Source organism: Sulfurimonas sp., from assembly GCF_023228785.1.
Classification (GTDB): Bacteria; Campylobacterota; Campylobacteria; order Campylobacterales; family Sulfurimonadaceae; genus Sulfurimonas.
This window is the reverse complement of the sequence record NZ_JALOAN010000003.1, coordinates 1-56,416: the sequence shown is the minus strand read 5'-3', so window position 1 is coordinate 56,416 and position 56,416 is coordinate 1. Positions and strand designations below refer to the sequence as shown.

The 56,416-nt window shown below is 34.9% G+C and carries 61 protein-coding genes and 1 pseudogene (1 of these 62 cut by a window edge); 41 read left to right on the top strand and 21 right to left on the bottom strand.

Annotation, left to right across the window (positions count from 1 at the left end; all coding sequences use genetic code 11):
* Together M0Q24_RS01365 and M0Q24_RS01360 are read right to left on the bottom strand one after the other, a co-directional pair.
* Positions 1 to 759, bottom strand: partial view of a Mu transposase C-terminal domain-containing protein gene (locus tag M0Q24_RS01365; protein WP_295046150.1) — the start only. It extends 1,125 nt beyond the left edge of the window; the window shows 759 of its 1,884 coding nt (coding positions 1-759); it begins with the start codon at positions 757 to 759; the stop codon falls past the left edge of the window.
* On the bottom strand, positions 752 to 1,441 hold the full coding sequence (locus M0Q24_RS01360; RefSeq protein WP_295046148.1) for a TnsA endonuclease N-terminal domain-containing protein: 690 nt from the start codon (positions 1,439 to 1,441) through the stop codon (positions 752 to 754). The genes M0Q24_RS01365 and M0Q24_RS01360 overlap by 8 nt, the downstream gene beginning before the upstream one ends.
* Before the next feature lie 184 nt (positions 1,442 to 1,625).
* On the opposite strand from M0Q24_RS01360, the pseudogene M0Q24_RS01355 reads away from it, so the two are divergent.
* Positions 1,626 to 1,940: pseudogene (locus M0Q24_RS01355) on the top strand (ATP-binding protein); the annotation flags it as partial.
* Positions 1,932 to 2,252, top strand: coding sequence for a hypothetical protein (locus M0Q24_RS01350; protein ID WP_295046268.1), 321 nt, complete (start codon positions 1,932 to 1,934; stop codon positions 2,250 to 2,252). The pseudogene M0Q24_RS01355 and the gene M0Q24_RS01350, both read left to right, overlap by 9 nt.
* 94 nt (positions 2,253 to 2,346) lie before the next feature.
* Here M0Q24_RS01350 and metH read toward each other — a convergent pair whose 3' ends face one another.
* Entirely contained in the window at positions 2,347 to 5,838 is a 3,492-nt protein-coding gene (gene metH / locus M0Q24_RS01345; RefSeq protein ID WP_295046142.1) for a methionine synthase, read from the bottom strand.
* Between the two features lie 209 nt (positions 5,839 to 6,047).
* Here metH and ccoG point away from each other — a divergent pair, with 209 nt between their 5' ends.
* The 21 genes from ccoG (at position 6,048) to M0Q24_RS01240 (ending at position 27,557) form a co-directional block, all read left to right on the top strand.
* Positions 6,048 to 7,478: a cytochrome c oxidase accessory protein CcoG gene (gene ccoG / locus M0Q24_RS01340; protein WP_295046139.1), complete on the top strand. Its 1,431-nt coding sequence runs from the start codon at positions 6,048 to 6,050 to the stop codon at positions 7,476 to 7,478.
* Between the two features lie 59 nt (positions 7,479 to 7,537).
* Positions 7,538 to 11,071, top strand: coding sequence for a DUF748 domain-containing protein (locus tag M0Q24_RS01335; RefSeq protein ID WP_295046136.1), 3,534 nt, complete (start codon positions 7,538 to 7,540; stop codon positions 11,069 to 11,071).
* A gap of 46 nt (positions 11,072 to 11,117) precedes the next feature.
* Positions 11,118 to 12,164, top strand: coding sequence for a YeiH family protein (locus tag M0Q24_RS01330; RefSeq protein WP_295046134.1), 1,047 nt, complete (start codon positions 11,118 to 11,120; stop codon positions 12,162 to 12,164).
* 299 nt (positions 12,165 to 12,463) lie between these two features.
* Positions 12,464 to 12,931, top strand: coding sequence for a hypothetical protein (locus M0Q24_RS01325; RefSeq protein ID WP_295046131.1), 468 nt, complete (start codon positions 12,464 to 12,466; stop codon positions 12,929 to 12,931).
* Entirely contained in the window at positions 12,924 to 13,970 is a 1,047-nt protein-coding gene (locus tag M0Q24_RS01320) for a tetratricopeptide repeat protein (protein ID WP_295046128.1), read from the top strand. The genes M0Q24_RS01325 and M0Q24_RS01320 overlap by 8 nt, the downstream gene beginning before the upstream one ends.
* On the top strand, positions 13,945 to 14,382 hold the full coding sequence (gene rnhA / locus M0Q24_RS01315; protein ID WP_295046124.1) for a ribonuclease HI: 438 nt from the start codon (positions 13,945 to 13,947) through the stop codon (positions 14,380 to 14,382). The genes M0Q24_RS01320 and rnhA overlap by 26 nt, the downstream gene beginning before the upstream one ends.
* Positions 14,382 to 15,065 (top strand): ribonuclease III, encoded by a 684-nt coding sequence (rnc, locus tag M0Q24_RS01310; RefSeq protein ID WP_295046120.1) that lies wholly within the window; start codon positions 14,382 to 14,384, stop codon positions 15,063 to 15,065. The genes rnhA and rnc overlap by 1 nt, the downstream gene beginning before the upstream one ends.
* 139 nt (positions 15,066 to 15,204) lie before the next feature.
* On the top strand, positions 15,205 to 16,275 hold the full coding sequence (gene aroC, locus M0Q24_RS01305) for a chorismate synthase (RefSeq protein WP_295046116.1): 1,071 nt from the start codon (positions 15,205 to 15,207) through the stop codon (positions 16,273 to 16,275).
* 124 nt (positions 16,276 to 16,399) lie between these two features.
* A complete protein-coding gene (locus M0Q24_RS01300) occupies positions 16,400 to 16,759 on the top strand; it encodes a c-type cytochrome (protein WP_295046113.1) in 360 nt (119 codons plus the stop codon).
* Positions 16,760 to 16,859: 100 nt separating this feature from the next.
* Positions 16,860 to 17,216, top strand: a complete 357-nt coding sequence (locus M0Q24_RS01295; RefSeq protein ID WP_295046109.1) for a tetratricopeptide repeat protein — start codon at positions 16,860 to 16,862, stop codon at positions 17,214 to 17,216.
* 3 nt (positions 17,217 to 17,219) lie between these two features.
* Positions 17,220 to 17,591 (top strand): hypothetical protein, encoded by a 372-nt coding sequence (locus tag M0Q24_RS01290; RefSeq protein WP_295046106.1) that lies wholly within the window; start codon positions 17,220 to 17,222, stop codon positions 17,589 to 17,591.
* Positions 17,592 to 17,754: 163 nt separating this feature from the next.
* Positions 17,755 to 19,245, top strand: coding sequence for an FAD/NAD(P)-binding oxidoreductase (locus tag M0Q24_RS01285; protein ID WP_295046103.1), 1,491 nt, complete (start codon positions 17,755 to 17,757; stop codon positions 19,243 to 19,245).
* A 122-nt stretch (positions 19,246 to 19,367) separates the two neighbouring features.
* The gene (locus M0Q24_RS01280; protein ID WP_295046100.1) at positions 19,368 to 19,811 is read left to right on the top strand and encodes a hypothetical protein; all 444 of its coding nucleotides are present in this window, start codon (positions 19,368 to 19,370) and stop codon (positions 19,809 to 19,811) included.
* Between the two features lie 307 nt (positions 19,812 to 20,118).
* Positions 20,119 to 21,420 carry a sulfite dehydrogenase gene (gene soxC / locus M0Q24_RS01275; protein ID WP_295046097.1) on the top strand — a complete coding sequence of 434 codons (1,302 nt, stop codon included), beginning with the start codon at positions 20,119 to 20,121 and terminating at the stop codon, positions 21,418 to 21,420.
* Positions 21,401 to 22,615: a c-type cytochrome gene (locus M0Q24_RS01270; protein ID WP_295046094.1), complete on the top strand. Its 1,215-nt coding sequence runs from the start codon at positions 21,401 to 21,403 to the stop codon at positions 22,613 to 22,615. Before soxC ends, M0Q24_RS01270 begins: the two co-directional genes overlap by 20 nt.
* 29 nt (positions 22,616 to 22,644) lie before the next feature.
* Positions 22,645 to 23,106, top strand: coding sequence for a thiosulfate oxidation carrier protein SoxY (locus M0Q24_RS01265; protein WP_295046091.1), 462 nt, complete (start codon positions 22,645 to 22,647; stop codon positions 23,104 to 23,106).
* A 60-nt stretch (positions 23,107 to 23,166) separates the two neighbouring features.
* On the top strand, positions 23,167 to 23,466 hold the full coding sequence (gene soxZ, locus M0Q24_RS01260) for a thiosulfate oxidation carrier complex protein SoxZ (protein ID WP_295046088.1): 300 nt from the start codon (positions 23,167 to 23,169) through the stop codon (positions 23,464 to 23,466).
* A gap of 9 nt (positions 23,467 to 23,475) precedes the next feature.
* A complete protein-coding gene (locus M0Q24_RS01255) occupies positions 23,476 to 24,588 on the top strand; it encodes an MBL fold metallo-hydrolase (RefSeq protein WP_295046085.1) in 1,113 nt (370 codons plus the stop codon).
* A gap of 178 nt (positions 24,589 to 24,766) precedes the next feature.
* Positions 24,767 to 25,204, top strand: coding sequence for an MOSC domain-containing protein (locus M0Q24_RS01250; protein WP_295046081.1), 438 nt, complete (start codon positions 24,767 to 24,769; stop codon positions 25,202 to 25,204).
* A gap of 40 nt (positions 25,205 to 25,244) precedes the next feature.
* Positions 25,245 to 26,183: a DUF302 domain-containing protein gene (locus tag M0Q24_RS01245; protein WP_295046078.1), complete on the top strand. Its 939-nt coding sequence runs from the start codon at positions 25,245 to 25,247 to the stop codon at positions 26,181 to 26,183.
* A gap of 30 nt (positions 26,184 to 26,213) precedes the next feature.
* Positions 26,214 to 27,557 carry an FAD-dependent oxidoreductase gene (locus tag M0Q24_RS01240; RefSeq protein ID WP_295046074.1) on the top strand — a complete coding sequence of 448 codons (1,344 nt, stop codon included), beginning with the start codon at positions 26,214 to 26,216 and terminating at the stop codon, positions 27,555 to 27,557.
* Between the two features lie 38 nt (positions 27,558 to 27,595).
* Here M0Q24_RS01240 and M0Q24_RS01235 read toward each other — a convergent pair whose 3' ends face one another.
* The 7 genes from M0Q24_RS01235 to M0Q24_RS01205 all read right to left on the bottom strand — a co-directional run bounded on the left by M0Q24_RS01235 (position 27,596) and on the right by M0Q24_RS01205 (position 33,017).
* Entirely contained in the window at positions 27,596 to 28,648 is a 1,053-nt protein-coding gene (locus M0Q24_RS01235; protein WP_295046072.1) for a DUF6781 family protein, read from the bottom strand.
* A 19-nt stretch (positions 28,649 to 28,667) separates the two neighbouring features.
* Entirely contained in the window at positions 28,668 to 28,937 is a 270-nt protein-coding gene (locus M0Q24_RS01230) for a DUF493 domain-containing protein (protein ID WP_295046069.1), read from the bottom strand.
* Positions 28,918 to 29,388: a cyclic pyranopterin monophosphate synthase MoaC gene (gene moaC, locus M0Q24_RS01225; RefSeq protein ID WP_295046066.1), complete on the bottom strand. Its 471-nt coding sequence runs from the start codon at positions 29,386 to 29,388 to the stop codon at positions 28,918 to 28,920. Before moaC ends, M0Q24_RS01230 begins: the two co-directional genes overlap by 20 nt.
* A gap of 52 nt (positions 29,389 to 29,440) precedes the next feature.
* Positions 29,441 to 30,028 (bottom strand): molybdenum cofactor guanylyltransferase MobA, encoded by a 588-nt coding sequence (gene mobA, locus M0Q24_RS01220; protein WP_295046063.1) that lies wholly within the window; start codon positions 30,026 to 30,028, stop codon positions 29,441 to 29,443.
* On the bottom strand, positions 30,029 to 31,120 hold the full coding sequence (locus M0Q24_RS01215) for an OmpA family protein (protein WP_295046060.1): 1,092 nt from the start codon (positions 31,118 to 31,120) through the stop codon (positions 30,029 to 30,031). It lies immediately after the preceding gene.
* 45 nt (positions 31,121 to 31,165) lie between these two features.
* A complete protein-coding gene (locus tag M0Q24_RS01210; RefSeq protein WP_295046058.1) occupies positions 31,166 to 32,431 on the bottom strand; it encodes a 3-isopropylmalate dehydratase large subunit in 1,266 nt (421 codons plus the stop codon).
* An 82-nt stretch (positions 32,432 to 32,513) separates the two neighbouring features.
* Positions 32,514 to 33,017 (bottom strand): hypothetical protein, encoded by a 504-nt coding sequence (locus M0Q24_RS01205; protein ID WP_295046055.1) that lies wholly within the window; start codon positions 33,015 to 33,017, stop codon positions 32,514 to 32,516.
* A 152-nt stretch (positions 33,018 to 33,169) separates the two neighbouring features.
* On the opposite strand from M0Q24_RS01205, the gene M0Q24_RS01200 reads away from it, so the two are divergent.
* The 3 genes from M0Q24_RS01200 to M0Q24_RS01190 all read left to right on the top strand — a co-directional run bounded on the left by M0Q24_RS01200 (position 33,170) and on the right by M0Q24_RS01190 (position 36,328).
* Complete coding sequence (locus M0Q24_RS01200; protein ID WP_295046052.1) at positions 33,170 to 34,384, top strand: NifS family cysteine desulfurase; 1,215 nt, start codon at positions 33,170 to 33,172, stop codon at positions 34,382 to 34,384.
* Between the two features lie 242 nt (positions 34,385 to 34,626).
* Complete coding sequence (locus tag M0Q24_RS01195) at positions 34,627 to 35,601, top strand: iron-sulfur cluster assembly scaffold protein (protein ID WP_295046050.1); 975 nt, start codon at positions 34,627 to 34,629, stop codon at positions 35,599 to 35,601.
* A gap of 133 nt (positions 35,602 to 35,734) precedes the next feature.
* Positions 35,735 to 36,328: a 2OG-Fe(II) oxygenase gene (locus M0Q24_RS01190; protein ID WP_295046047.1), complete on the top strand. Its 594-nt coding sequence runs from the start codon at positions 35,735 to 35,737 to the stop codon at positions 36,326 to 36,328.
* On the opposite strand, the gene M0Q24_RS01185 is transcribed toward M0Q24_RS01190, so the two are convergent.
* Positions 36,325 to 36,894 (bottom strand): cytochrome b/b6 domain-containing protein, encoded by a 570-nt coding sequence (locus M0Q24_RS01185; RefSeq protein ID WP_295046044.1) that lies wholly within the window; start codon positions 36,892 to 36,894, stop codon positions 36,325 to 36,327. The two genes, M0Q24_RS01190 and M0Q24_RS01185, sit on opposite strands and share 4 nt — an antisense overlap.
* A 34-nt stretch (positions 36,895 to 36,928) precedes the next feature.
* On the opposite strand from M0Q24_RS01185, the gene M0Q24_RS01180 reads away from it, so the two are divergent.
* A complete protein-coding gene (locus tag M0Q24_RS01180) occupies positions 36,929 to 37,708 on the top strand; it encodes an RNA methyltransferase (RefSeq protein ID WP_295046041.1) in 780 nt (259 codons plus the stop codon).
* Here the strand turns inward: M0Q24_RS01180 and M0Q24_RS01175 are convergent, their stop codons facing one another.
* On the bottom strand, positions 37,709 to 37,936 hold the full coding sequence (locus M0Q24_RS01175; protein WP_295046039.1) for a helix-turn-helix transcriptional regulator: 228 nt from the start codon (positions 37,934 to 37,936) through the stop codon (positions 37,709 to 37,711).
* The gene (locus M0Q24_RS01170; protein ID WP_295046037.1) at positions 37,905 to 39,119 is read right to left on the bottom strand and encodes a type II toxin-antitoxin system HipA family toxin; all 1,215 of its coding nucleotides are present in this window, start codon (positions 39,117 to 39,119) and stop codon (positions 37,905 to 37,907) included. The genes M0Q24_RS01175 and M0Q24_RS01170 overlap by 32 nt, the downstream gene beginning before the upstream one ends.
* A gap of 198 nt (positions 39,120 to 39,317) precedes the next feature.
* Between M0Q24_RS01170 and M0Q24_RS01165 the strand changes: the two genes are divergently transcribed.
* The 10 genes from M0Q24_RS01165 (at position 39,318) to M0Q24_RS01120 (ending at position 47,526) form a co-directional block, all read left to right on the top strand.
* Positions 39,318 to 40,493: a CynX/NimT family MFS transporter gene (locus M0Q24_RS01165; RefSeq protein ID WP_295046034.1), complete on the top strand. Its 1,176-nt coding sequence runs from the start codon at positions 39,318 to 39,320 to the stop codon at positions 40,491 to 40,493.
* Positions 40,494 to 40,501: 8 nt separating this feature from the next.
* Positions 40,502 to 41,011: an NAD(P)H-dependent oxidoreductase gene (locus M0Q24_RS01160; protein WP_295046032.1), complete on the top strand. Its 510-nt coding sequence runs from the start codon at positions 40,502 to 40,504 to the stop codon at positions 41,009 to 41,011.
* A 111-nt stretch (positions 41,012 to 41,122) separates the two neighbouring features.
* Complete coding sequence (locus tag M0Q24_RS01155) at positions 41,123 to 41,314, top strand: YwbE family protein (RefSeq protein WP_295046029.1); 192 nt, start codon at positions 41,123 to 41,125, stop codon at positions 41,312 to 41,314.
* Entirely contained in the window at positions 41,314 to 42,669 is a 1,356-nt protein-coding gene (gene dbpA / locus M0Q24_RS01150; RefSeq protein WP_295046026.1) for an ATP-dependent RNA helicase DbpA, read from the top strand. Before M0Q24_RS01155 ends, dbpA begins: the two co-directional genes overlap by 1 nt.
* A gap of 70 nt (positions 42,670 to 42,739) precedes the next feature.
* On the top strand, positions 42,740 to 42,991 hold the full coding sequence (locus M0Q24_RS01145; protein WP_295046023.1) for an iron oxidase oxidoreductase: 252 nt from the start codon (positions 42,740 to 42,742) through the stop codon (positions 42,989 to 42,991).
* Positions 42,992 to 43,082: 91 nt separating this feature from the next.
* Positions 43,083 to 44,702 (top strand): YcaO-like family protein, encoded by a 1,620-nt coding sequence (locus tag M0Q24_RS01140; protein WP_295046020.1) that lies wholly within the window; start codon positions 43,083 to 43,085, stop codon positions 44,700 to 44,702.
* Between the two features lie 2 nt (positions 44,703 to 44,704).
* Positions 44,705 to 45,217 (top strand): bifunctional adenosylcobinamide kinase/adenosylcobinamide-phosphate guanylyltransferase, encoded by a 513-nt coding sequence (locus tag M0Q24_RS01135; RefSeq protein WP_295046018.1) that lies wholly within the window; start codon positions 44,705 to 44,707, stop codon positions 45,215 to 45,217.
* Positions 45,214 to 45,936 carry an adenosylcobinamide-GDP ribazoletransferase gene (gene cobS / locus M0Q24_RS01130; protein ID WP_295046015.1) on the top strand — a complete coding sequence of 241 codons (723 nt, stop codon included), beginning with the start codon at positions 45,214 to 45,216 and terminating at the stop codon, positions 45,934 to 45,936. Before M0Q24_RS01135 ends, cobS begins: the two co-directional genes overlap by 4 nt.
* On the top strand, positions 45,933 to 46,484 hold the full coding sequence (cobC, locus tag M0Q24_RS01125) for an alpha-ribazole phosphatase family protein (RefSeq protein WP_295046012.1): 552 nt from the start codon (positions 45,933 to 45,935) through the stop codon (positions 46,482 to 46,484). The genes cobS and cobC overlap by 4 nt, the downstream gene beginning before the upstream one ends.
* 49 nt (positions 46,485 to 46,533) lie before the next feature.
* The gene (locus M0Q24_RS01120) at positions 46,534 to 47,526 is read left to right on the top strand and encodes a nicotinate-nucleotide--dimethylbenzimidazole phosphoribosyltransferase (RefSeq protein WP_295046009.1); all 993 of its coding nucleotides are present in this window, start codon (positions 46,534 to 46,536) and stop codon (positions 47,524 to 47,526) included.
* Positions 47,527 to 47,568: 42 nt separating this feature from the next.
* Here M0Q24_RS01120 and M0Q24_RS01115 read toward each other — a convergent pair whose 3' ends face one another.
* Complete coding sequence (locus M0Q24_RS01115; RefSeq protein WP_295046007.1) at positions 47,569 to 48,363, bottom strand: arylamine N-acetyltransferase; 795 nt, start codon at positions 48,361 to 48,363, stop codon at positions 47,569 to 47,571.
* A gap of 119 nt (positions 48,364 to 48,482) precedes the next feature.
* Between M0Q24_RS01115 and M0Q24_RS01110 the strand changes: the two genes are divergently transcribed.
* Together M0Q24_RS01110 and M0Q24_RS01105 are read left to right on the top strand one after the other, a co-directional pair.
* Positions 48,483 to 50,339 carry a flagellar assembly protein A gene (locus tag M0Q24_RS01110; RefSeq protein ID WP_295046004.1) on the top strand — a complete coding sequence of 619 codons (1,857 nt, stop codon included), beginning with the start codon at positions 48,483 to 48,485 and terminating at the stop codon, positions 50,337 to 50,339.
* Between the two features lie 13 nt (positions 50,340 to 50,352).
* The gene (locus M0Q24_RS01105) at positions 50,353 to 50,550 is read left to right on the top strand and encodes a hypothetical protein (protein ID WP_295046001.1); all 198 of its coding nucleotides are present in this window, start codon (positions 50,353 to 50,355) and stop codon (positions 50,548 to 50,550) included.
* Here M0Q24_RS01105 and M0Q24_RS01100 read toward each other — a convergent pair.
* From M0Q24_RS01100 to M0Q24_RS01080, 5 genes are read right to left on the bottom strand one after another with little or no spacing between them, the layout of a single operon-like run.
* Complete coding sequence (locus tag M0Q24_RS01100) at positions 50,547 to 51,236, bottom strand: hypothetical protein (protein ID WP_295045998.1); 690 nt, start codon at positions 51,234 to 51,236, stop codon at positions 50,547 to 50,549. The genes M0Q24_RS01105 and M0Q24_RS01100 overlap by 4 nt on opposite strands.
* Positions 51,233 to 51,526: a hypothetical protein gene (locus tag M0Q24_RS01095; RefSeq protein ID WP_295045996.1), complete on the bottom strand. Its 294-nt coding sequence runs from the start codon at positions 51,524 to 51,526 to the stop codon at positions 51,233 to 51,235. The genes M0Q24_RS01100 and M0Q24_RS01095 overlap by 4 nt, the downstream gene beginning before the upstream one ends.
* Positions 51,523 to 51,684, bottom strand: a complete 162-nt coding sequence (locus M0Q24_RS01090; protein ID WP_295045994.1) for a hypothetical protein — start codon at positions 51,682 to 51,684, stop codon at positions 51,523 to 51,525. Before M0Q24_RS01090 ends, M0Q24_RS01095 begins: the two co-directional genes overlap by 4 nt.
* Entirely contained in the window at positions 51,681 to 52,076 is a 396-nt protein-coding gene (locus M0Q24_RS01085) for a hypothetical protein (RefSeq protein ID WP_295045992.1), read from the bottom strand. Before M0Q24_RS01085 ends, M0Q24_RS01090 begins: the two co-directional genes overlap by 4 nt.
* Positions 52,076 to 53,083, bottom strand: a complete 1,008-nt coding sequence (locus tag M0Q24_RS01080; RefSeq protein WP_295045990.1) for an Lrp/AsnC family transcriptional regulator — start codon at positions 53,081 to 53,083, stop codon at positions 52,076 to 52,078. The genes M0Q24_RS01085 and M0Q24_RS01080 overlap by 1 nt, the downstream gene beginning before the upstream one ends.
* Positions 53,084 to 53,210: 127 nt before the next feature.
* On the opposite strand from M0Q24_RS01080, the gene M0Q24_RS01075 reads away from it, so the two are divergent.
* Both M0Q24_RS01075 and M0Q24_RS01070 read left to right on the top strand, forming a co-directional pair.
* Positions 53,211 to 53,780, top strand: a complete 570-nt coding sequence (locus M0Q24_RS01075) for a bifunctional precorrin-2 dehydrogenase/sirohydrochlorin ferrochelatase (RefSeq protein ID WP_295045988.1) — start codon at positions 53,211 to 53,213, stop codon at positions 53,778 to 53,780.
* Positions 53,777 to 54,154: a hypothetical protein gene (locus M0Q24_RS01070; RefSeq protein WP_295045986.1), complete on the top strand. Its 378-nt coding sequence runs from the start codon at positions 53,777 to 53,779 to the stop codon at positions 54,152 to 54,154. Before M0Q24_RS01075 ends, M0Q24_RS01070 begins: the two co-directional genes overlap by 4 nt.
* Positions 54,155 to 54,163: 9 nt before the next feature.
* Here M0Q24_RS01070 and M0Q24_RS01065 read toward each other — a convergent pair whose 3' ends face one another.
* Both M0Q24_RS01065 and M0Q24_RS01060 read right to left on the bottom strand, forming a co-directional pair.
* Positions 54,164 to 55,369, bottom strand: a complete 1,206-nt coding sequence (locus M0Q24_RS01065) for an MFS transporter (protein WP_295045984.1) — start codon at positions 55,367 to 55,369, stop codon at positions 54,164 to 54,166.
* Between the two features lies 1 nt (position 55,370).
* Entirely contained in the window at positions 55,371 to 56,264 is an 894-nt protein-coding gene (locus M0Q24_RS01060; RefSeq protein ID WP_295045983.1) for a glycosyl transferase, read from the bottom strand.
* Positions 56,265 to 56,416: the final 152 nt, after the last annotated feature.

Sequence of the window (56,416 nt, the reverse complement as noted above, 5' to 3'; positions counted from 1 at the left end):
AACTACAATTAAATCAACAGGTGTATGGTCTATCTCAATAAGTTGTAGTGGGTAGTCTGCATTAAATGAACCTGGTACTGGTTCAAATTTATTCCTAGCAATTGAACGATTACCTTGCCTTTTTAGTTTTTCATATTCTGCAATTTGATGAATCCTATTTCTAATCGTATTTTTACCAGGTGCCTTATAGTTTTGGTTTTTACATTCGATGTTTATTCTGTTAATAACGGCTTGAACTGATGGTTTTTGTTTCGTTAAATAGTAAGTATCAATAACTTTTTGTATTATCTTCTCTACACTATAGAGAAGTCTAGTCTCACCTTTTATTCTTCCTGATGGCTTAGAGGCTAGTCCTAATAGTGTACCTGTTGATTTGTAGTTTTTGAGCCAACGGTATAAGGTGGTATAGTGAACATCTATCTCCTTTGCATGTTTTTCTATATCTTCTCTAGACATGTTGTTTGATAACAAAGGCTTGATAGCTAAGTAGCGTTCTTCTATCTCTTTGTATTCATAATCAGATATATCTGACAAGTCTTTATATATTGCAATATTGTCAGAAGAATCTTTAGGAGCAACGGGTTTTACATCTTTAATGAGGAGTCTCTTAGCTCTTTTGTCTTTTATACTAATGCCTATTATTTCACTAAAGTCTAGCAGCTGTGAAACTTTATAAATTTCATTATGATACTCAACATATTCGTTTTGCTTAATCTCAATCCTGCTTCTGTCAAGTTTAACTGATTTAATATCATCCATTTAGTTTTTCCTCATCATAGTTGTCATTTAGCCATACCGTGGTTTGATAATTTAAAGGTTCTCCATATAAGCAAAGTAAGCTTTTGTTTGCCAGTAAGTGCCATATTTGCCCCAATGCTAGTCCTTTTTGTATTTTAGTAATAAATAAAGACTCTAATATATGATCTATAGTGGTGCTACCAAGCATATCTACATATGTTAAGATTCTCTGCTCTTCATCTAAATCGTATTCTAAATTTTTATATCTTTTTAAAAAAGTTATATTTTGGAAGTAAGCTCCCCTGATTTTTTCTTCATCATATATCTTAAAAATCATGTCATTTTGAGATGCATATTTTGTTGCTATTTTAAACTTAGGACGAAGATCTTTAAACTTCTTTTGTATAATTCTTCTAGGCTTTACTTCTATAAGTAAAGGTTTTCTGACTACATCTAACAATATTGTTTCTGTTTCATTAAAATATACTAGAAAATCTGGTGTGTATGTTGTATTTCTTCCATTGGCATTTATATATTCAATAGTAATAGGTTGCTCAATTACATCACAAACGCTATCATTAAATTCTAATAATGTAAGTAGGTCTCTTTCTAAAGTAGATTCAAAGGCAATACTTTTTTGTTTGCGAAATGCAAAATAACCTGAGACACTTCCATAGGTATAGCCAATTTTTCTTTTTTTCATAGAAATCTTCAATCTATCATCTCCTTTGTTGGTAAGACTGTAGTAAGGTTTATTGTATATTAACAAGGTTGTAGCAATGTTAATAGGTATTTGTAGCATGATTAGTTGGAATAAATTCTATCTAATTCCATAAACTTGTTCTGATTGTAGCATAGTTTAGTGGAAATGACAAGGTTCACACAAAGCAAAAATAGGAGAAGTTGGTTTGGCGCACAATGGGATCTTGTTTTTTGATGAACTTCCACATTTTTCTAAAGGAATTTTAGAGGCTCTAAGAGAGCCGATGCAAGATAATCGTATCAGAATTTCAAGAGTAAATTCTAAAGTAGAGTATCCAAGTGATTTTTTATTTATAGGTGCTATGAATCCTTGCGCTTGCGGAAACCTTTTAGATGAACACCTAGAATGTAGATGTAGTGACCTAGAGATCCAAAGATATAAAAACAGACTCTCTGAGCCATTTTTAGATAGGCTGGATCTTAGTGTTGTAATGCAAAATGTAAAGAGTGATGATAAGAGTAGTTTTACCTCAAAAGAGTTACATAGAAAGGTGGTTGAAGCTCATATCTTTAGAAACAAACGAGGTCAAGAGAGATCTAATGCAAAACTAAAAGATAGTGAGATAGAGATCTATTGTATTTTAAATAATGAAGCAAAAGAGACTTTAGATATGGCAATAGAGAGATTTCGTCTCTCTTTTAGAAGTATAAACAAGGTCTTAAAAGTATCTAGAACCATAGCAGATCTAGATAAAAGTAAAGATATAGCAAAAAACCATATCTTAGAAGCGCTTAGTTATAGACGGAGATAAAAAGTGTTAATTTGCACATTTTTCTTACACTTCTAGAGTGTAGAATGCAAACTTAAGAAGAAAGAGGTGAACTTGAGACACTCGCCTTTTCCTTTTAGACATTGTAGTATGTCGCACTTGGATGATATACTACTACGGCACTAGTTGATTGTTCTGGGTGGATCTGAAAAGTTTCACTCAGCTCAATCCCAAACTCCTCAGGCTTTAGTAAGTCAAAAAGAGGACGATTCAGCTCTAGATCTGGACAAGCCGCATATCCAAAAGAGTAACGACTTCCTTGATATCTATTCATGCGAACATCACTTAAACTACTTCCCTCACCATCACTTATATTTAGATCTAGTCTTATCTGCTTATGTGCAATCTCAGCTAAAGCCTCAGCTAACTCAACGCCAAGTCCGTGAAATTGATAGTAAAGTGTATACTCCCCACTATCATAGATCTCTCTCTCAGCCTCACTAAGTTTTGCGCCAGCACTTACACAAGTAAGAGCTATAACGTCGTGTCTGTCACTATGGAAAAAGTCGCTAAGTGCGCGATGTGGCTCTTTACTTTGTCTTGGGAATGTAAATTTTTTTATGGATCTTGACGCTACATCTTCTAACGGTTCACGGTTTACTTCATCAAGCGAATTATACCCCTCACTCTCATCAAAGATAAGAAGAGAATTATCATCGCTTCTACAAGGCCAGTAACCATAGAGGATGGTTGGATCAAATAGCTTTTCATCTATAAATTGTTTTTTTAGTCTCTCATAAGCTGGCCAAACTACTTCATCTAGTTGCTTTTGATACTCCTCTTTTTTCATCCCCTTAGAGCTATAACCCCAGCGAGATTTAAAGAGAATTTTATGATTTACCCACTCAAATGCCATCTCTATTTGTGACTCGGTGAGCTTTAACTCTCTTCTTCCCCAAAATGGAGGAGTTGGAACAACTACATCACGAGATGGCATCTTAAGTTCACTAAATGGTGGGATGATTATCTCTTTTATCTCTTTTACTACTTTTTTATCTTTGTCTTTACCGTGAAGATCTGTATCAAAGTTTCCAGCTTCTATACGGCTCATGGCAGTTACTCCATCAAAGGCATCTTTACAGTAAAAGATGGGTCCATCGTAGATAGGGCGACAAAAGTCATCTATAAAAGAGCGAGTAAGCGCTGCCCCTCCTAGAAGTATGGGGATCTTAATATCGTGTGATTTTAAAATTTCAAGATTCTCTTTCATAACTTGAGTTGATTTAACCAGTAGTCCGCTCATCCCTAAAGCGCTAATGTGTCCATCTTTCATAGTCTGCATAAAGGCATCTAGATCTACTTTGATCCCTAGGTTTACAACTTTGTAGCCATTGTTTGAGAGGATGATATCCACAAGATTTTTACCAACATCGTGTACATCGCCCTTTACTGTTCCAAGAGCTAGAGTTGTGTCAGCCTCTTTTTGGACCTTTGGAAGAAAGGGTTCTAGATGATCAACTGTTTTTTTCATAGTCTCAGCACTTTGAAGTACAAAGGGGAGTTGCATCTGACCTGAGCCAAAAAGCTCGCCAACAACTTTCATGGCATCTATAAGGATTTCATTTACAATTTTCTCAGGCGCGATAGTGTGGCGAGCCTCTTCAACGAGAGGAATCATCCTATCTTTATCTCCATCCATAAGAAGTTTTGCTATTTTCTCTTCACTGCTCATGGCAAGATAAGCCTCATCTACAGCATCATTATCAACTGCTTCTTTGGTACTAAAATGCTCTATGAAGTTAAAGAGAGCCTCTCCATTTGGTTTGCGGTTAAAAATCAAATCATCGCAGATCTCTTGATCTTCTTGGCTGATTTTGTTGATGGGAATGATATGCTTTACATTTATGATCACAGAAGTAAGACCTGCCTCGATACAGTGATGCAAGAACATAGAGTTTAGGTAGGGTCTTGCATCTTTATCTAGTCCAAAAGAGATGTTTGAGAGTCCTAAAGTTGCACTTACTTCGGGGTGTTTTTTACGAAGCCCGCGGATAGCTTCTATGGTGTTTATCCCAGCATCGAAGTACTCTTCATCTCCACTTGCTAGTGTAAATGTTAAAACATCAAAAATCAGGTCTTCTTTTTTGATGCCATGGCGGTTAGTTGCCAGATCTATGATCCTATCTGCAACCTCAAGTTTTTTCTCAATAGTCTTAGCCATACCAACTTCATCTATGGTTAGACAGACTAGGCTAGCTCCAAACTTTTTAGCAAGAGCACAAACTTCATTAAACTTTGGCTCGCCATCTTCAAGGTTAACAGAGTTTAGGATGGGTTTGCCGCCTATGTTTTTAAGAGCAGTCTCAAGTCCAGTAGTTTGTGTGGAGTCTGGCATAAGAGGGAGTGAGATCTTTTGGTTGTACATTCCTATAACTGCGTTCATGTCTTTTGTCTCATCGCGACCTGCAAAGCCTACATTTACATCTATAATATGGGCACCTGCACGAACTTGCTGTTGAGCGACACTTAGAGTTCCCTCATAATCCTCTGCTAGAAGAAGCTCTTTGAAAGCTTTTGAACCAGTTGCGTTTGAGCGCTCTCCCATCAAAAGTGGAGCGGGAACTTGCTTTAGAGTTGTTGTATTAAAAAGAGAAGCTATAGAGTTTTCATGAGATCCACTTGGTGCTTTTGGCTGTTTAGAACTAACTTTTTCAACTAAAGCGCTAATATGCTCAGGCGTAGTTCCACAGCATCCACCTAAAAAGCTAACGCCATCAAAGTCTAAAAATGATTCTTGTTTATTTGCAAACTCATCAGGTCCCATAGGATAAAATGTCACTCCTCCACGATTTTGTGGAAGTCCAGCATTTGCATGGATACTTATAGGTTTATGCCAAACTTCACTTAGAGTTCTTACGTGTTTTAAAACTTGTTCAGGTCCAGTCCCACAGTTAAAACCTAAAGATAAAATATCAAAAGGCTCTAGTATGGTTGCAATTGTATTTGCATCAGTACCGATGAGCATAGTTCCACTTAGCTCAATGGTTACAGAGATCATAATTGGGATCTCTACACCTCTTTCTTTAGATGCCTCTTGACAAGCATGAAGTGCAGCTTTTATCTGTAGTGGATCTTGTGCGGTCTCTAGCAAAAAAACATCAGCTCCCCCATCTATAAGTGCGAGTGCTACCTCTGTATAACCTTTGTACATCTCATTATAAGTTATGTGACCAAGAGATGGAAGTTTTGTTCCAGGTCCGATAGTTCCTAAACAAAAACGAGGATGAGTTGGAGTTGAAAATTTTTCACATAGAGCTTTTGCAAGTTTAGCTCCTGCACAAGTGAGCTCATAAGCGCGATGGGCAATGTTATAATCATCCAAAACCCAAGTAAAAGAGCCAAAGGTGTTTGTTGTGATAAAGTCAGCTCCAGCACTTAGATAGTCATCATATATCTTGTTTAAAATCTCAGGGCAAGTAACATTTAAAAGCTCATTACAGCCCTCGTTTTCTTCCCATGCTTCTTTTGGAATCTCCGCGTCATAGAGCTGAAGCTGCGTTCCCATAGCCCCATCAATGATAAGTGGTCGTTTTTTTATAGTTTCTAAAATATACTTTTTTGTGTTCATAATAAATCTTTTTAAAATTAAAATTAAAAGTAATTTTAGCCAATATAAGCATAAATAAGACTTTTGATAATAATATTTGAAAATATTATAGTAATTATAAGAATAAATTAAATAAAATCTAAACTTTCATTCGCTATAATGTTCGAACAATATGAAATATGTTAACAACAAAAGCTATTTTGTTGCAAGTGAATCAAAGGAAGTCTCTTATGAGCAAAGAAAATACTGGTATAACAATACCGACATCGTGGAGAATTAAACGCTACTATCTATACGCGATGGTAACTATAGTCGCGTTAGTGTTACCGTGGATTACAGTAGATGGAAATCACTTTTTTCTACTGAGTTTTGATAAGTTAAAACTGCATCTTGCATTCGTTCAGTTTGATATGCAAGAGTTATATTTGATGCCATTTTTACTAATGTTACTTTTTTTAGGAATATTTGGTATGACTGTACTGGGTGGTCGTGTTTTTTGTGGTTGGGTCTGTCCGCAGACAGTTTTTAGAGTTATTTATAGAGATCTAATAGAGACAAAACTACTAGGACTACGAAAACGCATCAAAAACAAACAGCAAGATCCAGATATGAGTAAGTTGGAGAACAAAGTAAAAAAAGTAGTAGCTATTTTACTATGGACAGCTCTTGCACTTATAGCAGGATCAAACTTTATGTGGTACTTCGTTCCGCCTGAAGATTTTTTTACTTATCTTGGAGATTTTACTAATCATTGGACGCTTTTTGGTTCGGTTATTGGTATTGCAGTTTTTCTTATATATGACATAGTATTTTTAAAAGAAGACTTCTGTATATATGTATGCCCATACTCAAGAATCCAGTCGGTTTTATATGATGAACATACAGTTATGGCACTTTATAATATGCATAGAGGTGGAAACATCTATGATGAAAACCACAACAAAATGTATACAAAACAAAAAGATATTCAAGTAAATGAGCCTCATGCTGAGTGTACTGCTTGTGAGAGTTGTGTAACTGTTTGTCCGACACACATTGATATTCGTAAAGGTCTTCAACTAGAGTGTATAAACTGTTTAGAGTGTGTTGATGCTTGTACAACTGTTATGGGTAAACTCGGAAAGCCTTCACTCATAACATGGTCTAGTGACTATGAGATAGTAGAACAAAAGGGTAAAACACAATTCTTTCGTACAAAAATACTCGCATATATGGGTCTTTTAGTTGCAATTATGATAATTTTAGCGATGATGGGAAGTACAAAAGAGCATATGCTTTTAAACATAAACAAAGAGACTCGTCTTTACTCTGTGAAACACTTTGATGATGGAGAGTTTAGAGTTGAAAATGCTTATGAATTCTTACTTCAAAACACTGAAAATGAAGAGATGAAATTTTTCTTTGAGATCATTCCTCCAAAGGGTATGGAAGGTAAGATTACTATAGAAAAACCTAAAGGTGAATTTACAGCTGTTCCCAATATGAAAAAGAAAGAGATAGTAGTTCTTAGAACTACAGAGATGCTAGTTGATAATGATAGAAAAGACACAGTTATCCCTATCACGATTAGAGCTTATGCTGTTGGGCATGAAGATAGAGTTGTTGTATTTAGAAAGTCAACTTTTGTTTTTCCTCGTGCTGATATTATTAAAGAAAAATAATTAGCTTTTAAAGACGAATAAGATAAACTCCAAAAAGGTAATTTTTTGGAGTTTATAGTATGTTTAAAAAAACTAAAAATATCTTACTATTTTTGTTTGTCACTTACGCTCTAGTTGGCTTTTTTGCCATTCCACTTGTACTTAAATCACAACTTAAAACTACAGTTGAACAAGAGTTAAATGCAAAACTAAGCATAAAAAGCATCTATTTTAATCCATTTTCATTTAGGCTTATTGTTGATGAGATTGCGCTTAAAGATTTAGAACAAAAACATCTACTCTCTTTTGAGTCATTAGATATAAACCTAGAGCCATCTTCTCTCTACAAATCTGCAATACACATTAAAAGTCTACTACTTCAAAGACCAAAAATATCTCTTGTATATAACAAAGACAAGACTATAAATTTCGCATCTTTATTAAAAACTAAAAAACAAAAAAATAGCACAAATGAGAGTGCTATGCCTAGAATTCTTTTAGATAAAATATCCATAGCTATGGGATGCTTGGACTATGAAGACTATACCAATGAAACACCTTTTGAATTTTCATTTGAGAACATAGGCTTCAACTTAGAAGGCATTGATACAAAAAACTTTAGCACAAGCGATGCTACTATAAGATTTTACACTAGCTTAGGTGATGGTGGGTTTTTAGATATAAAGAGTCAACTACTTAGTTTAGAACCTTTTGAGATAAAGGGGAGTGTTGAATTTGAAGCTAGCAAACTCTACTCTCAGTGGAAATATTTTCAAGACTATTTAAATCTTGAAGTTGCAGATGGAAAGGTTGATTTTAAAGCCCAATACTATTTTAATCTTGATGATTTAAATGCAACGACTATAGATAAGGTTGAACTCTATGCAGATAGATTGAGAGTAAAACCAAAAAATAAACATCAAGATATATTAAACTTAGAACATTTTGTACTAAGTGGTGTAACTATAAAGCCAATGCTTCAAGATATTCACATCAAAAATTTAGCACTAGAATCTCTGCATCTAAAAGTTCAGAGAAAAAAGGGTGGAGAGATTGACTGGAGTGAATATGTTAAAACATCTTTTGCAGTAGATGCATCTGAAGAAAAAAGAGAAGATGCAAACGAATCAAAGCTTTGGACGGCTGTTGTTGATGAGGTGGCGTTAGAGAAAATTAAGCTTGATTTTATGGATGAAAATGTGAATGTAGAGACAAAACTAAATGACTTAAATCTTTATGTGAAAAATCTTAATTTAGCTGGAGTAGAAGCTCTGACTTACGAGCTAGATCTACGAGTAAACGAGGAGTTTATTTGTAAATCTAGCGGAGAGATAAAGCATGATATTTTAGATGTTAAGAGTCAAATAAAGTGTAGTGCGCTTGATATTGTTAGGTTTAAACCATATATTGATGAAGCAGCGAATGATGCACTTAGCCTCTATGATCTGAACTTAAAAAGTGCTATCTTTGGTTTTGACGCGAACTTAAGCCTTATGAGTAAAGATGAAGAGATGCTTATAGATCTAAGAGATGCAAACCTAGATCTATCTAAATTTTCTCTTTACAAAACAAGTACAAATGAGAAACTTTTAGAATTTGATGATTTTGGTGTTAAAACTCTTCGTTTTGATAGTAAAACAAAAGAGATAGATATTGAAAAAACTATACTTGGTGGTTTAAATATCTTTGCTTCAATCTATAAAGATGGAACTCTTAACCTTGAAGGACTTGTAGAGGTAAAAGCATCAGAAAATACTCTAAAGTCTGATGTTAAGAAAAATAGTAATAAAAAAGGGAAAGATTTTAGAGTAAGATTAGAACATTTTGCAATAAATGATGCAGGAGTTAGTTTTAAAGATAGGAGCTTAGATCCAGCTCTTAAAACTAAGCTTGATAAAATAAATGTTAATCTTTATAAGATAGATTCAAAAGAGAATAGTTGGCTAAAGTATGATGCTAAAGCTAGATTAAATCATAAAGGAACTATTGGCACAAAAGGAGATCTACAACACACTCCTCTCAAACAAAAATCAGATCTTAAACTTAGTAAAATTTCTCTAAGTGAGTTTAGCCCATATTTGCAAAAGACAACTTATCTAGATCTAAAGGATGCTTATCTAGATCTAAGTTCAAAAATAGAGTATGAAAAAAGAGACGATAAAGCAGATCTTAGAGTTTATGGTCTTTTGGGTGTAAAAGAATTTTTCTTACATGATTCAAGAGATGGATCAACACTTCTCTCATTTTCTAAAATGCAACTAAACTCATTTGAGTATGAAATGAATCCAGATAGGATCTACATAAATGAGCTAGTTCTAGATGCTTTTTATGTAAAAGCTATCATAGATAAACAAAAAGTTTTAAACTTGGCAACTCTTGTTAAAGAGAGCAAAGAAGATGAAAAAAAGAGCGATGAGTCTAAGTTAGATTTTAAAATAATGAAGCTAAATATAGCATCTGGAAGTGCAAAGTTTGAAGATCTATCTCTACCTCTTGAGTTTAAAACAGATATTCATGATTTAAATGGAGTTGTTTATGCTATCTCTAATCAAGATAGTGAGATTAGTTATGTAGATATTGCAGGAGAAGTTGATAAATACGGTTCAACAAAGCTTAGTGGATCTGTTGATAGTGCAAACCCTAAGAGCTATTTGGATCTAGACTTTAATTTTAGAAATTTAGAACTAAATGCACTTAGCGGATATAGTGCTAACTTTGCAGGATATAAGATAAATGAAGGAAAACTCTTTTTAGATCTAGGTTACAAAATAGTTGACTCAAAACTTTTAGGAAAAAACTCTATTATCATTAAAAAGATAAAGCTAGGCGAAGAAATAGAAGACGAAAATGTAACTACTCTTCCTTTAGGATTTGCAATTGCGCTCTTAGAAGATAGTGATGGAGTGATAGATATAGATATGCCAGTTGAGGGCAATGTAGATGATCCTGACTTTAAATATGGTGCTATGGTTTTAAAAACATTTGCAAATCTCATAGTAAGAGCAGTCGCCTCTCCATTTAAGTTTTTAGGTTCGATGATGGGGCTTGATGGGGAGAAACTGGAGTATATAGAATTTGAAGCGGGACTTGCCACACTTCTGCCTCCTGAGAGAGAAAAACTTGATAGCATCTTAAAAATAATGCTTAAGCGCCCAAAAATATCTCTAAAAATAACTCCACAATATGACGAGACACAAGATGCGTTTTTACTAAAGAGAGAAAAGCTACTTTTAGCTCTTATGAAAAAAAGTGGAGCAAAGAGTAAAAAAGAACAACTAAACTCTCTAAATATAGACTTACTTGAAGACCTCTACGAAGAGATAGATCCAGAGTTAAAATTAAAAGATATAGAAAAAAAGCTCAAAGAGAGTTATAGTGGTGATATTTTAAAAAGAGAATATTTAATAACTCTTTTAAAATTAACAACAAACAATCAAGAGTTCACTCAACAAGAACTCGATGATTTAGCTACTCAAAGAGGTGAAGTTATAAGGGAGTACTTGGTAGATAATAGAGCACTTTCAAGTAGCAGACTTATTGTTGAAAAAATTCAAAAAGCTGATGAGAGTAAAGAGAACTGGGTTAAGCTTAAGATGAATATTGAGGTTGAATAATAACTTTTAGATATAATTTCTTTAAAAAAATACTATAAGGAAGTAGATGGCATTTTCAAAGCAAAATCGTAAAGGTACAATAAGTGGAGTGGTTTTTGTAGCAATCTTCGCAGCAGCAGCCACAATGGTTGCAGATATAGAGTTTGTAAGTTCTTTGGGAATTTCACCCTTAGTTATTGGTATAGTTATTGGTATATTTTATGCAAATACACTTCATAATCAAACCCCATCTCAGTGGCGAGGTGGTATCACTTTTAGTGCGAAAAAGATTTTAAGATTTGCCATTGTATTTTACGGGTTTCGCATAACATTTGGGCAAATTGCTGAGGTTGGGCTAGATGGTTTTATGGTCTCACTTATAATGCTTACAACTACTTTTATATTGGGAATTTACTTAGGTGTAAAAGTATTTAAAATGGATAGAGACACTTCAATGCTAACTGCAGCTGGAGCATCTGTTTGTGGAGCTGCTGCGGTTTTAGCGACTGAACCAGTCTTAAAAGCACAAGAACATAAAACTGCAGTTGCGGTCTCTATGGTTGTACTCTTTGGTACTATTGCTATGTTTTTATATCCACTTTTATATAGTGCTGGGATCTTTGATATGACCTCAAGAGAGTTTGGGATCTATGTAGGTGGAACTATCCATGAAGTTGCACAAGTTGTTGCAGTTCCAGCTTCCATACCTGGATCTGACGCTGAGATGGCGAATGCTGCGGTTATAGTTAAGATGACAAGAGTCATAATGATAGCGCCTATGCTCATTATTCTTGGGATCTATCTATCTTACTCGGCTAAGAGAAAGGGAACTTCAGGCGGTGGTGTTAAGCTTGTTATTCCATGGTTTGCGGTTTATTTTGTGGCAATGGCAGGCTTTAACTCTCTTGGTATAGTCCCACAAAATATCGTAGATCTTATAAATGAAATAGACACTTTTTTACTCACAATGGCAATGACAGCTCTTGGAATGGGTACAAGATTTGCAATGTTTAAAGGCTTAGGTTTAGCACCGCTCTACACAGCTTTTGGAATGTTTGTCTGGCTAGTTGTGGGCGGTTACTTTATTACAAAGTGGGTAGTGGCTTTCTTTTAATAGAGTCGTTTGTTAAAAAACTATATAATTACAAGCAAATCTTATCCTTGCCATTAAAACGAACTAGTTTATTTTAAAGAGTTGAACCCTCTGATTAATCTATAAGCTAGATTCCGTGTCAAGCACGGAATGACGGAACGTGCGTCATCTTGAACAAACAAACCGTCATCTTGAACAAACAAACGGTCATCCTGAACAAACAAACCGTCATCCTGAACTTGATTCAGGATCCAATTTAATAATTGTTCAGAGCATTAAGTTATAATAGAGAAAAATAACCTTATAAGGAGCCAAATAAGATGTCACACTTACCAAACAAACTTAACTCTTTTTGGCTCTGGAGAGAAGTTTCTTCAAAACTTGGCGTCTCAAATCCAGCTTACAAATACTGGAAGGAGACACCAAATATAAAATTAAATAACAAGTATGTTTTTGTACAAAAAAATACTCTTCCACAAAAGTATGAATATGTAGAAGAAATACTAACAGATCTATCAGGCTACTTGCCTATAAGATACGCTTCAGACAGGCTTCATGTAAATGAAAGAATATTTTCATACGACAAAATGAGACTCTATAAAGAGTTTGAGTATAAGTTTGTAGAAGATATAAAATTTGTAAATATTAAAAAGTTTTTTAGAGAGTTTGGGATCAAAGTTAGTAAAGATTCTATTGTGCAACTAGGTCGCATAAAAGAGTTAGAATTTACTCCAAACTCAACATTTTACAATCTTAAAAATGATTATGGCATTGTAGTTTATGAATAGTTTTTTTATAGAGTTTCGCGATCCTCTCTTTGGCATTATAGTCTTTTTTGTACTTATCTTTGTAGTTGCATTTTTTTCTTACTGGTGGACGAGATTTAGAACTAAAGAGGACCATCGCCATCTCGATAAGTTTTTAAGAGGCTTGCGCACACTTCCATCAAAGAGTGAGTTGAAAGTTCTTATATCAAAGGGTGAATTATCTGAGAAATCTTGGCTACTTTTGGCACAATCATACTTTAAAAATGGTGATTATGAAAAATGTATAGAGATATATACAGAGCTTTTAAGCGTTGGAAATAAAAAAAACTACAGAGATACGCTTTTTTTACTAGGGCGAACCTATTTTAGAGCTGGTTTTTTAGAACGCGCAAAAGATATATTTTTAAAGATACTACAAAACAATCCAAGAACTCCTCAAGCTCTTGCGTATCTACTTTTAGTTTATGAGTATATGAGAGAGTACTCTTTAGCTCTTGAAGTGCTAGAACCACTAGACGAGTTACAAAAAGATATAAAAAAAGATAGTGCATATTTGAGAATTTTAGCACTTTTAAATGATACTAAAATAACTACAGAAGAAAAGTTGAAAAATCTTATAGAGATCTATCAAGAAGAGAGAATACTCTCTCATATGGTCTTTGAGTATCTGTTTCGTACAGATGTAGATCTAGCTTGGCAAAACCTTGATGTTTCGAAGTGTGAGATGATAAGTGATCTACTTTGGCAATTAGATAAAAAAGATTTGAATTTAGATATAATTACACAAAATGGCTATCTTAGGGAGCTATACACTGCTAGAGGTGATGTAGACTTAGCAAAAAGTAGCTCCGTTTTTGAGTTTGATGTTTTGATAAACTTAAACAAAAATGCAAATGCCACACTTAGTTTTGAGTATATCTGTGATAACTGTAAGGTAGCGGCCCCATTCTCATTTAACAGATGTAGTAGTTGTCATGCCATTGATACTTCACGCATCGAGATAAATTTAACTAAAGATTACCATAGGAATTTTAGTGAAGAAAATAACTCTTTTCAGTGATGGAAGTGCTTTAGGCAACCCTGGACCTGGTGGCTACGGAGTCATCCTTAGATATGGTGATAAAGAGCGTGAAATTGTAGGCTCAGAAGTTCATACAACTAACAATAGAATGGAACTTTTAGGCGTTATAGAAGGTCTTCGCGCTCTAAGAGAAGAGTGTGAAGTAGAGATAATCTCAGACTCATCTTATGTTGTAAAAGGCATTAATGAGTGGCTAGAAAACTGGATAAAAAGAGACTTTAAAAAGGTTAAAAACCCAGATCTGTGGAGAGACTATATAGAGGTCTCAAAGCTTCACAAGATAAACGCTATATGGGTTAGAGGTCATGATGGACATGAAGAGAATGAGAGATGCGATAAATTAGCAAGAGAACAAGCCGAAATTATAAAAAACAGCAATAGGACTAAGTAATGGGTTTAGATATTGAAACTTTGCAAGAAACTTTAGGTTATAAGTTTAAAGACAAGCAACTCATCATGGAAGCTTTGACGCACAAGAGCTATAAACAACCATATGATAATGAAAGATTAGAGTTTTTAGGTGATGCAGTTTTAGACCTTATAGTTGGTGAGTATCTTTTTCATAAATTTAAGAAATCAGATGAAGGCAAACTCTCCAAAATAAGAGCTTCTCTAGTAAATGAAACAGGCTTTGATAAGTTAGCAAGATCACTAAATCTTGGAGAGTATATATTTTTATCAAATGCAGAAGAAAACAATGGCGGAAGAGATAAACCTTCGCTTCTCTCAAACGCTTTTGAAGCAGTAATAGGAGCTATATACCTTGAAGCAGGCTTAAAAAAGGTTCAAGATATTGCTATAAAACTAATAGAGAAAAATCATAAAGAGATATCTCTTGATTCACTATTTCGTGACTATAAAACTACACTTCAAGAGCTAACACAAGCGAGATTTGGAATTACTCCTGAATACAAAGTAGTAGCGAGTCGCGGACCAGATCACAAAAAAGAGTTTGAAGTTGCTGTTTTCATAGAAGACAAAGAATACGCTAGAAGTTGTGGTAAAAGTAAAAAAATAGCACAACAAGAATCAGCAAAACAAGCTGTGGATATGCTAAATAGTGATATACAATAAACTCTGCCTTTTCCTAAAAGGCTAGCTTTTGGGAATGCTAACCAATGGCATTCTCCACGATGAGTGGCCTCAGTGGCTTTTGCGGACTAATAAGATGGAGGTTTCCTTCATTTTATGAAATAAAATTAAGGACATGAAATTGAATAGTTTTGGAGTGAAATTGAGATATAGCACTTTTGGTGAATCTCATGGTGTGGCTATTGGTTGTTTTCTTGATGGAGTCCCAGCTGGACTAAAGATAGATGAAGTTTTTATTCAAAGTGAACTAGATCGTAGAAAACCTGGTAAGAGTGAGTTTGAAACTGCCAGAAAAGAAGATGATAAAGTTGAGATATTAAGTGGTGTTTTTGAGGGAGTGAGTACTGGAACTCCTATCGCTATGCTTATCTACAACAAAAATCAAAAATCAAAAGATTACTCAAATATAAAAGATATTTTTCGCCCTGGTCACGCTGACTTTACTTACTTTCATAAGTATGGCATCAGAGATTATCGAGGCGGTGGAAGATCTTCTGCAAGAGAAACAGCAGCTAGAGTTGCCGCTGGATCTATTGCAAAGCTTATGCTTAGTGAGCTTGGCATTGAAGTGTTAAGTGGTATTAGTGAAGTAGCAGGCATCAAGGCTGAGAATTTTGACTATGAAAGCGCCAAAAATAGTATTATTTACGCTCTTGATAGAGATAAAGAAGCAGCTCAAAAAGCAGCTATTCTCCAAGCAAAAAATAACCATGACTCAGTCGGTGGAGTCTCTAGAATTATCATAAAAAATGCTCCTATTGGATTAGGTCAACCACTCTACTATAAACTAGATGGAGTTTTAGCAGATGCAATGATGGGATTAAATGCGGTAAAGGCAGTTGAGATCGGAGATGGAATACTTAGCGCATCTACCGAGGGCTCACAAAACAACGATGAGATAAGAGCAAATGGCTTTAAAACAAATCACTCAGGCGGCATACTCGGTGGTATAAGTAATGGTGAAGATATAGTTCTCAATGTTTATTTTAAACCAACCCCATCCATCTTTAAAGAACAACAAACTGTTACTACTACAAATGAAGAGGTTGATTTTTCCCTAAAAGGAAGACATGACCCTTGTGTGGCTATCCGTGGAACGGTAGTATGTGAAGCAATGGCAGCCTTAGTTATCGCAGATATGTTACTTTTAAACATGGGTTCAACAATGAACGGTGTTAAAAAATACTATTAAAATAATAGAAGAAGCTATAAAGTAACATTATAATCAAAATGGTTGTAGAGCAATAAACTTTTTTGCTAATTTAAGATTTATGTGTTATTATTATCACAAAAATCTTACAATTTAAGGGATAAAAATGAGAAAAATCATTCTTAGCGCATTAGTAGCGAGTGCTACTCTATTAGCAGCAGACAGTGCAGCAGTATATAAACCGGGGTTGTTATTGCCAGCAAACGGCGAAGCAATTTATAAGCATGACTGTATCCAGTGCCATGGTGCAGACGGAAAGCAAACTTCAGATACAGGGCTTTCAAGAATTGTATATGCTCCAATTACGGGTTTAGATGCTGCTAAATTAGCAAAAGAGTTAAAAGATTATAGATATGGGAGTCTTAACAAGTACGGCTACGGTGCTTTAATGAAAACTACATTAGTTGACCTTTCTTATGAAGAGATAGACGCTCTTGCCGAGTATATTAGTACTAATATGAAATAATTAAACTATTATGCTGAGTGATCAGCATAATAGTTTTATGCTTACCATAAATAACTTCTTTCTTCAAACCTCTTCAAAACATAATATTTAAGGAAACAGCATGATTAAATATATTATTACAATAGTAGTAATTTTAAGTTTTAATTTGTCTGCTAATTCAAAGTATAAAAAAGCTTGCGATAATAGAGAAATGCAATCTTGCATAGAGTTAGGCATACTCTATTATACAGGTAAAGGTGTAGAAAAAAATATTAAAAAGTCTAAAAGGCTATTTCAAATAGCGTGCAAAAATAGAGTGGCTAGAGGTTGTTATTATCTAGGTTTTGTCTTTTTAAAAGGTGGACAAGATGTTGAGCAGAGCAATAGAAAAGCAATATTGGCATTTGCCAAGGGTTGTGATATAGGAAGCGAACGTTCTTGTGAGCAGTATCATAAGCTTAAAGATAAAGGATTTTAATAGATGAAAAGTGATGTTAAGAAGCAACTTGAAGGTGAACTAGATAAGTATATTAAAGGTAAGGGTGATTTTACTCCGTACTACCCTGGTATGGATATTCTCGCTTCAGAACTCTATAAAGAACAGTTAAAAAAAGCATCAGACCTAATAAAAAAACAAAGTGAATCAGAGATGAAAAGTTTTGAATTATATCTTGATACTATTATAATCAACATGCACACTAAGGTGAAAAAATATAAAAAATCTATCTACTTTGATAATGAAAACATTAAAGATATAGAAAATCAAGGTTACACAATAGTTTTTTATATAGATGAAAAAAATAGTAAGTATGCTCTTTTAGGGCTACTAAAATCTAAGGCATTACCACAATAATTTGTGTTTGTAATATTGTTACAATTTTACACTGTAGTGAATAAATGTAACAAAATTATCACAATTTTGATTATTTTTTTAAAATCGATTTATTTAAGTCTGAAATTTAAAAATTTACGATAATGTACAGTTAATTATAAGCTAAATGTATAAAAGGATAGGTATGAATTATAAATATATTAATAATATGTTATCGGAGATGGACAAAGATTTATCTTCAAAGGGGATGACAAGAAGAGATGCTATGAAATTAGCTGGTATCTCAGGCGCAAGCTTCATGATGGGTGGCAGTAATCTTAGTGCTATGGAAAAGGATGAAAAGCCAATAGCTAAATCAGGGGTTGACGCTAAGATTGTAATTGTTGGTGGTGGACTTGCTGGGATGAGTACGGCTGCAAGACTTACTCTTAATATCAAGAACCCTGATATTACTGTTATTGAACCTAATAAACAATCTGTATCTTATCAACCTGGTCAAACACTTGTTGCTGCAGGTATTTGGGATGCTGATGAAATTATTTATAATAGAGATGACTTTGTGCCAGAAGGTACAAAAATAATCGAAGATAAAGTTATAGACTTTGATCCAATGAATAATCAAGTAACTACTGCAAAAGGTCAAGTTATTGATTATGACTATTTAGTTGTAGCTACTGGCTTGCAGCTTGATTTTGAAAGACTCGAAGGTTTAGAACATGCTGGTCGTGCTTACTCAATTGGAGACAACTCTAGACTTCATAAAGCTATGGGTGACGATAGTGGCATTTGTTCGATCTATACGGCTGAGGGTGCTACTAAAACTTGGGAGCAAATGCAAAAATACATTGAAAAAGCTAAAAATGCTAAAGATGGCAAAAAAGTACAATTCCTTTTCACGCATCCAGGTACGCCTATTAAGTGTGGTGGTGCTCCAAAGAAAATCATGTATCTAGCAAATGCAAGACTTAAAGAAGCTGGTGCTAGAGAAAATGCAGAACTTATCTTCTATCCAAATGGCGGAGCAATGTTTGGCATTCCTGAATACCATGATGCTATCCTTGAGCAGTTCAAGAGAGAGAATTTTAAATGGCACTACAGAACTAACCTTATAGGTGTTGAAATAGAGAATAAAATAGCTATTTTTGATTCTCAATGGCAAGAAAAGGGACCTTATGATCCAGTCATGAAAGATTTCGAAGTAATTTCTAAGCATGAAAAAATCAGAGTTCCATATGATTTCTTACATATCACTCCAGATGCTGTAGCTCCAAGAGAAGTAGCAGAATCAGATATTGGCTCAGCTGCTGGTTGGGTTCCTGTAAACAAAGAGACTCTTCAACATATCAAATTCAAAAATGTATTTGCACTTGGTGATATTGCACAAGTTCCTATGGGTAAAACAGGTGGATCTGTAAGAAAACAGTATAAAGTAGTAGTAGATAACTTAATATCTCAGATGGAAGGTAAACCATTAACTTCAAAATATGGTGGTTATACAGTTTGTCCACTCATTACAGATATCGGTACAGTAATGTTAGCAGAGTTCGATTGGAGTGTTAAACCAACACCATCGTTTCCTCTAGACCCATTAGTAGAAAGATGGGTTCACTGGTTAATGAAAGTTTATGCCCTTAAACCAATGACAATGTACGGAATGCTTTCTGGTAAAGCGTAAGCAATCAAAAGAAGGAACCAGATCCTTCTTTTGCCTTTCTATTCTTTCATAAAATAAGAGAATCACTTTTTGATTTAACAAAAATGTCTCTTTAAAATATTTTTATTATCCAGGATTTTTATATGCAAGTAAAATTTGAGTTCGCCATCTATGATGAGGCTCTAGATAAGTTTGAGTTAGATGAAAAGATCTATTCTTATGAGTTAAATGAAGAAGAAACAGAGACTTATAGTATTTTAAAAAGTGTGGATTTACACCTATATAACTTTTTTCAAGAGTCTGAATCTTTTAAAAGCTGGATAAAAGATGAAGTATATCCAAACATGATAGGTGGAAAAATAGCAATTTGTGATATAAATGAGATAAGTTTTAGAAGGTATTACTTTTTTAAAGTAACAAGTGCTGATGTTCATTACGAATATTTCAAAAAGCTTTTTAAAATTCATCATGAGATAGATTGGCAAGGTAGAGAAGAAGTTGGAAAAGAAATATTAGAACAACTCAAAATAAAACGACAAGAACTAATAATTGAATTAAAAAAAGATATTGTTGAAAATGAAGCTTAAATAGTAATCATAACTCAGTTTTATGGATGTAAAACTGAATGATTATTATATTGAATACAACAATATAAGTGTTGTTAATAAGCTGTATCAAGTAAGACTATAAATTTATTTTTAGTTTTAAAAGACATGTTCCTAATGGTAACAGAATACATACGAATGTCTTCATATCTTAAATTCTTGAATTCAATAGTGGCAATTAACTCTTGTAAAGATGTATAATAATTTTGTGCCAACTTTGTGATAAACGATACACAAGGTTAACAGATTAATGCATTTTAAAACAAGTAAAATTATAAAAGGGGAAGATGTGGATAAAACATTTAAATCAGAAGAAATAACATCTGTAAGCAGAAGAGATTTCTTCAAAAGAACAGCATCTGTAAGTGCAGTTGCTGCTGTAAGTATTTTAGCACCGGGTGCACTACTTGCTGATGATGAAAACATTATGCATCATACAAAGTGGGGAACTACACTAGGAGATGAGTGTAATTATAATCCTTACGGACTACCATCTAAATATGAGCATAACATCGTAAGAAGAACATCTGCTCTTATGTCATCGGCTGGAGATATGCACGCTGCAATATCTATGTCACCTTTGCATGAGCTAAGTGGTATTATTACTCCAAATGGATTACACTTCACTCGTACTCACAATGGTGTAGCTCAGGTAGATCCAAATAAGTTTAGACTGATGATTCATGGTCTTGTGGATAAACCAATAGTTCTTACTCTAGATGAACTAAAAAAATATCCAAGTGAGAGTAGAATACTATTCTTAGAGTGTCCATCAAATGGTGCTGCTGAGTGGAAAGGCCCGCAATTTAACTCTTTACAATTTGTAAAAGGAATGATGAGCTGTTCGGAATGGACAGGTGTTCGTTTAAAAACTATACTTGATGAACTAGGTCTAAAACCAAATGCTAAGTGGATGCTTGCAGAAGGTAGTGATGGTTCTGAGATGAGTAGAACTGTTCCTATTGAAAAAGTCTTAGATGATGCGATGATAGCTTGGGGACAAAATGGTGAAGCACTGCGTCCTGAACAAGGTTATCCAGTTCGTTTAATCCTACCAGGTTGGGAAGCTAACCTTTGTGTTAAATGGTTAAAAAGATTAAAATTTGGCGAAGAACCATGGTATGCAAAAGAAGAAACTTCTAAATATACTGCATTAACTGCAAGTGGTAGAGCTATTCAGCATTTCTATGCAAATGAAGTAAATTCTATTATTACATCACCTTGTCCTGAAAAACCTTGGACCGATCTTAAAGTAGGAGATTTGGTTGAAATAGAAGGTTTAGCATGGAGTGGTCATGGAACAATTACAAATGTTGATATAAGTTTTGATGGTGGAAAAAATTGGATAGAAGCAAATCTTAAAGGGTTAGTTCTTCCAAAAGCTTGGACTAGATTCTCTTATATGTATAAATATGAAGGAAAACCATTATTGCTTCAAAGTCGTTCAGTTGATGATAGTAACAATGTTCAACCAACAATAAATCAGGAAAAGAAAGTTGTCGGTGTTGAAGGTGTTTATCACAGAAATGCGATTTGTACTTGGGAAGTAAATAACAAAGGGGAGGTTAACAATGTTCAAGTTAGATCATAAATCTATTTTAATCGGAGCATCTGTTGTTGCAAGTACTGCCCTTCTTCTGACAGGATGTTTATCGTCATCGTCTAGTACGAATGAAAAAACTCCTGCAAAAGTTCAAGCAAATGCTTTAGCTGGACCATACACTGGAAAAATTGGTGCTATAGATGGTGGTGTTATCTACCCTAGAGAAAACGGAATGTATACAGCCTATGTATTAAATGAACAAAGTACAAAAGGAATAAATCACGGTAGAGTTCCTACAGCTAACGAGATAAAAGCGTGGGATTTAGATGCACTACCAGATGGTACAGGCTTACCTGAGGGTGAAGGATCCGTTGAAGAGGGTGATGAACTTTATGAAGCACAGTGTGCATCTTGTCACGGTGACTTTGGTGGTGGCGGACATGGTTATCCACAACTAGCTGGAGGTAATCAATCTAAAGATGAGAACGGGATCGTTATCACTCTTAAAAATCAAAGAGAGTATGGAAAAACAGATGCACCAAAAAGAACTGTTGGTACTTATTGGCCTGTAGCTACTACGCTTTTCACATACATTAGAGATGCTATGCCATATGCAACTCCTAAGAGCTTAAGTAATGATGAAGTTTATGCTATTACAGCTTATATATTGGCTCAAAACTATATAAAAATTGATGGCGAAGTAATGGATGATGAGTATGTCTTAAATGCAGAAAAGCTTGCAAAAGTAGTTCTACCAAATAAAGATGGTTTTTATCCAAATATCGATGGTCCAACAGGTCCAGATGATGTCAAAGCATTTTATGCAGATCGTGCTAAAAATATTGGTTCTGGTACAAGATGTATGACTGATTGTAAAGATCCAGGTGGACAAGATGGTAAAACTGAAGCTACTCTTGTACGAATAGATTATGAAATGTCAGATGTTGTTCCTCCATACTCAACGGTTAGAGACTTGCCACCTGAGGTAGAAGATGTAACTATCTCTAAAGCTGAAAAAATGTATAATGAATCGTGTAAAGTGTGTCACGCGAATGATAATATGGGAGCACCAGCTCTTGGAGATGCAGACGCATGGGAAGACGTTATGGACAATGGTTTTGATCAAGTATTAAGAAACGCGATCGACGGTATGGGTGGAATGCCTCCAAAAGGTGGTAATGATAGTTTGACTTCAGATGAAGTTAAATCAATAGTTGAATTTATGATAAATTCAAGCAAATAAAACATTAAATTAAAAATAAGGAAAACAAAATGGATAGAAGAAAATTTTTAGGCGTAGGTCTTGTAGCATTTGCTGCAATCGTTATGCCAGGTACAGACTTAAGTGCAGTAGACTTTAGAGAGACTATGCCACAAGCATGGGAAGTAGAGAAGACAGTTGATGGTATTAAAGCCCTTTATGGTAATGGTGCACTTAAAGAAAGTGGTAAATTTTCATTTAAAGCTCCAAAGTTAGCAGAAAATGGTGGTTCAATTCCAATTACGATTACATCATCATTAGATTTAGAGTCAATAGCACTTTTCCAAGATGCTAACCCAAGATGTTTATCTTGTGTATTCTCTGTACCAGTAGGTGCTATTATAGATTATGACTTTAGAATTAAAATGAGACAAACAGCTGTGGTAACTGTCGTTGGTAAAGAGAGAGGTACAGGAACACTGTATACTTCATCAAAAGAGATAGATGTTTCTATTGGTGGTTGTGGAGGTTGATATACCTCCTCCCATTCGACAAAATAAATAAAAAAACAAATAAAATAAAAAGGTAAAAAAATGGCAAAGATGAAAATTAAAGCAAAAGAAAAAAAAGGCGTTGTTAAAGTAAAGGCGATGTTTACAAGCTTAATGGCTGACAAAGAAGAAGCTGTTAAAAAAGGTATTAGCCCGTCATATATCAGATATATAGTGGCTAAAGTTAAAGATGCTGTAGTGTACGAAGTAACAATGAGTGGTTTTATGTCTGAAAATCCACTAGTTAAGTTTGAGTTTAAAGGTAAAAAAGGTGATAAAATCGCTTTTACTACAATTGATAACGATAATAAAACGGAAACAGAAACAGAAAAAATTAAATAGGGATACCTTATGAAAATTAAAATCATAATTTTATTATCGATAATTGGATTTGTTATATCTATGCCATTTATCTTTAATAAAAGCGTTACAATCGCAAATCCTAGTCAGCTTGACGCAGATGAAAATTTTATTCTTTATGAGTGGGTTGAACCGCGAACAGGTACCAATAAAGAGTGGGATTATAATTTAAAACCTGTGCAAGTTAGTGATAGAGTATGGTGTTTCTTTGGTGCTATGGAAATGCCAACTAAAGAAAATGCTGGTGACATGTCTAACAGTTGTTACATCAAAGGTAATGATAGTTGGATAGCATGGGATACTGGTCCATCTTATATATTTGCAAAGCAAGCACATGCAGCTATGAAAAAAATTGCTGATTTGCCTGTTAAATCAGTTATTGTAAGTCATGAGCATGATGATCACTGGTTAGGTAATAACTACTATAAAGAGACACAAGGTGCTATTGTATACGGTCCAAAATCTGTTAATGTGAATTATCTTGGTTTTGATGAGCATACAGGAAAACCTAACGAAAATACTAGAGAGATACCACCTCAAACTAGAATGATTAGAGCTCTTTACCAAAATGCAATTAGAGGTACTAAGCTGGTTCCGGTTGATGAGTCATTTGATGAAACAACCGAACTTACACTTCATGGTGTTAAGATGGAGTACGTAAAAGTTGGCTATGCACACTCTGAAGAAGATTGGTTTTTATATCTTCCAGAAGATAAAGTTGTTCTTGTGGCAGATATTGTAATGAATGGTAGAGTGACTTCAAATCGTGATGGTGTTGTTGTTGGACAATTAAATGCACTTAAAGCTATAAGAGATAGAGATTGGAATCATTTAGTTCCAGGACATGGTTTTATAACTGATAAGTCTGCCGCTGATGAGGCTGTTCAATATTTTACTCTTTTAAAAGATAGAGTTCTTGAAGGTATTGAAGAAGAGATACATCCGGATATGATTACTAAACATGTAACTCTTGAAGAATTTAGAAATAAAGAGTTATATTATCTTTTAAGTCCAGGTAATGTTTTTAGATCTTATGAAGAGCTAGAAATGTTTGATGAAGATGATTTACATAGTGATGACGACGAAGATGAAGACGAAGAATAATCTGTAAACATTAGCAGTACTAGTAATATCGATACAATTTAAAGCAATGCAAAAAAATTTCATTTCAAATGTTTATTTTTTTGCATAGAGTAAATTGTACTTTGTTGTACTGCCTAATTCAAAATAAAAACTTTGTTTTTGTTAACTGCAAGATTTAAATATAAGAGAGTAGTGCTATATGTCATTAATTCAAGCTGGAAAGATTTTAGAACTATTTTATTCTACAGATAATGGTAGAGTAAATACAACTGAGTTGGCTCTTGATGACAAGGGTGTTATAGAAGATAAGTATTATAATAAAGATATACAAAGATCGGTCTTAATAACTTCGCTAGACAGCTATAAACTAGCTGCGAGTAACGGTATAGATGCGCCATATAGTGCATTAGGGGAAAATATACTCATGGATTATAATCCGTACCACTTAAGACCAGGAGCAAGACTTACAATTGGTGATCTTGAATTAGAGATCAGTCAAAATTGTACACTTTGTAAGAGTTTAGCAAAAATAGATGCAAAACTGCCAAAGCTTCTTAAAGATGACAGAGGTGTTTTTGCAAAGGTTATAAGAAGTGGGACAATCCGCAAGGACGATAATATTTATCTTCTAAAATAGAGAGTGAAAATCTCACAAAATTAACAAAAAAGGGAAAGAAATGAAATCAATGATCAAAAGTTTAGTTGCAACATTAATGTTAGTAACTGCAGTTGTAGCGAGTGGGGCACAAGATATTCAAATATACACGGCAGATAATTCAAAAGGCAAAATTACAGGAGCTTCTATAGAGAAAGCTTTCGCAGATGCAGGGTTTATAATCTCTGGAAATAATGATATGAATGTTGCATTTAAATCAAAATTTCAAAAAACAAATCATAAAATGTATCATCTTTTTACTCTTTATGAAAAAAATCTAGTTTTAGAACTTGTTAAAATAACTCCAGAGGCTGCACTGCTTGCACCTCTAAGTATGTCAATATATATGAACGAAAATTCTAATGATATTTCTATCTCATCTATATCACTAGAAGGTATGGCAAAGGTTACTGGTATACCTGCGTCTAATAAACATATGATAGAGTATAGTAAACTTATTAGAGCTACACTAGCTAAGGCATTACCAAATGGTCATTTTGAGAAAACATCATATAAGATATTAACACCTAAAGGTGAGCTAGTATCTTCATTTACTGGTGAAATGGAAGCTCAAGGCGATGATGTTGAAGATGAATTGGAAAGTCTTCAAATGGAACTTGAAGGTTCAGTAGAAACTTTGGGATTTGTAATCGCTGGTTATAACAAGCTAGGTGATGAGTTTGCTGAGGCTGGCTATGACAAGTATGATTTTTTTGATGCATATTCTATTTGTAAATTACCAGTTATTTTTGAAGTAGCAAAAACTCACCCAGAAGCTGGTGCATTTGCTCCTTGTGTATTATATATGTATAAAGAAAAAGGTTCAACAGAGGTAAAAATGGCATATCCATCAGTATATAACTGGATAAGCTCTTTAGATATCGAAGATAAGCCATCATTAGAGGTATTAGAAGATGCTCAAAAAGCACTCGTAGGAGTAATTAAAGAAACTTTAGAGTAAAAAGAAATAAATTAAAGAGAGGGTACTAAAATGGCTATATCGAGAAGAAAGGCTTTACAGCTTTCAGGAGTTACTGCAGCTGCAGTAGCAATAAGCGGATGTAGCAAAATACAAAACCCTCTCCCAGAGAAGTCAGCTAACTCTAAAAATACTTTTAAAGCGCCTATTGCTGAAGCAAAAGGTCCTAGAGTAGTTGTAGTGGGCGGTGGCTGGTCTGGACTCTCTATTGCAAAATATACAAAAATATTTGCTCCGAATGCAGATGTTGTATTAGTTGAGCAAAGACATGAATTTGTATCATGTCCTCTTAGCAATTTATGGTTAGTTGATAAGATAGAGTTAGAGTTTTTAACTCACGATTATCTTCAAGCTGCAAGAGAGAATAACTACACCTACTTCCATGCAACTGCAATCGGCCTTGATAGAGAAAATCGTGTTTTAGAGACTAGTGATGGTGATATAAGTTTTGATTACTTAGTTTTTGCACCAGGTATTGATTATGACTATTCTAGATGGACAGATGATATAGCCTTTGAGACAAGACTTAGACAAGAGTATCCAGCAGGTTTTATCCCTGGATCTGAGCACATTACTTTGCGAAACAAAGTTCTTAACTTCAAAGGTGGAAACTTTATTTTAACAGTTCCAAGCGGGAACTATAGATGTCTTCCAGCACCTTATGAAAGAGCCTGTGTAATTGCAGATTATTTCAAACAAAAAAATTTAAAAGCCAAAGTTATACTATTAGATGAAAATAACACTGTAACAATCAAAAAAGAAGGTTTTCAATCGGCTTTTGATGAACTATATGGTGATTATATTGAGTATATGCCAAACACAGTTATAAATAACATAGATCTTGATAATAAAATAGTTGAAACAGATTTTGATGAGATTGAATTTGAGGAGGCCGCTTTTTATCCTCATGTTCGAGGTGCTAAAATTTTAGAAAGGGTTGGTATCGCAAAAGATGCAAAAAATATGCTTGAAGGCGATATTAACACTCTTACATATGAGGTAAATGGCGAAAAAGATATATTTATTGCCGGTGATTCTAGACCAATGGGCTTTTCAAAATCAGGAAATACTGCTAACTCTGAGGGGCATCATGTAGCTACATTAATAGCTCAAAAGATAAACAAAACAAAAGAAATAAAGTGGGAATCACCAACAACTACTTGTTTTTCTGCTGTTTCTATAGCGCCAGAGAGAGCAATCTATATTTACACACAATATGCTCATAATAAAACAGATGAAACATTTAACTTTGCATCAACAACCAGTAGTGAAGATTGGCTTAAAGATGGAGAAGTTAATGCAAATTCCATTTATGATTGGGCAAATGCTCTGTATGCGGATATGTTTAGTAAGTAGTACCTTTTAAAAGCAATAGGTAAGAGATAACGCGTCTCTTACTTGTCTCTATTTTCCATTGCATCTTTAGCAGTTTTTATAGCACTTCCAAGAGCTGTTTTTGCAACGCTCCAAGCTTGTTTACCCATTCTTTTTGCTTCTTGCGCAGCTTGAGATTTAAAGGCTGTATCTGCTCTAGAGACTGCTGTTTTAGCAAAATTTGAAAATCTATCTCTCATCATATCAGCTGCTTCTTTAGAGATATGAACTAATTCTTCAAGATCATAGCGCATGCTTTTATTGATGTTTACTAAAAGTTTATTTATCATTTGTGAATTTTCACTAGCTTGAGTTTGTACAACTTGAGAGAAGAGAACATCTGTTTGGTTAAGGTCTTCCATAATGGTGTCATAATCTTCTATAAGTATATGTTTGGCTTCAACTGGCATATAAGCTAATCGTTTTTTGAATCTATCTATAGAGTGGATAAGCCCACTTCTCATACCTTTGAGAGTTGCACTTAAGATGTCTTCAGCCTTTGTTGGAGTAGCTTCTGCAACGTCTATAGCGCACTGTAAGATAGTAGATAAGATCTTTCTTATTCTGATAGTGTTTAGAGAACCTTCTTTTATAGCTTCAAAAGTTAAATCTTTGATAACTTCTTGAATACTATCTTTTATCTCCCCGTCTGTATCTCTCTCTAGCGCTGTGATGATAGCAGACTCTACTAATTCACTTAGAAATTCATATAGGTCAATGGACTGAAGTTTTACTTGATGGAGTTTTAAAAGAGCGGGTTCGTTGTTGCTTAACTTTAATTCAATAGCATTAAAAACATTGTATTTTGTCTCTTGAAGCTCTAAAGCTTTTTTCTCTAATTTTCTCTCTAGTGCTTCTTTTTGGGCTACTAGAGATGCTACATCGTCTTTAAAAGTTTTTGTTTCGATATCTAAAATAGTTGTAGCAATACTTTTAATTTCATGAAGGTTTAGCTCATCTATGTCTGTTTCATTTGCTAGTTTAGCAATTACATCTGAAACTCTTTTCTCAACATCTTTTAGAGTCTTATTGTATGAATTTTGTATATCGATTGTTAGTTTATCTACTTCCATTTTAAATCCTTTGTTTATTTTATAGTACCATTTTGATATTTTGATGAGCTTTTAGAGCCTCATATATAAAGTTTCTATCGTCTTCGTTGTGAACAAGTAGATCTAAGTTCATACTCACATACTTGCCACCTTTTGAGTTTTTAGAGTGAGTTAACTTATGGCTTCTCTCATCTATAACATCCCTTATAGCCTTCTCTAGTGCTTCTTTCTCGCCTGCTATAAGTTTATAAGACCACGAACATGGATACTCAAGTATGAGCTTTTCATCTCTATCGTTTAAAATCTCCACTTTTTCCTCCTGATTTTTCTTCAAGTTGTACATTTCGTATTATCATGCCTTTGTCTATGGCTTTTACCATATCATAAATAGTTAAAAGACCTATGCTAACACCAGTTAGTGCTTCCATCTCAACCCCAGTTTGCCCTGATAATTTTGCAGTAACCTGTAGTTTAAATCCAGGTAGGTCCGGAAGTTCTTCAACATCGCAGTTGATGCCACTAAGGTTTAGTGGATGACACATTGGGATAAGCTCACTTGTCTTTTTTGTACCCATTATAGCCGCAATAACAGCAGTTTGAAGTACTGGACCTTTTTTAGTTTTTTCGCTAACTATGGCACTGTAAGCATCTTGACTCATCTCTATATATCCAGAGGCTACCGCTACTCTTGTTGTTTGATTTTTATCCGACACATCAACCATCTTTGGTCTTTGGTTTTCATCTAAGTGTGTTAAGTTCATTATATTTCTTTTTATTTTTTCTTTATTATAGCGAAGGGGAGTTGAATTTATACTAGATTAGCTTCAGTGCTTCTATATATTCATGAGGGTGGTTTAGGTTTAAAAAGGCTTTTTCATCCTCAAAGTTTACAAAAGTAGTTTTGGAAGATTTTAGTAAAAAGCCTAGTTTATGGTTGTCTTCTTTGAGCATTTTAATAAATTTTTTCTCTAATGAGCGATGATAGATCCCACACATGGGCTGAATGCCAAATGCTGTTTTTGCAATGCATGCATCTGCGTTAAAACTATCTGCATCTACAAGAGCTTCTATCTCTTTTAGTCCAACAAAAGGTGCATCTACACTAAGAGCGAAAAAAGAGTCTGTTTTTAGTGTTTGAAATATTGCAACAAAGCCAGCAGTAGGGGCGAAAACCTCAATACTCTTTGCATCTTCTATAAAAGTTGCATCTCCATTTTTTGTAGGAAAGTCAAACTTACTTTTGTCTTTGCAAGATATATAGACATATTTGAAGATTTTTTTTAGACGAAAGAACTGAAACTCAGTTAGAGTATTAAAGCCTCCAAATGAAAGAAGAGATTTATCTTCTTTCATTCTTGAGCTTTTACCACCTGCAAAGATGACACATGGTAGATCTAGCATTTAGTTTCTGATTAACTCAGCTTCGATACGTCTATTTTCAGCGCGACCCTCAGCAGTTGTATTATCAGCTATAGGTTCTAACTCTCCTTTGCCTACCGCAGTTACTTTTTGAGCATCAACTCCTTTTTCTATAAGCATATCTCTTACTGAGGTGGCTCTTCTTTGAGATAGTTTTTGGTTGTAAGTTTCACTTCCTATGCTATCTGTGTGACCAACTATCTTAGTGCTATAGTTGGTGTATTTATTTAAAAAGTCTGCATATTCTTGAACAAGTTTTTCAGACGCAGCGTCTACTTTAGCAGAGTCGTACTCAAAGTTAATGTCTAGCGTTATCTTAAGAGGACAACCATCACTATTTACTGCTTGACCTATTGGAGTGTTTGGACAGATATCTATAGAGTTAGCAACTCCATCTTTATCATCATCACCATCTACAACAGCTACTACACTTGTAACTTCTTCTTCCATTACAGCTTCTTCAACAAGCTCTTCTTCAGGCTCTTCTTTGATTTGCTCTACAGGCTTACTCTCTTGTGCAGGCGCTGTTTTTTGAGAACTACTTCCAAATGCAAAGTTTAGACCTGCAAGGAGTGCTAAGTTGTTGTCATATCTAGTGTCATTGTACTTGAGCATATAAACAGCTTCAAGTTTTAGTGCGAGCATATCAGTAAAGGGAATTTTAGCACCAAATCCAGCATTAATAAATGCACTGTCTGTATTTCCTGTTTGCCCTTTGTAGCTATGACCATTCATAGTCTCATAACCAAGACCTACTTTAGTAAGAGGTATAAACCCGGCTACTTTGTCAAACTCATAAACACCATTTAGTGCTAAACGCCATACATCAGTGTCTGCACCATTTGGAAGTCTGTTGGTGTTGTAGTCAGCTTTTGAGTAAAAAACAGAAAGCTCAGGCTTTAAAAAAAAGTCAAATGCGTTGTATTGAAACTCAGCTCCAAAAGTTGCATAATCATCCAAATCAATATTATTCTCAGCGATGTTATAGCCAATCATAGGCGTGATTTCATAATCTGCTGCCATCATTAGGCTAGAAGATAGTAAAAGTGTTGGTATTAGAAGAAGTTTTTTCATGTATTTCCTTTTGTTTTTTGAGTTTTATTAAAGAGTTAGTGCTTACTACTTAACTCTTGGATCTGCTATGTAGCCTTTTATAGCTGAGATAGCTGCAACTGCAGAGTTCGCTAGGTAAACTTTTGAGCTTCTAGAGCCCATACGACCTACAAAGTTACGGTTAGTAGTAGAGACAGCTACTTCGCCATCGCCTAAGATCCCCATATATCCGCCTAGACAAGCCCCACAAGTTGGGTTTGAAACAACTCCACCAGCGTCAATTAGAATATCTATGTAACCGAGTTTATAAGCATCTTTTAAAATTTGTTGAGTGCCTGGCGTGACTATTAGGCGGACATCTTCGTGGACTTTGTGTCCTTTTAGTATCTCAGATGCAACTTTTAAGTCGCCCAAACGACCATTTGTACAGCTTCCTATAAAGGCTTGATCTATTTTTATGTTGTCTTTTACAGCTTGTGTTATAGAGTGACCATTTGATGGTAAGAAAGGGTAAGCAATAACTGGCTCTAGTTTAGCTACATCTATATTTAAAATTTCTACATAAGATGCATCTGCATCTGAGTAGTGAATACGAGGCTCTCTCGCAAGTTTTTTATCGCTTAAAAACTCTGCTGTAACATCATCATATGCTACTATGCCACTTTTTGCCCCAGCTTCAATTGCCATATTACACATTGAAAATCTATCATCCATATTTAAATGCTCAATTGTGCTTCCCGTAAATTCTAAAGTTTTGTAAAGTGCTCCATCAACACCGATAAGACGGATGATCTCTAGAATAATATCTTTACCAGTTGTATGCTTTTGAGGTTTTCCGCTAAGGTTGACTTTTATAGTTTGGGGAACTTTAAACCAGTTTCCTCCAGTGATCATTGCAAAAGCGAGATCTGTAGATCCCATACCAGTTGAAAAAGCTCCAAGTGCTCCGTGAGTACAAGTGTGTGAGTCTGCACCGATAATTACATCGCCTGGAACGATAAGACCTTTTTCAGGTAGAAGCGCGTGCTCTATTCCCATGTCTTTTTCATCAAAAAAGTTTTTAAGATTATGTTTTTTTGCAAAATCACGAGAGATCCTAGCTTGGTTTGCAGATGCAATGTCTTTTGCTGGGATAAAGTGGTCTAGAACTATAGAAAAACCATCTGGATTTGCTAGTTTTGTAGCACCACTCTCATCAAATGCTTTGATAGAGATAGGAGTTGTAATGTCATTCCCAATAACCATGTCGATATTAGAGCGGACTATCTCGCCTGCAAAAACCTTTTTGCCAACATGTTGTGAAAATATCTTCTCTGTTATAGTTTGAGCCATAATAAACCTTTTTATAAGTAATAATTTCGCGATTATACCATTTAAGATTTAAAATTTTAGTGAAGTCGTGATAAGCACGAGTTTAAGATTGGTACTTCAGAGCTTTTTTTGTAAACTCATTTGAGCAAAAAAACATAGTCATAAAGATAGGATTTATGCTTACCTGCCCATCTTCTGTAGTCTCAAATGGAGTAAATTCAAAGCCTTCTGCTTCGTTATCATCTCTTGGAGTTACTACAAATATAATAGGAGAAAGAGTTTTTACCATATTTAGAATGTTTTTTCTTTTTTTAGCATTTTCTTCATCTAAAATATTGAAATTTAAGCCCTCTGAACTCTTTCGAGTATGTAAAATCTCTTCTAAAACATCTATTTTGTCTTTGAAAACTACCTTATTCCATGATATACTAAGTTTTTGTGAGATAATTTTTCTATCTTTATGCATAAGTGCATTTGGTTTAATATCTTTCATCTTCTCCATAAGTCCTAGCAAATAGTTGGCTCCGCCGACCTTTAGAGCTAGTTTGCTTATTAAAAGATGGAGTAGTTCTTTTGTATTTTCGTTTTGTTTGTTAAAATTGCACATGCTTTTAGCCTTTTAGATGGAATTATACCTTAAATAAAACGGTAAGTCAGTTTAGTTTAAGCATAACATAATAACAAACTATATATGATGTCAAAAGTAAAAGAAGACAAAAATTGTCTTAATTAGAAACAACCCTAAATTAAAGGTAAAACATGCAAGTTTATTTAGACAACAACGCTACAACGATGGTTGATCCACTAGTAGTAGAAGCAATGCTACCATACTTTAGTGAGCAGTACGGAAATCCAAACTCACTTCACAAATTTGGTACATCATCACATCCAGCTTTAGCCAAGGCGATAGATCAAGTCTATACAGCTTTAAATGCAAGTGATAATGATGATATAGTTTTTACATCCTGTGCAACAGAGTCAAATAACTGGGTTTTACAGTCAGTATTTTCAGATCTTATTGTCAATGGAGATAAAAACCATATGGTGACAACGGAGGTTGAACATCCATCAGTACTAGCAACCTGTAGATTTTTAGAAGAGCAAGGTGTAAAAGTTACATATCTGCCTGTAAATGAGCAAGGTGTTGTAGAAGCTCACACAGTTCGTAGCTTTATTACAGATAAAACTGCTTTAGTCTCTGTAATGTGGGCATCAAATGAGACAGGTATGATATTTCCTATAAAAGAGATTGGCGAGATCTGTAAGGAAAAAGGTGTTCTTTTTCACTCTGATGGCGTTCAAGCTATAGGTAAAATCCCAGTAGATCTACAATCTCTTCATGTTGACTTTGTATCTATGAGTGCACATAAGTTTCATGGTCCAAAGGGCGTTGGAGCTCTGTATATTAGAAATTCTCAAAAACTTACTCCATTTTTACATGGTGGAGAGCATATGGGTGGTCGCCGTTCTGGAACGCTAAATGTTCCTTTTATAGTTGGTATGGGAAAAGCTATAGAGCTTGCAACTACAAATATAGAAGAAACAGCTGCTAAAATTAGAGCAAAGAGAGACCGACTAGAAGATGCGATCACGCAAATAAGCGACACTATGATAGTCGGAGATCGAGAAAACCGCACTCCAAATACAATACTCATCTCCGTCAAAGGCGTTGAAGGCGAGAGTATGCTTTGGGATCTAAATAAGGGCGAAATCGGTGCATCAACTGGCTCAGCGTGTGCAAGTGAAGAACTTGAAGCAAACACAGTTATGCTAGCTATTGGAGCTGACAACGAACTAGCTCACACAGGGATCCGCTTAAGTCTGAGCCGTTTTACAACTGATGCAGAGATAGACTACGCAATTAGCCACTTTCAAAACGCAGTAAAGAGACTTAGAAGCATCTCAAGTTCATACGCAACTCAACAGCCAACTAAGGGTGGAGAAGCGAAAGATTGCGAGCTGCACCACCATTAATGGTGATTAGAGGCTTTAGGCTTAAATGCCACACCAGCCCCGAAGAAGTTCGCGGTTCCAAAAAGATTGAAAATTGGTTAAGAGTTTGAAAAGGTAATCAAAGAGGCACAAGTGCCGAGGGCTTCCTGCCGAAGGAAACTCAGCGTTAGCGTAGTAAAACGGACTTGTTCGTTTTGCGTGACAGATGAATAGGGAAAAGGTTCCCTTGAAATTTATGAAATAAATTATAAGGAAATAAAGTTATGGCAAAAGCAGATATGTTAGGCGAATCCCTTTGGGACGCGTATTCGAATAAAGTAACGACACTTATGAACAACCCTCAACATCAAGGCGAGATCAGCGAAGCAGAAGCAGAGTCTCGTGGTAACAAACTTATTGTTGCAGACTTTGGTGCTGAGAGCTGTGGAGACGCTGTTCGTCTGTACTGGGAGATCGATCCAACAAACGACAAGATCGTAAATTCAAAGTTTAAGAGTTTTGGTTGTGGGACTGCAATAGCATCTTCTGACATTATGACTGAGCTTTGTATTGGAAAAACTGTAGATGAAGCTGTAAAGATCACAAACATAGATGTTGAGTTTGCACTTCGTGATGATCCAGACACTCCAGCAGTTCCACCTCAAAAGATGCACTGTTCTGTTATGGCTTACGATGTTATAAAAAAAGCAGCAGGTCTTTACAAAGGCGTTGACGCTGAGAGTTTTGAAGAAGAGATCATCGTTTGTGAGTGTGCGAGAGTTAGTCTTAGCACTCTAAGAGAGGTTATCCGCCTAAATGATTTAACAACAATCGAGCAGATCACAGACTATACAAAAGCAGGTGGTTTTTGTAAGAGCTGTATCAAACCAGGTGGACACGAAGAGCGTGAGTGGTACTTGGTAGACATTTTAAGAGATACAAGAAAAGAGATGGATGAAGAGAAGATGAAAGCAGCAGCTGATGCTGGTGCAACTGGAGATTTTGCTAATATGACCCTAGTTCAGCAGATAAAAGCAGTCGATGCTGTTATAGATGAGAGCGTTCGCCAATTCCTTATAATGGATGGTGGAGATATGGAAGTTATAGACATCAAAAAAGGCGATGAGTATATAGATATCTATATCCGTTACCTTGGTGCTTGTAATGGCTGTGCATCATCAGCAACTGGAACACTCTATGCGATAGAGTCAACTCTAAAAGAGAAACTTTCTAAAAATATCCGCGTTCTTCCAATATAGAAACTATAACTAAGTTAGATAAGCAAAGTGCTTATCTAGCCAACTTCAAAAACTAACTCTACAAAACCACACAAATACATGGTAAAAATCCTAAAAAACTCACTACAATGCGATATCAATATTAGGTACGCATATGAACCAAACAATATATTCAAAAATAACAGATGCTTTAGTCGATGTTGGATATATTGTCATAGAAGATGCCATAAGTAAAAACCTCTCACAACTACTTTTAAAAGATGCAAAAATAGAGAACAATTTTAAACCTGCTGGGATCTCCGATCTTAAAAAAATAGATCTAAGTAGAAGACGAGACAGAATCCATTGGTTAGATGATGATGGCTCAGTTAGAAGCGAGTTTTTAGCTTTTGTAGAGGGACTAAGAGAGTACTTAAACAAAACTCTTTTTATGGTCCTTACATACTATGAAAGTCACTACGCCATCTATAAAAAAGGTGATTTTTATGAGACACATTTGGATGCTTTTAAAAACTCTACAAACCGAGTTGTAACAACTGTTTACTACTTAAATAAAGATTGGAAACAAGGAGACGGAGGAGAGTTGGTTATCTATAATGAAGATGGAAGTTTCTTGAAAAAAGTAGAACCAAAAGCAGATACACTAGTCGTCTTTTTGAGTGAAAAGTTTCCGCATGAAGTTTTGCCAGCCATCAAAAAAAGATATTCAATAGCTGGGTGGTTTAGGGTAGATAAGAAGATTATTTAACTTTTTCCATTTATCATGGTAGATACTATCCCTTTTTCATCTCTATTTTCAGCTACGAAGACACCTATGATATGAAGTGGTACAAAATATAGAAGAATGTTATAGACTAGTTCATGGATCTCTTTTATACTGTGAGCTGTCTCTTTTGCAAGTCCTAAAGACTCATAAAAGTACATAGTAAAGCCACTAAGAGCCATAAAAAGTATAGTAGCGTATACAATATAATAAGAGATGCGAACTGCTTTTTTATGCATATCTAGGGAGCTAAAACTCTCTTTTTTTGAATTATCCTTAAAATAGAGATAGATTCTAAAAAAAACTAAGGCGACAAGAGCGTAACCTAAGATGTAGTGCCACTCCCACATACCAGATCTGATAGCTTTTGCTATAACTTTTGCTTGTTCACTTGTGATGCTAATGTCAATCTTTGAGAGTTCTAGCATGATAAGTTCAGAGTTCGTCCTCCAACTTAAAAAAGTTTTTCTTAAAAGCACAGTGCCAATAAGACCTAAAATAACTATAGCATTTAGCCAGTGCCAGATGCGAAAAGATGTTGAGTATTTCATGTGAAGCTCCTTTGTTTGTGCTATTATACCGCAGATGAAATATATAAAAATAAACAATATAAACACACTAGAGCTAGAAATTTATCATAAGTTAAGAGATAACGCCTTTAGTTCAGATAACAGCTTTATAGCCGATAGTCCAAAGGTTGTAAATATGCTCTTAGAGAGCGATGTAAAAGTAAAAAGCATCTTAGCTACAAAAGAGTACTACGATGAGTTTTCACATCTTATAGAGTCAAAAAAGATAGAGACGCTTTTTATTGCTACTAAAGAAGAGATGCAGAGCATTGTGGGACATAAGATCCATCATAACTGCATGATGCACGGGATCCGCCCAGATCCAACTCCGCTAGATCTACTAGGCGATCAGATCTTGATGCTCGACGTTATAACATCTACTGAAAATGTCGGATCTATTGCTAGAAGTGCAGCCGCTTTAGGAGTAGATAGTTACCTTCTGCCTTGTCAATCTCCGCACCCTTATGGCAGGCGAGCTTTAAGAGTCTCTATGGGTTATGTGAGCAAGCTTAAAATCCACATCTATGAAGATATAAGAGAGACTATAGAGAGACTTAAAAAAAATGGATATAGAGTATTTGCCGCAGAAGTTACGCCAGATGCAACACTTCTCTCACAAGTAAAAGCTCCCAAAAAATGGGTTCTTTTAATGGGGCATGAGGGCAAAGGAATATCAGAAGAAGTGCTTAGTTTATGCGATGAGGTGCTCACTATTGAGATGGCTGAGGGAGTTAAGAGCTTCAATGTAAGTGTCGCAGCTTCCATTATGATGTATCGACTTTTATATAAGAGTTGATTATAAACTAGGCAATCCATAGCCACTGATTAGGTTTATATCTAGCTCATAGCCTAAGCTAGCAAGGATAATATCTAGTGTTCTTACAGAAACGCTCCCAAGCTCACCTCTTTCTATCTTGCCTAGTGTTACTCGGCTAATGCCGCATAGTTTTGCTAGTTGTACCTGAGTCATAGCTTTTTCTTTTCGTAAGGTTTTAACTCTTTGACCAATTTCGTGTAATTTCAACTGGGATCTCCTTGTATGTTTTTTGATCTTTTGAGAGTCTCCAACTATCAAGCATCTTGCGCCCTACATCTTCAAACTTAGCATTTGTTTTTATGTAGAGCTCAAGCTCATCTATAGCTAGATCTAAAGCCTTGAAGCACTCATCGTATAAGATATTTGCTTCTTTATTTGATAAGTAGCAGGATTCAATGCCAAACTTTACTAACTCCTCTTTGCCAAACCAAACTTTTTTACCAAACATAGTTAGAGCTGGTCTGTCTTTGTAGATATATACAACTGTATTTACCACATCATATGCTGGAGATAGCCAAATATTTTCTATGTTTTCATCATAAAGCATTCCAAAGTTTTTTAGATGCGCGTCCCCATTTTTGAGCAGATAGTTCATAACTATGATTTTAAAAAGTGTTTGCATATCAGCTAGTTTATTTGTTGATACACTATAGACAATCTTTGCTACTTGCTCATAACTACCACTATATTTTTCATCTTTGTTTTTACCTTGAAGGGTTAGAATCTCTTCAAATCCAAGAAAGCTATCACTAACTTCATCATAATTAAATCTCTCTACCACTAAAAACTTGTTGTTTTTTGATAGTTTGATATTTGGGATTTTCACACCTGCCTTCTCTATAGCTTTTAGACAAAAGTACTCATTTAAAGCTAGTTCTTTATACTCTTCACCCCATGTTTTTACGATGTACTCTTTAGTAGTAAAACTCTCTTTATCTTCAAGAAGTGCTAAAGATTTTGGTTGAACTCCACTTATGGCATTTTTGCTTAAGTAGGTCGATACAAGGTTTGAGAATGTATCTTCGGTGTCATTTTTTAAAATCTCATCCATATCAAATGATAAAAACTTATCTTTACTAAGTTTGCTATCATAAGTTAGCCTACTTTGCATATTTGAGCAAAGATATGAAAAAACTAAGAAATCATCCAAATATCCATGCTCTTTAGATATATATTGTTTTAAAATCTCAAACAGATAACCCTCAGGCATATTCATATCAAATATAGGATGCAACTTGTTTTTCCATATGTAAGACGAGCTTTTATAAGGCATGATCAAAGAAATGGGCTGATAATCTTTTGTATAGTTAAACCCAAAACTATTTAACTCTTTTTCAAAAAAGAGCTCACCCACTTTTTGATTGTGTATTTTTACATCTATAGTATTCATTTCGTACCTTAAATGATAAGATTACTTATCATTATAGTATGATTGACATAAAATGTATAGTAATATTTACATATTAATCCAAAGAGTATGTTTGAGCTAAAAGCTACTCTATATAGTTTATTTTATATTAATACTTAATGGCTAAGATTTCACTCCAAGAAAATAACAATCAAAATATTTTAGTAAAAGTGAGTAGTTATGATAGATGAAAAAAGTTCATATAAATGGGTAGTTTTAGCAATATCTTTTATATTGATGTTAGTTTTTGCAATATCGTTGCAAGCCCTGCCGCCAATTTTTGGCAATATAATGGAGGAGATTCCTTTTTCTAACAGCGAAGCTGGACTACTCATGAGTTCTTATGCACTTTTGGGGATTTTTATCCCATTTTTTGCAGTCTTTTTTTTAGATAAGCTAAATCTAAAAAAGATGATAATAGTAGCATTAGTCTTAGTAATAGTAGGTCTAGTAGGCTTTTTAATGTCTTCTTCTTACACCGCACTACTACTCTATAGGCTGATTTCAGGAGCAGGATCAACCATACTTCTTGTGCTTTCACCACTCTTAGTTACTATCTATTTTACTAAAGGCAACATTGGAACCGCTATGGGAGTATTTAATGTAGCAGTACCAGTTGGTACAGTTATATCTTTAAATCTTTTTGGATATTTTAGTTTAGTTATGAGTTGGCAGTCAAGCATAGGGGTTATTGTTGGCTTTGTTTCTGTGGTTTTACTTATAGTAATCTTTTTTCTAGTCACACCAGATGATAAGCCAAAAGAAGATCCAGACTCTTCTAAAATAAAGTTTGATCTAGGCAAAGGCTTGATATTTTTAGGAATCATCTGGATGATAGCAAATGCTCAACTTCTGGCCTATATAACTTTTGGATCTCAGTTTTTTCAACTCCATAGCATGTCTGTACAAGAGGCAGGATTTCTCACAAGTATCATTATGCTAGTATCGATTTTTCTAACCCCTATTGTCGGGATCATCATAGATAAAACAGGTCAAAAAAAGATATATTTATATCTAGGACTTTTAGTAATGTCAATAGCGTTCTTTGCTATGGCTGCGTCTTGGCTTTCGCTAACACTTTGGGCGGTGGCTTTAGGAGTAGGTTTTGCTTTTGTACCAGTTGTTATATTTTCTTTACTACCTGATGTGGTAAAGCCAGAACATACTGGTATGGGCTTGGCTTTCATAACTGCTGCGTCTAACTTGGGAATTGCAATAGGTGCTGCTGGATTTGGGTTGATTTTGGACATAACCTCACAAAGTTTTACTACTGGATTTAAAGTTCTATCTATCCTCTCAATAGTAGGGATAATTATTTTATTTGGTATAAAAGCAAAAACAGAAAAAAATAAATAAGGAAAATCATGGCAAAAATAATAATATTGGTTGCAAGTTCTGTTAACAATCAAGAGTTAGGATTAAAACTACAAGAACTGGCACTGAAAGAAAATTGTGAAGTTGAGTTGATCAACTTAGTTGATATAAAACTACCTCTTTACAGCACAGTAGAAGAAGAAAAAAATGGTATCCCTAGATCCGCAGTAGATTTAACACAAAAAATATTGGCTTCAAAAGCTTTTATCATCGTAGCACCTGAATACAACGGAGTAATGCCTCCTGTACTAAACAATGCAACAGCATGGATTACAAGAGCAACAGAGGACTGGAGAGAAGCTTTTGGTGAGAAAATAGTAGCTCTTGCAACGCACAGTGGTAGTGGAGGAGCAAAAGGTCTTCAAGCTATGAGAATACATTTTGGGCATCTAGGCGCAAATATTTTAGCAAGAGAGCTGCTAACAAATTACACAAAAGATCTAAATGAAGAGTCAGCACTTGCAATTATAAAATCATTAGTAAGACTATCTGAAGCTTAGGGCTTCTCTACTCGCTCCACCTCCTAAAGTGGAAGCGGTAAAACTAAAGGCTTAATGACAACTGAGAAGATTACAGCTATAATCACACACTTAAAAACTAAAGGTTTGGTTATGGATGGCACTCAGAGAAAAGATATAAAAAGTGGTCAAAGCGTGGCTATTATTCTAAAGCAAGATCAACAGAGTGGACTGCTCACAGATGGCATAGTTCGTGATATTCTTACCAAATCCCCATCTCATCCTCATGGTATAAAAGTGCGACTTATGAGTGGTGAAGTTGGTCGTGTAAAGGAGATCTACTAATGAAGTTTTCAAATTTATCTTTATCAAAAGAGATGCTAGCAAACTTAGAAGAGATCGGCTATAAAGAGATGACAGAAGTTCAGTCTCAAGCACTTCCTTTCATTTTAGAGGGTAAAGATGTAGTAGCTGAGGCAAAAACTGGAAGCGGTAAAACTGCGGCTTTTGGAATTGGGCTACTTGAGAAGCTTGATGTAAAGAAGTTTAAACCACAATCTTTAGTGCTTTGCCCTACCAGAGAGTTAGCTGACCAAGTGGCAAAAGAGCTTAGACTTTTAGCTCGTGCTACTCACAATGTTAAGATCTTAACGCTTTGTGGAGGTGCGGCTTTTGGTCCACAGCTCGGATCTCTTAGACATGGCGCTCACATAATAGTTGGGACTTGTGGACGCATTTTAAAACATCTTAAAAAAGAGAGTTTGAGTTTAGAAGATCTAGATATTTTAGTCCTAGATGAAGCCGATAGAATGTTAGATATGGGCTTTAGCGATGAGATCAACGAGATCTTGTCATTTTGTAAAAAGAGAAAACAGACACTACTTTTCTCAGCTACTTATACCGATGAAGTTAAAGATGTTGCGGCTACTATTACGCATGAAGCGGAGTTTGTAAAAACTGCTTCAAAAGAGGTTGCGAACAAGATACATGAGAGATTTTATGAAGCTAACGACAAGCAAGAAGCCATAATCAAGATACTAAGTAATTTTGAACTAGACAATGCCATTATCTTTACTAACACAAAGATAGAAGCAGATGAACTTGCTAAAAATCTGCAAAAAGCAAAGATAGATGCACTCGCAATTCACGGAGATCTAGAGCAGTATGACAGAACCGATGTTTTAGTTCAGTTTGCAAACAAGAGTTGCCCGATTCTCATAGCGACAGATGTAGCGGCTCGTGGACTTGATATAAAAGAGCTAACTATGGTTATAAACTACGATTTGCCTCACTCTCAGGAGATATATACTCATCGTATAGGAAGAACAGGCAGAGCTGGATGTGATGGCTTGGCGTTTAGTCTTTACACTACTTACGAGAGCGATAAAGCGGATGAATATAGAGACGCAAAAAGAGAATTTTTAGACATAAGTGAGCTAAAAGTTGTTAATGGATTTGAGATGAAACCGAAGTTTATTACGCTTGTGATCGAGGGCGGTAAAAAGGATAAACTTAGAGCTGGAGATATTCTAGGCGCTCTTACAAAAGATGCAAATATTAGCGGAAGTAGCATAGGAAAAATCGACATTTACGATAGACAGAGTTATGTAGCTATAGAGAGCTCTAAGATAGACGCGGCCTATGAAAAACTAAAAAACTCTAAGATAAAAGCTAAAAAATTCTCTTTGTGGATCTTGTAAATATATAATCTTGTGTTATAATTAAACTTATCGATTTTTGCGATACTGATTGTGAAATTAGGAGGTTATTATGAATGATTTATCAAGAAGAGTATTTTTAAAATATATGGCGGTACTCGGGCTTGTAACATTTAGTGCTACACCTTTGTTAGCAAAAGGAACTAAGGCTCAATACAAGTATCAAGATACTCCAAAAGATGGGCTAGTCTGTGTTGACTGTATGCACTTTTTACCTGAAACAAATGAGTGTAGAATGGTTGAGGGTTCCATAGATCCACAAGGCTGGTGTGCAGCTTACTATGCGAGTCCTAAAAAGAAATAAGTATGTGCATAGGTGAGTTTTAAAAGCGTATAGACTCATCTATCTAAGCTCTTTATGTGTATAATATATCCATCTAAATAATGGAAAAACAGTGAATATACTATCAAAAGATGCTCCGCTAGAAGTCTCAATCAAAAAAATGAAAAAAATCTTAGAAGATCTTGGTTGCGAAACTAAATTCTCAGATGGACAACACCCTTTGCAAAACTGCTACTCGTTAAATCTTAGCTCCCTTGAAGCCCCAAACCACATCTACTCAAATGGAAAAGGTACAATCAAAGAGTCTGCAATGGCTAGTGCTTATGGTGAATATATTGAGAGACTTCAAACAAATCTTTTCTTTAGCGACTTCTATATTGCAGATCAAAAACACTACCCAGATGAAGTAGCATTTGAGCTTGATGGGGATTTTTTAAATGAAGAGTTACTGGCTATTTATAACCCAAATGGCGAACTTATGGGAGAGGATTTTGTTGACTTCAACTCTGAACATGAAGACAAAGTCATCTCGCTTCCTTTTAAAAACCTAAGCACAAAAGAAGAAGTATATTTTCCTATAAATATCTTGCACAACCTCTATGTAAGTAATGGACTCTCAGCCGGAAACACACAAAATGAGGCTCAAGTTCAAGCTCTTAGTGAGATCTATGAGAGATATGCAAAGTTTGAGGTCATAAAAAATGGCTACTCTTTGCCAAAGTTTCCACAAAGCATAATTCAGTCATTTACAAAATTAAGCGAAGATATCAAAGCTCTACGAGATCTCGGTTACATTGTGGAGGTTTTTGATGCTTCTCTTGGTGGGATTTTTCCAGTGACTGCCATCTCGCTTATAAACCCTAAAAACTCAACTCTCTTTGTTTCTTTTGGTGCACATCCCATCCTTGAAGTGAGCCTAGAGCGGACTATGACAGAGCTTATGCAGGGTCGCTCACTTGAGAGGCTTGATGATTTTGAGATGCCAACATTTGACATGGATCTAGTCGCAGATAGCTTTAACCTAGAGTCTCACTTTGTAGATTCAAATGCCAAACATGCATTTGGATTTTTAAGCTCAAAGTCTAGTTTTGAATATTCACCTTGGAAGTATGATGCAGAGATGGAAGAGTTTGAATTTTTAACAAGTATCGCTAAAGAGATGGGTAAGGAGATCTACTTAAGAGAGTATGACTATTTGGGCTTTTACTCATGTCAAATGCTCATTCCAAGCATCTCAGAAGTCTATCCTATAGAAGATCTGGTTTATAACAATAAAAACAGTGCAAAAGTTATCCGCGATATGGTTTTAAACTCTAGTGACTACGATGCAGAAGATATACTAGATGCAATAAGCTCACTTGATGACTCTTTAAATATGGATAAATATATAGGCGTGATATTTAAAAACAACTTCACAATGGCGGAGTTTAAAGCAAATATCTATCTTCTTTTGGACGAGAGAGATGAGGCTTTAGAGTTTCTGCAATTTAGTGCAAAAAAAGATGCGAGAGTTATTTCAGAGCTTATTCATATGGAAGAAGAGGGGCTGGATTTTGAGGACTACGAAGAGGCTCTTTTTAATGTTTTTTCAAAGAAAAGTGTAGAGAGAGCACAAAGAGTTCTTAGTAGAGATGAGTCTTTTGTAGATCTGACTCTTCACCAAGACTACTACAATATCTTGGAGATGTATGAGAAGCTAGAGAAGAAAAAAGTTCAAGGTATAAAGATATAAAGATGAACAAAATGGCGAAGAAAAAGACTCTTTTTATAGGTGGCATTAAAAGTGGCAAATCACTAAATGCACAAAATTATATAGTGAAAAACTCTAAGGAAAAGCCTATATATTTAGCAACTACAGAGTTTATAGACAAAGAGATGCAAGAGAGAGTAGATGCTCATAAACTTAGTAGAAGCGATAGTTTTGAGACTATAGAAGAGGCTCTAGATCTCCTTAGTGTGATAGAGAAGAGCCAGAGATCTGTTTTGGTGGAGTGTGTGAGTATGTGGATAAACAATATGCTTTACCATGGATCTGGCTTTTTAGAGATAAAGTGTGAGATAGAGAAGATCTTAGAGCTAGATAGAGAGATAGTTTTTGTCTTAAATGATGTTGGAAGTGGCGTTATTGCTGATAACAGACTCGCACGGGAGTTTGTAGATATAAGCGGTAAACTATCTCAACTTATAGCTTCAAAGTGCGATGAGGTCTATCACACTATCGCTGGCATATCTGTGAGGATAAAATGACCAATACTTTTAAAGGTTTTGCTCTTGCAGTCTCAATGCTCACAACTCTTCCCTTTTTCAGAGTCCATGATTTTTTTAAGGGCATAAATGGATATGCAGTTATGTTTTACCCGCTTGTGGGCTTCTTACTTGGATCTATCCTTTGGGGAGTCTATGCTCTTTTAGATCCATATATTGCCTCTTTTCATCTTGGTATCATCATCTTTGTTTTATGGGTTTTACTAACTGGTGGACTCCATCTTGATGGACTAAGTGACACAATTGATGGGCTTTATGTATCAAAAGAAAAAGCTCTAAAAGTTATGAAAGATTCAAATGTAGGTGGAATGGGCATGATAATGAGTGCTACTTTTTTAATAGCAAAAGCCTCATCTTTAGCACATTTTGAAGCTATCTATTTGCTTCCCATCATTCTTATGTTATCTCGCCTAAATGCCACTTTAGCAATCTACTTCTACCCATATATAAGTCAAAATGGAATGGGTACTTTAGCAAAAGCAGAATTTACAAAAACACAGATGCTTATCGCACTCTTTTACTCACTTCTTTTAGTCGCTATCTTTGAGATCTGGCTAGCTCTTCTTTGTGCTTTGTTGGTGCTGTTTTTTATAAAGAGTTTTTTTATAAAGCGATATGGCGGTTTTACAGGTGATATTTATGGTTTTAGCATTGAAGTAACTGAACTTGTTTTACTAAATGTACTTCTTTTTTCTCTATGATAGTAACACTTGTTCGCCACTGCGAAGTGGATGAGAGATATAAAAACTGCTATAACGGTCATAACGATATTGGGCTCTCTAAGGCTGGAGTTGAAAATGCAAAAGAGTTGGCTAAAAAACTTGATGCTTTAGAGTTTGACGCTCTGTTTTGCTCAGATCTAAGGCGTACAAAAGATAGTATAAAAGAGTCAATTCACGCAAAAAATATCATCTACACAGAGATGCTAAGAGAGAAGTCTTGGGGTGTTCATGAGGGAATGAGTTACGAAGAAATTGTTGCTAAAGAAGGTAGAGAATATAAAGACTTTTCGCAGTGGCTAGATCTACTTGATGGAGAGCCTTACGAAGAGTTTAGTGCAAGAGTAGAAGAGTTTTTTTTAGAGTTTCTGCCATCACTAAAAAAAGAGAATATCTTAGTTGTAACTCACGCTGGAGTTATTAGAGTTCTCTTTTGCATATTAGATAATATAAGTTTAGAAGAGGCATTTAGCATAAAAGTAGAGTGTGGATCAATTACTACAAAAAGGATAGAAAATCAAAACATATAATATTTTTACGAACAAAGAAGACTCACTCCCAAAAGGAAAAGCAGACTTCTTGCTAGCTGCCTCTGTTACTTTAACCTGTGAGATAGAGGGCATTACACAAGCTGGGATCCCAGGCATGATACCACTTACTCCAACACTTGATGCGGAGTTTATAACACACGGTAAAGTCTTCTCTCTAAGTGAAGTGCCAGAGACTCCCTCAGGTGTGCCAACTCCTGCCATTATAACAAGAGCTGTACACAATTTAGTTCCATTTAGCTCCATACTAACTTATGATCTAGGACTTACAAAATTACCACAAAACACAAGCACTCAGAGCTTTGGCATAGAAGCGTCTGGATCTATTGTAAGTGGCGCAAATATTGACGCAAAAGATGTGTTTGAAAAAGGTATGAAGGCAGGAAGAGAGTATGAGCTAAAGGGGAACTATCTTATCTTAGCAGAGTGTGTGCCAAGTGGAACAACAACAGCTGCTGCTTCTGCTCTGTCTTTAGGATATGAGTGTGCAAAAGATTTCTCTTCTAGCTTTTTAAATGTTCCAAAAAGCATAAAAGATGAGACAATAAGTAAGGCTCTTGCTTTAATAGATGAAGAGATGAGCAGTTTTGAGAAGCTCTCAATTGTGGGCGACAATATGCTGATATTTAACGCTGGTTTTTTGCTTGAAGCCTCAAGAAGATTTCATGTAGTCTTAGCAGGCGCAACTCAGATGGCGGCAGTTTTACTTACAGCTGATAAGTTAAAAGAGGATGTGCTTATGCGCATAAAGAGTGACAATATAACTCTTGCGACAACAGCATGGGTAGTTGAGGATAAAAATTCAGATATCGCCCATATACTCTCACTTCTTAGCTACAAACCACATGCCATTTATACAAAATTTTCATTTAAAGAAGCAACTATAGATTTTCTTAAAAAGTATGACGATGGCGAAGCAAAAGAGGGTGCAGGAGCGGGTGCGGCACTTGGATATGCCTGTGTTAATGGAGTTGATAATAGTGAACTTTTAAAAGAGATAGAGTATATTTTATATAGTATGTAGATCTAAGAGATTTAAGCTCTTAGATCTAGCTATATAAAGTTGTTAGTTTATAAACTTATCAAATAGATATCTCAAATCTCTATCTGAGATCTCATACTCAAATTTATCTCTTAAGATCTTAGCAAATTCATTCTCAGTTTTTATGACAATCTCTTTTTTGCTATTCTTTGAGATCTCATGATAGGAGTTGTTTTTAAGAGAGCAGATCTTTGTATCTGTTATTTTTGAGAGGACAAGGTTGTTTACAAAGGGAGCATCTTTGTGTTTTGAGGAGTAAAAGTGTCCCATCTCAAAATCTTGCTCATTGTACTTTTCTAGATCAAAAGAGTAGAGAGTGTAGAGCCCATTTCCTCGAATCATAGCTAACTCAAAATTGTTTGCAGAGATCTCTTTTACGATGTAATCTCTTTCAAAAATTGTCTTTGTTGGAGTATCGCCAAACTTGATAAGAGAGTTAGGCGACATAAAGGAAAAGCCTGCATCTACGATGTATCTCTCACCCTCAAACTTTAAAAGGGTAAAGCGATGAGTCTTTGGCACATCTATCTTTTGGTTATTTAAAACTCTTGCAAAGGGAGCCTCTACTTCAAAACCAAAATACTTTAGCGCCTCATAAAGAAGCTTGTTGTGTTCAAAACAGTAACCACCTTTTTTCTGCTCTATCATTTTTTCACTAATTGCCTCTAGATCTAGAGATATCTCTTCATCTAGCAAAATTGGTATGTTGGAGAAAGAGAGTTCTTGTAGATGTTTTTTTATAAGAAGGTCTATATCAGAGATGTTTTTTGGTCTATTCTCTACCCCGATACTCTTCAAATAACGTTCTATAATTTGCATAAATAACTCACTTTTTATAATATATGTATATTATATACAAAAAGAACTAATCTATTATTTAACAGATATGGGTATAATTAAAGTGAATTTTTGATTTAAAACAAGCAAAAGAGATAAACATGACTGACTCTATAGACATCTCAACAAACAATGTTTACAAAGAACTTTTACGCATTGCTGCACAAAATTCCATCCCCATATCAAGACTGTATATCCGCATTAATGAGATACAAACTTTTATAAAAAATAAGGATGCAGGACTTGTTAAACTCTCTGATGAAGAGCTAAATAGATATATAAAAGAAGAAGAAGCTTTAAGAGATGCAGAAGCAGAATTTGAACAACAATATGACATCACAGTAAGCCCATACTACAAAGGATATCCTTTTTTAAGAATGATATGCGAGATAGAGTTTAATGAAGATGAGACTCTTGCATATTTTATTATAAAAAGAGGTTCTCAAATAGAATATTATGACAATATTTATGATGATTTCCTAGACTATATAGATGAAAAAAAACTAAGAGCTGGGATCTTATTTTATCTCTTTGATGTTGATTTTGAGACAAGCATAGAAGAGTTTGTAAAAGCAATAAAGAGAGTAAAAAAAGTCACTTTTAAAGAAGATAAAAAGATACTAGTAGCAAAAGGTTTAGAAGCTGTAGAATCTATAGAACCTCAGTTACATATGAGCATAGAAGAGAACAACAATGTTGGAGTGGAAGATAGCTCTGGTAGGATTGATTACTCAAATAGAGGGTTTATGTTGAGTTGTGCTGAGGGTGAAGAACTTTTTGAGTTTATAAAGCCTCAGCAAGGTAAACATGGTAGATCTTGTAAGGGGAAAATCATCGAAGTTCAAAGCGTAAACCTTGATGTAACCCCTACTTTTACAGTCGAAGATGGCATAGAAGTTCAAGATAGTTTTGAGAATATTAAATATCTTTCAAAAAAGAGTGGATATCTTGTCAAAAACGGTGACAAATATGATGTGGCAAATAGCATAGATGTAGATGAGATATCTTTTAAAACTACAGGAACAATCAACTCTAACTTAGATTCAGAGATAACTATAAATGTTGTAAAAAACAACCCTTTAGAAGATGCTATAGAAGAGGGTATGCATGTAAAAGTTCAAAATATTTTCATACAAGGAAGTGTTGGTCCAAATGCTCATATAGAAGCTAGAGAAGTAAAGATTGAGGGACAAACACATGGTGACTCTTCTATAAAATGTATAAATGCTACTATTAGCCTTCACAAAGGAAAAGTTACAGCTAGAAAAGTTGAAGTAAAAAATCTTGAAGGTGGAGAAATTATCGCTGATGAAGCTATTGTTAAAAATGCTACAAGAGGAAAAATTAGAGCAAAAAAGATAACGATTGAAAATTTAGGCTCGCATGTGACTATGGAAGCATCACAGTATATAGAGATCGAAAAAATAAGAGGTGAAGAGAATATATTTATCTTAGATTCTTTAGTAAATAGTGGGTTTGATGATAGTAAATCAGATGATGATATTTACTTTAAAAAGACAAAAGAAGAGTTTGATGAACTTGAGCGTGAGTTTAAAGATAGTGCTAGAAAAGTAAAAGAGAGTTTAAAGTCGTGCCAAAAGATCAAAGAGCTTATCATCAAAAATCAGAGTGAGAAGCAAGAGATACCACTAACTCTTATAAAAAACTTTAAAATTTGTAAAATAATCAGAGTTCGATATAAAAAATTAAAAGAAAAATTTGATTTTAAACAAGTTCAATATGATAAGTTAAAAGAGAAAGTTCTACAATCTTATCCAGATATATTTGAAGCAAAGATACTTTTAGGGGAATCCCTAAGAGGATTTAATCACATAACCTATAAGCTTCATCATCCAGATAGAGAAATAGAGCTTAGAACAAATGAGAGAATGAGTAAAAAGATCTTCGAACTTTATGAAGATGATGATGGGGTTCTCAAAATTATTAATTCAAAATAAAGGAACTAAGAGGATGGGATGGACTTGTCAACATGATTATAAGGGACAATGCAAGCTTGTTAAAAAACCTTGTGTTCCTGGGATGAAGGGCTGTACACTAAAAAGTAGTGAGTATATCTTTACTACAGGAAGCTATGAAGAGGATAAAAGAGCAAAAGAAGAAGAGAAGCAAGAAGAGATAGACTTTGCAGCCTTAGCGAGAAGTAATTAGTCCCAAAACTTTAGTGGATTTGGGTGTAAAAAAGTGTAGTTTAACTCATCTATAATCTTTTGTGAGTTTACTGTGCGATAGCTTTTTCCTTCAAATGTGCCAAGCTCAAAACCAAAATCTTTGGAGTTTTTTTTGTGAACATCAGATCTTAGTGGATGCAGAGGTGCTACAAGATTATATATGCCACTAGAAATGTCACGAACTATCAGCCCTTTTGTGATAGCGATAACATCATCTCTGTGTATATAGTTTACAAACGAATCACTAAAAGAAGAAGCACTCTTCCATCTGCCTGAGATCCTATCTTCTCCCATCAAACCACCAAGACGTAAGATGAGAAGATTTTTATTTAACTCTTGCATCAACATCTCAGCCTCTCTTTGAAGAGCTATTTTTGTTATATTGACCTCTTCATTGACTTCTTTGTCAAACTCTCTATAAACAGAAGTAGAGCTCATAAGAATGGTGGTAGTTTGATCTGCTGTAAGTGTAGAGATTTTTTTTAGAGTTTGTAGGTAGTTATCTTTTGTATTGATAGCAATGATGATGAGATCTCTTTGCCAAAAAGAACTCTTTGTATCTGTTTTTTTTCGCTCATAGCACTCAACATCAAAAAAGTTGAGTAAGTGCTCTTGGAGTTTTTTTCCAAGCCATCCACAACCAATGATACCTATAGTTTTTTTCATCTCTTAGGATTATTGGTAGCATAATTATTTTTGATAAGAACTAGTTCATAAACGGAGATACTCTCCCCTGCTTCTTCTATAAGAGCATCTGTATCGCTAAACTGACCTTTCATCTTCTCTATCGCTTTGTATCCAGAGGGTTTAATCTCACTCATAGCAATGTTTATTGATGCTGCCCATATAAGAACTATCGCTATCCAAACAATCTTTTTTGCTCCAGCATAAACACCTACAAAGTGAAAAATTATGCTTAAAACTACTCCAACGCCTAAAATAATACTCAAACTCATTTGTTCAACCTTTCTCCTCTTGGTTTCATTTCAAGACCTGTGTCTTTTATCATTTTATCGCCAAACTTCATAACACCGAAAGTTCCAGCTATCATTAGAGCAATAACTAAAAATAAAAAAACAAGAGCCATAGAGTAGCGTTTTAATATCTCTTTCATTCTTTTTCTAGCTCTGGCTCTATACCGTCAAACTCTATACATCTTGAACTATGAAAATCTCTCTCATAATCTTCGTTTATAAACTTATGGTTTTCAAGTCTCCAACCCAATTCTTTTGAGATTAAAACTGATCTTGAAACACTTCGTTGCATCTTATTTTCACAAATGACAGTTTCGCCATTTTCAAAGATAGCTTGAACACCATCCATACGAGAAGTCGTCATAAAATAATGTATTAAAATCATTATAACTAGGATAGATCCAACGCTTAACATTCCTCGCATAAATGCAACTTTTGGCATAAACTCTCTCGTTGTTACAACTGCTGTTACACTTAGTATAAAGACACCTATGACTAAATAAACAATCTCTAATTCAAAAAATAATTCCATTATGCATCACTCCCTTGATATTTTTCTTCCCACTCATCCATAGCTTTAGTAAAGTACTCGATACGAACTTTTTTAAACTCTCTTGAACTATAAAGTGGCATATGTGATTTTGACTCTATCTCTTTTGCCATATCAGCGATGATAGAATCAGTCTCTTCTTTTGTTTTGCCATGAACCATTGTAAAGAGGTTATATGGCCAGTTTGGATATTTTGGGCGTAAGTAACAGTGACTAACTGCACTAAAGGCAGCGGCTGTTGCACCGATCTCTTCCCCTTTTTCTTCATCAACATCCCAAACAACCATAGCGTTGGCATTAAAGCCTGCTTTTCTATGGTTAAGTATGGAAGCAAATCTTCTCATAACTCCAGCTTCTTGAAGTTCATTAAGGATTGAGAAAAATTTATCATAATCAATGTTAAGTTCATCTATGATCTTCTTAAATGGTTCACTTATCATCTCTATATCATACTGTGCAGCTCTAACTATCGCGTGATGAAGTGGTGTCATCTCTATCTCAGTGTGAACAACTTTTTTTACCTCTTCTTTCTTTTCATCTTTGCCAGTTGTGTTTAGTTTGACATTGATTTTAAAGAGTTTTAGAGTTGGTAGCATTATAAACTCATCTGCATCTGTGAGTTTTGCCAAAAGTGAGACTGTACCATCAAGTCCAAGTTTTGAGTGAGGTGGTACTGCTAGAGTGAACCAGATATTAAAATCATGATTTCGTTCATAGTTATGAGAGATACCAGGATGAGAATTTATGATCTTAACTGCATCGCTAATTTTTTCTTTTGCGATTTTAAAAGCTACCAAAGATGACTTGTACCCGAGTCTTTTAGTATCAAATATAGCCGAAGTTTGACGGATAATATTTTTAGTTTTTTGCTCTTGTAGTATGGTGAGAACTTCATCTTCACTCATGTCGAGCTCATCCGCTATAACCTTAAAAGGCTTAGCAACAAGTGGAAACTTTTTTTGTATTCTTGAGAGTATTTCATCTGTCATTTTATGTTCTTTGTGATTATTTTATCTAAAGATTGTAAGATAATCTATATTAATAATCGTTGATGTACATCAAGTTTGTCATTTTGTCTATTATGCTATGATGTTGTAAACATTATAAAAGAGATATATGCCTTATTTTCCAGCTTTTTTAAATCTCCATGCTAAGCAAATACTTATAATAGGTGGAGGAGTTGTTGCCCACAATAAGCTTGTACAGCTCTTAGGTTTTACAGAAAATATACATATAATAGCTCAAGAATTTTGTGACGATATGTTTAAAGTTATGGAGCAAAAAACTCTCTTATATCAGCAAAGAGCTTATAGAGTTGGTGATATAAAAGAGTATGATATTGTCATAATTGCTATAGATGATTTGACTCTTGCAAAAGAGATATATGAAGAGTCAAAAGAGTATAAATGCCTTTGCAATAGTGTTGACAATTTAGAGAATTGTGACTTTACCTTTGCTTCGTATATAAAGCAAGGTGATTTGACTTTAGCTATCTCAACAAATGGCGCGTCACCAGCCTTTACAAAACAATTAAAAATCTACTTAGAGAGTGTCATTCCAAAAGATGTAGGCGAGTTTTTAAAAGAGATGAAAGAATTTCGCGCTACACTCCCAAAAGGAAATGAGAGAATGAAAATGCTTAAGGATAAAGCAAAAAATTATATTAAATCATGGAGAATAAAATGAGCATTAAAAAAGGACTAATATTTGGACTACTTTTTGGGTTCTTAGCGCTAGGATACATCGCTATGCAAAGAGCTACACCTGATCATAAAGAAGATAGAATCTATAAAGCTATCAAGGTTTATAGTCCGTATCAACTAGAAAAAAGAATAGGTGGGTTAACCATCAACAACATTCAAACAGGTGAGAAAGAAAAACCTAATGCCGCTGAAGTACTACACCGTTTAGATGAGCTTGATAGAGAATGGGGTAAAGCTCACCTAAGAGTAGAAGCAAATGATCTTTTAGTACTAGGTGATAACAATCAAACTGTAGTTAAGATTTTTATAGAGACTGATAAAGAGAGAGAATTTCTTAGAAGCTTTTACGGGATCTAAGAAGAGTTCTCAGTCTTTTAATTTAAAAGAGTAGTAAAGCGATAAAAAAAGCATAGCAGATGCTACGCTATATAAAACTGTGTAACTAAAAAAATGTAAAATTGCTCCTCCAAGTATGGAGAAAAAGAGACCAAAAGATATAATATTTATCTGTATAGCCACATAAGTAGGTCGCTTTTGTGCAGGAGCGATAGATAGGATAAGGTTTCCAGATGCGATGCGATTTCCATCAAGTGCCGCTCCTATGAGGAAAAATATCAAAGCGTATTGATAGATGTTAGATGCTACAAAAGCCATGAGAATGGCAACTATTTGCATCATTATAGATAGATTTGCAGTTAGTCTGTTTTTACCCTTACCACTAAGTCTTCCCCACAAAAAATTACTAAGCATCGCACCTACCATTTGAGTAGTTATAAAACTACCAATAGCCACACCATCTAGATCTATCTTAGTTTGAGCATCGAGAATAATAAAGGGAAGAGCTATGAGATAAGCGTAGGCTAAAAAGAAGGTCTTTAGCTGGATCTGTAGATCTTTGTCAGCCTTTAGAGTTAGCCATGAGTTGTGTAAAAATGTCTTAAATGAGTTCTCTCTTTTGTTTACATCTTCTTTTATAGGCTCATCAATAGTTCCAAATGAGATATAACCAAGACCCATAATAAAGGAGCTAATGATAAAGAGGTAACCATAACTATAAGGTGCTTGAAATGTGTGAATGATCCAACCAGCCAAAGCACCACTAAGAAGTCCTCCTGCTCCGCTAAAAAACTGTCTATAAGCCATCGTTTTTCCACGGAACTTGTGAGAGAAAATTTTAGCGATGATATCTTTGAAGTAGATTGCTCCAAAACCTGCACTAAAAGAGAATAAAAAAAGTCCTAAACCTATGCAAAAAAGAGTAAGGTTTGGACTATCTTCGCCAAAGACCACAATAGCCACACCAATAAAAAACCATGCTAAAAATCGGATAAAAAAGACTCGCCTCATGTATGGCAACATAAGCTTGTAGCTTTGAGCTTGAAATGCAGCAAAGAGTTGAACAACAACTGCTCCACCACGCAAGAGAGCTGCAAAAAAACCAACAAGCATAGAACTTCCACCGAAGTGATTTACGATGAGTGGCAAGATTGTCGAAGGCTCAGCGATAGTAGTCCCAATAGTTAGAAAAAAACCATGCAAGATATTTCTTATATGGTTTGAAAACTTATCCATACTACTTCAACATCTCCCAACCATCATCTATACTAACAGCTCTTTGTGTGACAAAAAGATAGAGTGCTGCATTTAATTTTGCTAACTCCATGAATTCATCTGATGGGTCTTGAACTTGCTTTAGTGACTCTTGGAGTGTGATAGCATCCCATGATTTTGTGTAGTTGATACCAAAGTGCTCTGGATCTACGATGATCTCTTCAACATCTCCTTTATCACAAATCCAAAGTCTTCCTTTACTAAAAAGCTCTGGAGTTCCTTCATTTCCTTGAATAAGTGCAAATCTTTTATATTTGTCTGAGTAGATCTCTACATACTTTTGAACAAAAGGTTTATGGAAAACACCAGTTATTGCGTACTCACTATTTGCTACATTTGGAAGTTTCTCTATAGTGTTTAGTCCTGTACGAAGTCCTAGATTCATGCGAATCTCAGTGAGGTCGCTCATCTCTTTAAAAAATTCAGCTCTATCAAAATAGTGAGCGTTTTCATTAAGAGACATATTTGTACAGATGTCTTTTAGCGTAATGCCACCTTTTGCTGGAGTTAGTTTGTCTCCGATAAGTATAAGATTTAGATTTGAATCTTCTAAAACCTTTGCAACAAGTGGAAATATATAAGGGTTATTAACTTTTCCATCAAATGGATAACCTAACTCTAAAGAGTTTTTGATCGTACTTCTTTTTACATAAGCATCACAAGCCTCAACTACACCTCTAAACTCCGTAATAGTTTCAGGCTTTAGTCTCCATCCCAAGAGAAAAGCAGCAATTTGCTCGTTTGGAACACTACGATCTAGCATCTGCTTCATCATATCTTTTGACTCTTCTAAGCTGAGATCTCTATTGCCCTTAACTCCTGTTCCAACCGCATGTATATATTTGAAAAAATCCATCCCTCTTCCTAGTATTTAATTGTTAGATAACTTTACTTTTGCACTTAACTTCAAATAATGCCTGTATAGTGCTTCGCAGTATAGCAATTATAGGTGTAAAATCTTTATTTTTCATTACAATGTCATAAAGTTGTATTATTTTACCTATATTT

What these genes read in the sequence shown, in the direction of transcription:
- ccoG (WP_295046139.1), top strand. Translation starts at nt 6,048, where the DNA reads ATGAGCAAAGAAAATACTGGTATAACAATACCGACATCGTGGAGAATT.
- M0Q24_RS01065 (WP_295045984.1), bottom strand. Translation starts at nt 55,369, where the DNA reads ATGGATAAGTTTTCAAACCATATAAGAAATATCTTGCATGGTTTTTTT.
- soxZ (WP_295046088.1), top strand. Translation starts at nt 23,167, where the DNA reads ATGGCAAAGATGAAAATTAAAGCAAAAGAAAAAAAAGGCGTTGTTAAA.
- M0Q24_RS01110 (WP_295046004.1), top strand. Translation starts at nt 48,483, where the DNA reads ATGACTGACTCTATAGACATCTCAACAAACAATGTTTACAAAGAACTT.
- M0Q24_RS01325 (WP_295046131.1), top strand. Translation starts at nt 12,464, where the DNA reads ATGTCACACTTACCAAACAAACTTAACTCTTTTTGGCTCTGGAGAGAA.
- M0Q24_RS01240 (WP_295046074.1), top strand. Translation starts at nt 26,214, where the DNA reads ATGGCTATATCGAGAAGAAAGGCTTTACAGCTTTCAGGAGTTACTGCA.
- M0Q24_RS01105 (WP_295046001.1), top strand. Translation starts at nt 50,353, where the DNA reads ATGGGATGGACTTGTCAACATGATTATAAGGGACAATGCAAGCTTGTT.
- M0Q24_RS01350 (WP_295046268.1), top strand. Translation starts at nt 1,932, where the DNA reads ATGCAAAATGTAAAGAGTGATGATAAGAGTAGTTTTACCTCAAAAGAG.
- M0Q24_RS01295 (WP_295046109.1), top strand. Translation starts at nt 16,860, where the DNA reads ATGATTAAATATATTATTACAATAGTAGTAATTTTAAGTTTTAATTTG.
- M0Q24_RS01190 (WP_295046047.1), top strand. Translation starts at nt 35,735, where the DNA reads ATGAACCAAACAATATATTCAAAAATAACAGATGCTTTAGTCGATGTT.
- M0Q24_RS01285 (WP_295046103.1), top strand. Translation starts at nt 17,755, where the DNA reads ATGAATTATAAATATATTAATAATATGTTATCGGAGATGGACAAAGAT.
- M0Q24_RS01250 (WP_295046081.1), top strand. Translation starts at nt 24,767, where the DNA reads ATGTCATTAATTCAAGCTGGAAAGATTTTAGAACTATTTTATTCTACA.
- M0Q24_RS01210 (WP_295046058.1), bottom strand. Translation starts at nt 32,431, where the DNA reads ATGGCTCAAACTATAACAGAGAAGATATTTTCACAACATGTTGGCAAA.
- M0Q24_RS01335 (WP_295046136.1), top strand. Translation starts at nt 7,538, where the DNA reads ATGTTTAAAAAAACTAAAAATATCTTACTATTTTTGTTTGTCACTTAC.
- dbpA (WP_295046026.1), top strand. Translation starts at nt 41,314, where the DNA reads ATGAAGTTTTCAAATTTATCTTTATCAAAAGAGATGCTAGCAAACTTA.
- M0Q24_RS01075 (WP_295045988.1), top strand. Translation starts at nt 53,211, where the DNA reads ATGCCTTATTTTCCAGCTTTTTTAAATCTCCATGCTAAGCAAATACTT.
- M0Q24_RS01095 (WP_295045996.1), bottom strand. Translation starts at nt 51,526, where the DNA reads ATGAGTTTGAGTATTATTTTAGGCGTTGGAGTAGTTTTAAGCATAATT.
- M0Q24_RS01155 (WP_295046029.1), top strand. Translation starts at nt 41,123, where the DNA reads ATGGATGGCACTCAGAGAAAAGATATAAAAAGTGGTCAAAGCGTGGCT.
- M0Q24_RS01185 (WP_295046044.1), bottom strand. Translation starts at nt 36,894, where the DNA reads ATGAAATACTCAACATCTTTTCGCATCTGGCACTGGCTAAATGCTATA.
- moaC (WP_295046066.1), bottom strand. Translation starts at nt 29,388, where the DNA reads ATGAACTTAACACACTTAGATGAAAACCAAAGACCAAAGATGGTTGAT.
- M0Q24_RS01330 (WP_295046134.1), top strand. Translation starts at nt 11,118, where the DNA reads ATGGCATTTTCAAAGCAAAATCGTAAAGGTACAATAAGTGGAGTGGTT.
- cobC (WP_295046012.1), top strand. Translation starts at nt 45,933, where the DNA reads ATGATAGTAACACTTGTTCGCCACTGCGAAGTGGATGAGAGATATAAA.
- M0Q24_RS01360 (WP_295046148.1), bottom strand. Translation starts at nt 1,441, where the DNA reads ATGAAAAAAAGAAAAATTGGCTATACCTATGGAAGTGTCTCAGGTTAT.
- M0Q24_RS01180 (WP_295046041.1), top strand. Translation starts at nt 36,929, where the DNA reads ATGAAATATATAAAAATAAACAATATAAACACACTAGAGCTAGAAATT.
- M0Q24_RS01255 (WP_295046085.1), top strand. Translation starts at nt 23,476, where the DNA reads ATGAAAATTAAAATCATAATTTTATTATCGATAATTGGATTTGTTATA.
- M0Q24_RS01280 (WP_295046100.1), top strand. Translation starts at nt 19,368, where the DNA reads ATGCAAGTAAAATTTGAGTTCGCCATCTATGATGAGGCTCTAGATAAG.
- M0Q24_RS01090 (WP_295045994.1), bottom strand. Translation starts at nt 51,684, where the DNA reads ATGAAAGAGATATTAAAACGCTACTCTATGGCTCTTGTTTTTTTATTT.
- M0Q24_RS01080 (WP_295045990.1), bottom strand. Translation starts at nt 53,083, where the DNA reads ATGACAGATGAAATACTCTCAAGAATACAAAAAAAGTTTCCACTTGTT.
- M0Q24_RS01205 (WP_295046055.1), bottom strand. Translation starts at nt 33,017, where the DNA reads ATGTGCAATTTTAACAAACAAAACGAAAATACAAAAGAACTACTCCAT.
- M0Q24_RS01145 (WP_295046023.1), top strand. Translation starts at nt 42,740, where the DNA reads ATGAATGATTTATCAAGAAGAGTATTTTTAAAATATATGGCGGTACTC.
- M0Q24_RS01070 (WP_295045986.1), top strand. Translation starts at nt 53,777, where the DNA reads ATGAGCATTAAAAAAGGACTAATATTTGGACTACTTTTTGGGTTCTTA.
- M0Q24_RS01165 (WP_295046034.1), top strand. Translation starts at nt 39,318, where the DNA reads ATGATAGATGAAAAAAGTTCATATAAATGGGTAGTTTTAGCAATATCT.
- M0Q24_RS01160 (WP_295046032.1), top strand. Translation starts at nt 40,502, where the DNA reads ATGGCAAAAATAATAATATTGGTTGCAAGTTCTGTTAACAATCAAGAG.
- M0Q24_RS01290 (WP_295046106.1), top strand. Translation starts at nt 17,220, where the DNA reads ATGAAAAGTGATGTTAAGAAGCAACTTGAAGGTGAACTAGATAAGTAT.
- M0Q24_RS01215 (WP_295046060.1), bottom strand. Translation starts at nt 31,120, where the DNA reads ATGAAAAAACTTCTTCTAATACCAACACTTTTACTATCTTCTAGCCTA.
- M0Q24_RS01100 (WP_295045998.1), bottom strand. Translation starts at nt 51,236, where the DNA reads ATGAAAAAAACTATAGGTATCATTGGTTGTGGATGGCTTGGAAAAAAA.
- metH (WP_295046142.1), bottom strand. Translation starts at nt 5,838, where the DNA reads ATGAACACAAAAAAGTATATTTTAGAAACTATAAAAAAACGACCACTT.
- M0Q24_RS01195 (WP_295046050.1), top strand. Translation starts at nt 34,627, where the DNA reads ATGGCAAAAGCAGATATGTTAGGCGAATCCCTTTGGGACGCGTATTCG.
- cobS (WP_295046015.1), top strand. Translation starts at nt 45,214, where the DNA reads ATGACCAATACTTTTAAAGGTTTTGCTCTTGCAGTCTCAATGCTCACA.
- M0Q24_RS01265 (WP_295046091.1), top strand. Translation starts at nt 22,645, where the DNA reads ATGGATAGAAGAAAATTTTTAGGCGTAGGTCTTGTAGCATTTGCTGCA.
- M0Q24_RS01320 (WP_295046128.1), top strand. Translation starts at nt 12,924, where the DNA reads ATGAATAGTTTTTTTATAGAGTTTCGCGATCCTCTCTTTGGCATTATA.
- M0Q24_RS01135 (WP_295046018.1), top strand. Translation starts at nt 44,705, where the DNA reads ATGAACAAAATGGCGAAGAAAAAGACTCTTTTTATAGGTGGCATTAAA.
- M0Q24_RS01245 (WP_295046078.1), top strand. Translation starts at nt 25,245, where the DNA reads ATGAAATCAATGATCAAAAGTTTAGTTGCAACATTAATGTTAGTAACT.
- M0Q24_RS01170 (WP_295046037.1), bottom strand. Translation starts at nt 39,119, where the DNA reads ATGAATACTATAGATGTAAAAATACACAATCAAAAAGTGGGTGAGCTC.
- M0Q24_RS01060 (WP_295045983.1), bottom strand. Translation starts at nt 56,264, where the DNA reads ATGGATTTTTTCAAATATATACATGCGGTTGGAACAGGAGTTAAGGGC.
- M0Q24_RS01085 (WP_295045992.1), bottom strand. Translation starts at nt 52,076, where the DNA reads ATGGAATTATTTTTTGAATTAGAGATTGTTTATTTAGTCATAGGTGTC.
- M0Q24_RS01270 (WP_295046094.1), top strand. Translation starts at nt 21,401, where the DNA reads ATGTTCAAGTTAGATCATAAATCTATTTTAATCGGAGCATCTGTTGTT.
- M0Q24_RS01235 (WP_295046072.1), bottom strand. Translation starts at nt 28,648, where the DNA reads ATGGAAGTAGATAAACTAACAATCGATATACAAAATTCATACAATAAG.
- M0Q24_RS01300 (WP_295046113.1), top strand. Translation starts at nt 16,400, where the DNA reads ATGAGAAAAATCATTCTTAGCGCATTAGTAGCGAGTGCTACTCTATTA.
- M0Q24_RS01115 (WP_295046007.1), bottom strand. Translation starts at nt 48,363, where the DNA reads ATGCAAATTATAGAACGTTATTTGAAGAGTATCGGGGTAGAGAATAGA.
- M0Q24_RS01200 (WP_295046052.1), top strand. Translation starts at nt 33,170, where the DNA reads ATGCAAGTTTATTTAGACAACAACGCTACAACGATGGTTGATCCACTA.
- mobA (WP_295046063.1), bottom strand. Translation starts at nt 30,028, where the DNA reads ATGCTAGATCTACCATGTGTCATCTTTGCAGGTGGTAAAAGCTCAAGA.
- rnc (WP_295046120.1), top strand. Translation starts at nt 14,382, where the DNA reads ATGGGTTTAGATATTGAAACTTTGCAAGAAACTTTAGGTTATAAGTTT.